Annotated in this window: 59 protein-coding genes (1 of these 59 running past the window's edge); 28 read left to right on the plus strand and 31 right to left on the minus strand. The window is 63.5% G+C overall.

The genetic code is table 11. From position 1 onward, the window contains the following. Positions 1–143: 143 nt before the first annotated feature. Genes ACFVSJ_RS11670 through ACFVSJ_RS11680 form a run of 3 tightly spaced genes read right to left on the minus strand, consistent with a single transcriptional unit; the run spans position 144 to position 3,441 of the window. Positions 144–1,508: an ABC transporter substrate-binding protein gene (locus ACFVSJ_RS11670; protein WP_387436951.1), complete on the minus strand. Its 1,365-nt coding sequence runs from the start codon at positions 1,506–1,508 to the stop codon at positions 144–146. Between the two features lie 59 nt (positions 1,509–1,567). Then, positions 1,568–2,449: a carbohydrate ABC transporter permease gene (locus ACFVSJ_RS11675; protein WP_387436952.1), complete on the minus strand. Its 882-nt coding sequence runs from the start codon at positions 2,447–2,449 to the stop codon at positions 1,568–1,570. Beyond that, a complete protein-coding gene (locus ACFVSJ_RS11680) occupies positions 2,446–3,441 on the minus strand; it encodes a carbohydrate ABC transporter permease (RefSeq protein ID WP_387436953.1) in 996 nt (331 codons plus the stop codon). The genes ACFVSJ_RS11675 and ACFVSJ_RS11680 overlap by 4 nt, the downstream gene beginning before the upstream one ends. Positions 3,442–3,764: 323 nt before the next feature. Here ACFVSJ_RS11680 and ACFVSJ_RS11685 point away from each other — a divergent pair, with 323 nt between their 5' ends. Both ACFVSJ_RS11685 and ACFVSJ_RS11690 read left to right on the plus strand, forming a co-directional pair. After that, positions 3,765–4,514 carry an MgtC/SapB family protein gene (locus tag ACFVSJ_RS11685; RefSeq protein ID WP_387436954.1) on the plus strand — a complete coding sequence of 250 codons (750 nt, stop codon included), beginning with the start codon at positions 3,765–3,767 and terminating at the stop codon, positions 4,512–4,514. Positions 4,515–4,541: 27 nt separating this feature from the next. After that, the gene (locus ACFVSJ_RS11690; RefSeq protein WP_387436955.1) at positions 4,542–5,366 is read left to right on the plus strand and encodes a glycerophosphodiester phosphodiesterase; all 825 of its coding nucleotides are present in this window, start codon (positions 4,542–4,544) and stop codon (positions 5,364–5,366) included. Between the two features lie 24 nt (positions 5,367–5,390). Here the strand turns inward: ACFVSJ_RS11690 and ACFVSJ_RS11695 are convergent, their stop codons facing one another. The 3 genes from ACFVSJ_RS11695 to ACFVSJ_RS11705 all read right to left on the minus strand — a co-directional run bounded on the left by ACFVSJ_RS11695 (position 5,391) and on the right by ACFVSJ_RS11705 (position 7,560). Then, complete coding sequence (locus ACFVSJ_RS11695; protein ID WP_387436956.1) at positions 5,391–5,690, minus strand: DUF4193 domain-containing protein; 300 nt, start codon at positions 5,688–5,690, stop codon at positions 5,391–5,393. Positions 5,691–5,933: 243 nt separating this feature from the next. Beyond that, positions 5,934–6,866, minus strand: a complete 933-nt coding sequence (locus tag ACFVSJ_RS11700; RefSeq protein ID WP_387436957.1) for a hypothetical protein — start codon at positions 6,864–6,866, stop codon at positions 5,934–5,936. A 28-nt stretch (positions 6,867–6,894) separates the two neighbouring features. Next, entirely contained in the window at positions 6,895–7,560 is a 666-nt protein-coding gene (locus ACFVSJ_RS11705) for a DUF6318 family protein (protein WP_387436958.1), read from the minus strand. A gap of 113 nt (positions 7,561–7,673) precedes the next feature. Here ACFVSJ_RS11705 and ACFVSJ_RS11710 point away from each other — a divergent pair, with 113 nt between their 5' ends. From ACFVSJ_RS11710 to ACFVSJ_RS11745, 8 genes are all read left to right on the plus strand, one after another. Then, positions 7,674–8,246, plus strand: a complete 573-nt coding sequence (locus ACFVSJ_RS11710; RefSeq protein ID WP_387436959.1) for a hypothetical protein — start codon at positions 7,674–7,676, stop codon at positions 8,244–8,246. Between the two features lie 105 nt (positions 8,247–8,351). Further along, positions 8,352–8,798, plus strand: a complete 447-nt coding sequence (locus ACFVSJ_RS11715) for an Asp23/Gls24 family envelope stress response protein (RefSeq protein ID WP_387436960.1) — start codon at positions 8,352–8,354, stop codon at positions 8,796–8,798. Continuing rightward, positions 8,795–8,986, plus strand: a complete 192-nt coding sequence (locus ACFVSJ_RS11720) for a DUF2273 domain-containing protein (protein ID WP_387436961.1) — start codon at positions 8,795–8,797, stop codon at positions 8,984–8,986. Before ACFVSJ_RS11715 ends, ACFVSJ_RS11720 begins: the two co-directional genes overlap by 4 nt. Further along, positions 8,983–9,363, plus strand: coding sequence for a hypothetical protein (locus ACFVSJ_RS11725; RefSeq protein ID WP_387436962.1), 381 nt, complete (start codon positions 8,983–8,985; stop codon positions 9,361–9,363). The genes ACFVSJ_RS11720 and ACFVSJ_RS11725 overlap by 4 nt, the downstream gene beginning before the upstream one ends. Then, positions 9,360–10,010: a DUF6286 domain-containing protein gene (locus ACFVSJ_RS11730; RefSeq protein WP_387436963.1), complete on the plus strand. Its 651-nt coding sequence runs from the start codon at positions 9,360–9,362 to the stop codon at positions 10,008–10,010. Before ACFVSJ_RS11725 ends, ACFVSJ_RS11730 begins: the two co-directional genes overlap by 4 nt. Next, a complete protein-coding gene (locus ACFVSJ_RS11735; protein WP_387436964.1) occupies positions 10,007–10,618 on the plus strand; it encodes a hypothetical protein in 612 nt (203 codons plus the stop codon). Before ACFVSJ_RS11730 ends, ACFVSJ_RS11735 begins: the two co-directional genes overlap by 4 nt. 176 nt (positions 10,619–10,794) lie before the next feature. Next, positions 10,795–11,130, plus strand: coding sequence for a hypothetical protein (locus ACFVSJ_RS11740; protein ID WP_387436965.1), 336 nt, complete (start codon positions 10,795–10,797; stop codon positions 11,128–11,130). Positions 11,131–11,256: 126 nt separating this feature from the next. After that, positions 11,257–11,958 carry a DNA alkylation repair protein gene (locus tag ACFVSJ_RS11745; protein WP_387436966.1) on the plus strand — a complete coding sequence of 234 codons (702 nt, stop codon included), beginning with the start codon at positions 11,257–11,259 and terminating at the stop codon, positions 11,956–11,958. Here ACFVSJ_RS11745 and ACFVSJ_RS11750 read toward each other — a convergent pair. Continuing rightward, positions 11,955–12,362, minus strand: coding sequence for a multiprotein-bridging factor 1 family protein (locus ACFVSJ_RS11750; RefSeq protein WP_387436967.1), 408 nt, complete (start codon positions 12,360–12,362; stop codon positions 11,955–11,957). The genes ACFVSJ_RS11745 and ACFVSJ_RS11750 overlap by 4 nt on opposite strands. A 267-nt stretch (positions 12,363–12,629) precedes the next feature. On the opposite strand from ACFVSJ_RS11750, the gene ACFVSJ_RS11755 reads away from it, so the two are divergent. From ACFVSJ_RS11755 to ACFVSJ_RS11775, 5 genes are all read left to right on the plus strand, one after another. After that, positions 12,630–13,922, plus strand: a complete 1,293-nt coding sequence (locus ACFVSJ_RS11755; RefSeq protein ID WP_387436969.1) for an ABC transporter substrate-binding protein — start codon at positions 12,630–12,632, stop codon at positions 13,920–13,922. Between the two features lie 86 nt (positions 13,923–14,008). Then, positions 14,009–15,028 (plus strand): carbohydrate ABC transporter permease, encoded by a 1,020-nt coding sequence (locus tag ACFVSJ_RS11760; RefSeq protein ID WP_387436970.1) that lies wholly within the window; start codon positions 14,009–14,011, stop codon positions 15,026–15,028. A 1-nt stretch (position 15,029) separates the two neighbouring features. Beyond that, positions 15,030–15,914 (plus strand): carbohydrate ABC transporter permease, encoded by an 885-nt coding sequence (locus tag ACFVSJ_RS11765; protein WP_387436971.1) that lies wholly within the window; start codon positions 15,030–15,032, stop codon positions 15,912–15,914. Next, complete coding sequence (locus ACFVSJ_RS11770) at positions 15,911–16,186, plus strand: hypothetical protein (RefSeq protein ID WP_387436972.1); 276 nt, start codon at positions 15,911–15,913, stop codon at positions 16,184–16,186. Before ACFVSJ_RS11765 ends, ACFVSJ_RS11770 begins: the two co-directional genes overlap by 4 nt. 151 nt (positions 16,187–16,337) lie before the next feature. Then, the gene (locus tag ACFVSJ_RS11775) at positions 16,338–17,390 is read left to right on the plus strand and encodes a LacI family DNA-binding transcriptional regulator (RefSeq protein WP_387436973.1); all 1,053 of its coding nucleotides are present in this window, start codon (positions 16,338–16,340) and stop codon (positions 17,388–17,390) included. Between the two features lie 10 nt (positions 17,391–17,400). Here ACFVSJ_RS11775 and ACFVSJ_RS11780 read toward each other — a convergent pair whose 3' ends face one another. The 5 genes from ACFVSJ_RS11780 to ACFVSJ_RS11800 form a co-directional block, all read right to left on the minus strand. Beyond that, the gene (locus ACFVSJ_RS11780; RefSeq protein WP_387436974.1) at positions 17,401–18,300 is read right to left on the minus strand and encodes a hypothetical protein; all 900 of its coding nucleotides are present in this window, start codon (positions 18,298–18,300) and stop codon (positions 17,401–17,403) included. A 36-nt stretch (positions 18,301–18,336) separates the two neighbouring features. After that, complete coding sequence (locus ACFVSJ_RS11785) at positions 18,337–19,143, minus strand: exodeoxyribonuclease III (RefSeq protein WP_387436975.1); 807 nt, start codon at positions 19,141–19,143, stop codon at positions 18,337–18,339. A gap of 69 nt (positions 19,144–19,212) precedes the next feature. After that, complete coding sequence (locus ACFVSJ_RS11790) at positions 19,213–19,779, minus strand: HdeD family acid-resistance protein (protein ID WP_387436976.1); 567 nt, start codon at positions 19,777–19,779, stop codon at positions 19,213–19,215. Between the two features lie 54 nt (positions 19,780–19,833). Then, on the minus strand, positions 19,834–20,460 hold the full coding sequence (locus ACFVSJ_RS11795; RefSeq protein ID WP_387436977.1) for a response regulator: 627 nt from the start codon (positions 20,458–20,460) through the stop codon (positions 19,834–19,836). Beyond that, positions 20,457–21,635, minus strand: coding sequence for a sensor histidine kinase (locus ACFVSJ_RS11800; RefSeq protein WP_387436978.1), 1,179 nt, complete (start codon positions 21,633–21,635; stop codon positions 20,457–20,459). Before ACFVSJ_RS11800 ends, ACFVSJ_RS11795 begins: the two co-directional genes overlap by 4 nt. Positions 21,636–21,822: 187 nt before the next feature. Here ACFVSJ_RS11800 and ACFVSJ_RS11805 point away from each other — a divergent pair, with 187 nt between their 5' ends. Continuing rightward, positions 21,823–22,395, plus strand: coding sequence for a heme-binding protein (locus ACFVSJ_RS11805; RefSeq protein WP_387436979.1), 573 nt, complete (start codon positions 21,823–21,825; stop codon positions 22,393–22,395). A gap of 9 nt (positions 22,396–22,404) precedes the next feature. Continuing rightward, positions 22,405–23,121: an ankyrin repeat domain-containing protein gene (locus ACFVSJ_RS11810; protein WP_387436980.1), complete on the plus strand. Its 717-nt coding sequence runs from the start codon at positions 22,405–22,407 to the stop codon at positions 23,119–23,121. 68 nt (positions 23,122–23,189) lie between these two features. Here the strand turns inward: ACFVSJ_RS11810 and ACFVSJ_RS11815 are convergent, their stop codons facing one another. The 3 genes from ACFVSJ_RS11815 to ACFVSJ_RS11825 are packed head-to-tail and all read right to left on the minus strand — an operon-like array spanning position 23,190 to position 25,832. Continuing rightward, positions 23,190–24,404, minus strand: coding sequence for an acetyl-CoA acetyltransferase (locus tag ACFVSJ_RS11815; protein ID WP_387436981.1), 1,215 nt, complete (start codon positions 24,402–24,404; stop codon positions 23,190–23,192). After that, positions 24,401–25,093, minus strand: coding sequence for a CoA transferase subunit B (locus tag ACFVSJ_RS11820; RefSeq protein ID WP_387436982.1), 693 nt, complete (start codon positions 25,091–25,093; stop codon positions 24,401–24,403). The genes ACFVSJ_RS11815 and ACFVSJ_RS11820 overlap by 4 nt, the downstream gene beginning before the upstream one ends. A 13-nt stretch (positions 25,094–25,106) precedes the next feature. After that, a complete protein-coding gene (locus tag ACFVSJ_RS11825; protein WP_387436983.1) occupies positions 25,107–25,832 on the minus strand; it encodes a CoA transferase subunit A in 726 nt (241 codons plus the stop codon). A gap of 175 nt (positions 25,833–26,007) precedes the next feature. Here ACFVSJ_RS11825 and ACFVSJ_RS11830 point away from each other — a divergent pair, with 175 nt between their 5' ends. Then, positions 26,008–26,793 carry an IclR family transcriptional regulator gene (locus ACFVSJ_RS11830; protein WP_387436984.1) on the plus strand — a complete coding sequence of 262 codons (786 nt, stop codon included), beginning with the start codon at positions 26,008–26,010 and terminating at the stop codon, positions 26,791–26,793. 70 nt (positions 26,794–26,863) lie between these two features. Here ACFVSJ_RS11830 and ACFVSJ_RS11835 read toward each other — a convergent pair whose 3' ends face one another. Further along, entirely contained in the window at positions 26,864–27,436 is a 573-nt protein-coding gene (locus ACFVSJ_RS11835) for a GNAT family N-acetyltransferase (protein WP_387436985.1), read from the minus strand. 31 nt (positions 27,437–27,467) lie between these two features. Next, positions 27,468–28,376, minus strand: coding sequence for a LysR family transcriptional regulator (locus tag ACFVSJ_RS11840; RefSeq protein ID WP_387436986.1), 909 nt, complete (start codon positions 28,374–28,376; stop codon positions 27,468–27,470). 127 nt (positions 28,377–28,503) lie between these two features. On the opposite strand from ACFVSJ_RS11840, the gene ACFVSJ_RS11845 reads away from it, so the two are divergent. From ACFVSJ_RS11845 to ACFVSJ_RS11870, 6 genes are all read left to right on the plus strand, one after another. Next, complete coding sequence (locus tag ACFVSJ_RS11845; protein ID WP_387436987.1) at positions 28,504–29,973, plus strand: aldehyde dehydrogenase family protein; 1,470 nt, start codon at positions 28,504–28,506, stop codon at positions 29,971–29,973. Between the two features lie 2 nt (positions 29,974–29,975). Then, on the plus strand, positions 29,976–31,694 hold the full coding sequence (locus ACFVSJ_RS11850) for a hypothetical protein (protein WP_387436988.1): 1,719 nt from the start codon (positions 29,976–29,978) through the stop codon (positions 31,692–31,694). After that, entirely contained in the window at positions 31,691–32,683 is a 993-nt protein-coding gene (locus tag ACFVSJ_RS11855; protein WP_387436989.1) for a membrane dipeptidase, read from the plus strand. Before ACFVSJ_RS11850 ends, ACFVSJ_RS11855 begins: the two co-directional genes overlap by 4 nt. After that, entirely contained in the window at positions 32,676–33,320 is a 645-nt protein-coding gene (locus ACFVSJ_RS11860) for a hypothetical protein (RefSeq protein ID WP_387436990.1), read from the plus strand. Before ACFVSJ_RS11855 ends, ACFVSJ_RS11860 begins: the two co-directional genes overlap by 8 nt. Continuing rightward, positions 33,317–33,697 (plus strand): RidA family protein, encoded by a 381-nt coding sequence (locus tag ACFVSJ_RS11865; protein ID WP_387436991.1) that lies wholly within the window; start codon positions 33,317–33,319, stop codon positions 33,695–33,697. The genes ACFVSJ_RS11860 and ACFVSJ_RS11865 overlap by 4 nt, the downstream gene beginning before the upstream one ends. 99 nt (positions 33,698–33,796) lie before the next feature. After that, positions 33,797–35,125, plus strand: a complete 1,329-nt coding sequence (locus ACFVSJ_RS11870) for an MFS transporter (RefSeq protein WP_387436992.1) — start codon at positions 33,797–33,799, stop codon at positions 35,123–35,125. Between the two features lie 60 nt (positions 35,126–35,185). Here ACFVSJ_RS11870 and ACFVSJ_RS11875 read toward each other — a convergent pair whose 3' ends face one another. Beyond that, positions 35,186–35,941, minus strand: a complete 756-nt coding sequence (locus tag ACFVSJ_RS11875; RefSeq protein ID WP_387436993.1) for a redoxin domain-containing protein — start codon at positions 35,939–35,941, stop codon at positions 35,186–35,188. Beyond that, positions 35,929–36,885: a cytochrome c biogenesis protein/redoxin gene (locus ACFVSJ_RS11880; RefSeq protein WP_387436994.1), complete on the minus strand. Its 957-nt coding sequence runs from the start codon at positions 36,883–36,885 to the stop codon at positions 35,929–35,931. Before ACFVSJ_RS11880 ends, ACFVSJ_RS11875 begins: the two co-directional genes overlap by 13 nt. Positions 36,886–37,154: 269 nt before the next feature. Between ACFVSJ_RS11880 and ACFVSJ_RS11885 the strand changes: the two genes are divergently transcribed. After that, positions 37,155–37,844 (plus strand): fasciclin domain-containing protein, encoded by a 690-nt coding sequence (locus ACFVSJ_RS11885; RefSeq protein ID WP_387436995.1) that lies wholly within the window; start codon positions 37,155–37,157, stop codon positions 37,842–37,844. A gap of 70 nt (positions 37,845–37,914) precedes the next feature. On the opposite strand, the gene ACFVSJ_RS11890 is transcribed toward ACFVSJ_RS11885, so the two are convergent. The 11 genes from ACFVSJ_RS11890 to purU all read right to left on the minus strand — a co-directional run bounded on the left by ACFVSJ_RS11890 (position 37,915) and on the right by purU (position 51,741). After that, the gene (locus tag ACFVSJ_RS11890) at positions 37,915–38,097 is read right to left on the minus strand and encodes a hypothetical protein (protein ID WP_387436996.1); all 183 of its coding nucleotides are present in this window, start codon (positions 38,095–38,097) and stop codon (positions 37,915–37,917) included. Positions 38,098–38,107: 10 nt separating this feature from the next. Next, on the minus strand, positions 38,108–40,114 hold the full coding sequence (locus ACFVSJ_RS11895; RefSeq protein ID WP_387436997.1) for a BCCT family transporter: 2,007 nt from the start codon (positions 40,112–40,114) through the stop codon (positions 38,108–38,110). 265 nt (positions 40,115–40,379) lie between these two features. Further along, on the minus strand, positions 40,380–41,186 hold the full coding sequence (locus ACFVSJ_RS11900; protein WP_387436998.1) for an IclR family transcriptional regulator: 807 nt from the start codon (positions 41,184–41,186) through the stop codon (positions 40,380–40,382). 47 nt (positions 41,187–41,233) lie between these two features. Continuing rightward, positions 41,234–42,481: a molybdopterin molybdotransferase MoeA gene (locus ACFVSJ_RS11905; protein WP_387436999.1), complete on the minus strand. Its 1,248-nt coding sequence runs from the start codon at positions 42,479–42,481 to the stop codon at positions 41,234–41,236. A gap of 107 nt (positions 42,482–42,588) precedes the next feature. Next, complete coding sequence (gene fdhA, locus ACFVSJ_RS11910) at positions 42,589–43,806, minus strand: formaldehyde dehydrogenase, glutathione-independent (RefSeq protein WP_387437000.1); 1,218 nt, start codon at positions 43,804–43,806, stop codon at positions 42,589–42,591. Positions 43,807–43,948: 142 nt separating this feature from the next. After that, a complete protein-coding gene (locus ACFVSJ_RS11915) occupies positions 43,949–44,179 on the minus strand; it encodes a heme-binding protein (RefSeq protein WP_387437001.1) in 231 nt (76 codons plus the stop codon). A 147-nt stretch (positions 44,180–44,326) separates the two neighbouring features. Continuing rightward, on the minus strand, positions 44,327–46,648 hold the full coding sequence (locus tag ACFVSJ_RS11920) for an FdhF/YdeP family oxidoreductase (RefSeq protein WP_387437002.1): 2,322 nt from the start codon (positions 46,646–46,648) through the stop codon (positions 44,327–44,329). A gap of 22 nt (positions 46,649–46,670) precedes the next feature. Continuing rightward, the gene (locus ACFVSJ_RS11925) at positions 46,671–47,564 is read right to left on the minus strand and encodes a bifunctional 5,10-methylenetetrahydrofolate dehydrogenase/5,10-methenyltetrahydrofolate cyclohydrolase (RefSeq protein WP_387437003.1); all 894 of its coding nucleotides are present in this window, start codon (positions 47,562–47,564) and stop codon (positions 46,671–46,673) included. Next, a complete protein-coding gene (locus ACFVSJ_RS11930; protein WP_387437004.1) occupies positions 47,561–48,187 on the minus strand; it encodes a cyclodeaminase/cyclohydrolase family protein in 627 nt (208 codons plus the stop codon). Before ACFVSJ_RS11930 ends, ACFVSJ_RS11925 begins: the two co-directional genes overlap by 4 nt. Before the next feature lie 98 nt (positions 48,188–48,285). Then, entirely contained in the window at positions 48,286–50,778 is a 2,493-nt protein-coding gene (locus tag ACFVSJ_RS11935; RefSeq protein WP_387437005.1) for an FAD-dependent oxidoreductase, read from the minus strand. 45 nt (positions 50,779–50,823) lie between these two features. Next, positions 50,824–51,741, minus strand: a complete 918-nt coding sequence (gene purU, locus ACFVSJ_RS11940) for a formyltetrahydrofolate deformylase (protein ID WP_387437006.1) — start codon at positions 51,739–51,741, stop codon at positions 50,824–50,826. 133 nt (positions 51,742–51,874) lie between these two features. Here purU and ACFVSJ_RS11945 point away from each other — a divergent pair, with 133 nt between their 5' ends. After that, positions 51,875–52,555: a GntR family transcriptional regulator gene (locus tag ACFVSJ_RS11945; RefSeq protein WP_387437007.1), complete on the plus strand. Its 681-nt coding sequence runs from the start codon at positions 51,875–51,877 to the stop codon at positions 52,553–52,555. A gap of 5 nt (positions 52,556–52,560) precedes the next feature. On the opposite strand, the gene ACFVSJ_RS11950 is transcribed toward ACFVSJ_RS11945, so the two are convergent. Continuing rightward, positions 52,561–53,493, minus strand: a complete 933-nt coding sequence (locus ACFVSJ_RS11950; protein ID WP_387437009.1) for a LysR family transcriptional regulator — start codon at positions 53,491–53,493, stop codon at positions 52,561–52,563. A gap of 168 nt (positions 53,494–53,661) precedes the next feature. On the opposite strand from ACFVSJ_RS11950, the gene ACFVSJ_RS11955 reads away from it, so the two are divergent. Beyond that, positions 53,662–54,966, plus strand: coding sequence for an SRPBCC family protein (locus ACFVSJ_RS11955; RefSeq protein ID WP_387437010.1), 1,305 nt, complete (start codon positions 53,662–53,664; stop codon positions 54,964–54,966). After that, positions 54,963–55,022, plus strand: the 5' end (the start) of a protein-coding gene (locus tag ACFVSJ_RS11960) for a ferredoxin reductase (protein WP_387437011.1). It continues 1,359 nt past the right edge of the window; 60 of the gene's 1,419 nt are visible here — the first part of the coding sequence; the start codon lies at positions 54,963–54,965; its stop codon lies beyond the right edge, outside the window. The genes ACFVSJ_RS11955 and ACFVSJ_RS11960 overlap by 4 nt, the downstream gene beginning before the upstream one ends.

Consider the following 55,022-nt stretch of genomic DNA (forward strand, 5'->3'; position numbering starts at 1 on the left):
GCCCGGCCGTCGGCCCCCACCCCGGGCAACAACCTTTTTTTGGTTTTGGTGGATTTATTTCTTTAACTTCCCTATGGGTTTGGGTTGGGCCTGGACGGGGGCGGCGGCCCCCGGGCCGGGGTGCCGACGTCGTCATGGTCTCCCTAGGACTTGAGCTTCGGCTTCACGTCTTTGGTGTAGATGGACTCCAGCGCGCCCTTCAGCTCGGTGAGCGTTGCTTTGACGTCCGCCTTCTCGTTCATGATCTTGGTAGCGGCCTTGGCGAGTTCCTGGTCGCCGCCCGGGAGGAAGGTACGTGCGTAGTCCTGGGTCCTGGTGACCTTCAGTTGGTCCACTACGGTTTGGAACTCGGGCGTCTGGGCCAGGATGGGGGCAATGTCCGCTCCCACTGCCACCGGCGCGTAGCCCGTGGCCGCGGACAGAGTTGCCGAGCTCTGCGCGTTTGTGGCGAAGGTGATGAACATCGCGGCCGCGAGCTGACGCTCAGGTGACGTCTTGCTGGCAATGACCAGGCCCGAGCCGCCGGTGGGGCAGACGGGGGATTGGCTCACCGAGCCGCCCGGGAGGAATCCGACGCCGATCCGCATGTTCGCTTCCTTCGCCGCCTTGAGCGTGGCGGCGAGGTCGGCGGAGGAACTGATGGTTGCGCTCACGGCACCCGCTTGGAGGTCCGTGATGGCGTTCTTGGAGGAAACACCGGCCCAGGAGTCCTTCACAATCGAGTCCTGCACCCACTGGAGGGCCTTGACCGATGCTTCGGAATCCGTGGTGATGTCCCATTCCTTGGACCAGCCGGCGCCGAAGCCCCACAGGACGTTCTGCAGGGTCCACCCGGCGTAGCCTGCAATCGCAGGGTATTGGTACGCATTCTGGTAGCCGGCCACACCCGCGTTGGCTGCCTTGATTTTGGGGGCCCATTCCGCGAACTCCTCCCAGGTCTTGGGTGACTGTTCCGGAACGCCGGCCGCTTTGAAGTGGTCCTTGTTGAAATAGAACAGGGGCGTTGACCGCGCGTACGGCACGGCCCACTGCTTGTTGTCGTACTTGTAGTCGGAAATCAGGCCGGAAACGTAGTCGGAGGTGCTTGCCTTGGCTGCCTGCAGGAGGCTGTCGATGGGGAGGATGGCGCCGGACATGGCGTAACGGAACCACCAGACATCCGATGCCACAACCACATCAGGGACATCGCTGCCTGCTTGGGCAGTCTGGAATTTCTGCGCCACTTCCTCGTAGTTCGCACCGCCGGTGATGAGGTTCACCGTGATGTCCGGGTGGGCCTTCTGGAAGGCTTCGATGAGCTTCAGTTCGGTGTCCCGGGACTTGCCTGGGTGGCTCGACATGAAGCTGATGGAGCTGGCTGGTTTGACCTTGGACCAATCGGTGGACGCGGCCGTGCTGGCTGATCCCCCTCCGGTAGTTGAGGGACCCGCGCAGGCTGCGAGGGCGAGCGTTCCGAAGCTTGCTCCCGCGACGCTGAGGAACTGCTTGCGTGAAAGTGGTGTGGACATGCCGAAGCGGCCTTTCTGTTGGGTGGTGGATTGCGAGTGGTATTCGGAAGGGCAGTGGCCTAGCCGGTGACTGACCCTTGTGTCAGCCCGGAGACGATGTATCGCTGGAGCGCGGCGAAGATGATGAGGATCGGCACCAGCACGATCACGGCGCCCGCCATGAGCATTCCCCAGTTCTGGGTGCTGCCCTCGCTGTTCACCAACTGGGTGAGGCCGACGGGAAGGGTCATCATGTCCGGGTGGTCCGTGACGATGAGTGGCCAGATGTACTCGTTCCACTCCGAGACGATGGTCACCAACGCCACGGTTGCGATGCTTGGCACAGAAACCGGGACCACAATCTGCCATAGCTTGCGCCAATGGCCGGCACCATCGATTTCCGCGGACTCCAGGATTGCCGGCGGCAAGGTCAGGAAGTGTTGGCGCAACAGGAAGGTGCCGAACGCGGTGCCAAGTCCGGGAAGGATGATGCCCCAGTACGTGTTCAGCCCTCCCATGCTGGCGATCAGCACGTAGTTGGGCAGCACGGAAACCTGCGGCGGCACCATGAGGGCTACCAGGATCAGCAGGAAGATGACCCGCTTGAAGGGAAACCCGATGAACACCAAGGCATAGGCCGTGAAAACAGCAAGGATGCACTTGAGGGCGGAGCCGACGGCGGTGACGATCACGCTGTTGAGGAAGAACCGGGGGAACGGCACCGTTGACGTTGCTTCGACGTAGTTCTGCAGGTTGGGATCCTTGGGCAGGATTGCCAGGTCCGTGGTGACGATTTCGCCCGGTGCCTTGAGTGAGGACAACATCATCCACAGGAGGGGGACGAAGACCACCAGCGTGGCGAGGATGAGTGGGACGTAGCCCGCCGCAATGGTTTTGCCGAGGTTCTGCCAGGACAACGGCCTGGTCCGTTCCTGGAAGACCTCCGGAGATTGGGCGCTCATGAGTAGTGGACCTTTCGCTCGACGAATCGCAATTGGACCGCCGTCATGACCAGGAGGCCGAGGAACAAGACCACGGAGATGGCGGCTGAATAGCCTGCCCTGTTGTAGGAGCCGAAGGCTTGCAGATAGGACTCGAAAATCAACGTGCTGGTGCCGTTGCCGGAGGGCGTCATGATCCGGATGATGTCGAATGCCTGCAGGGAACTGAGCAACGAGGTGATCAGCAGGAAGAAGGTAGTGGGGGACAGAAGCGGGACAACAATCGAGCGGAAACGCCGGAAGCTCGTGGCTCCGTCCAGCGCAGCGGCTTCCATCAACTGGGGTTGGATCGACTGGAGCCCTGCCAGGTACACCACGGCGCAGTAGCCGAGGTTTTTCCAGACGTAGACGATGATCACCATGGCAAGCGCCAGTTTGGGATCGTTGACCCACTGCGGACTGGCCTGGCCCACCCCGCGAAGGATCCAGGACAATGCCCCGTACGTGGGATCGAAGATGAACAGCCACACAAGGCCGACGCCCACTCCGGAGAGCACATACGGCGCAAACACCACTGCCCGGGCAAAGGTACGCCCCTTGAGTTTCTGGTTGAGGGCCAACGCGATCAGCAACCCCAGGGCCATTGCCCCGCCGACTGTTATGGCGGTGAAGATGGCCGTGGTGCCCAGGACTGTTGGAGCGTCCGAGGACGTGAAGAATGCAACATAGTTGCCCAGTCCCACGCTTGTGGCGTTCGCTGCCCCCAGGGTCCAGTCCAACGTGGAGAAATAGAAGTTGGTGATGAGTGGCCGGTAGGTGAACAGCACGATGAGGACCACGTTGGGAGCGGCGAACAGGACGAACGTCCAGGCATCGCGGCGCGTGCGTCCGTTCCAACGGCGGTTTCTTGAGGGGCCCGGCGGCCGGGCGACGGCGCTTCCGGGACCTGTGTCACCGGTCCCGCTGGGAGGGGGTCCATTCTTGCCTAGATGACTTGCGTTAACAACGCTCACCGCAGACCTCTGACTTCATTGTCATCGCCGTCTGGGGCAGCGTAAAGCGAGGTTGGAAAGGGTCAAAGGGGCATTTGACCGGACAATCTAACCTTTTGTCTTGTGCAAAGCTACAGACTGCGCGCTGGATGCGCAAGATGCCGTCGCGTGGCCTGTAGTCAAGGCATTTGAAACTTATGTGCTAATGTCCTTACAAATTAGCAAGCAGTAGATCCTCAAGAACTGTGTCCGACGTCCTGGATTCCTCCCGCCCCGGGGCTTCCAGCTTGGACTGTCGTGCCAGAAAAGGGCTCTTGGTCGAAATTCCGGACAGGAGCAAAGTTTTGATTTTCAGCGCGGAAACCCAATGGTGGCAGATGTGCGTGGCCTTGGCGGCGGCGTTGCTGCTGTCCACGGCGATTGGCTTTGAACGGCAGAGCAAGAACAAGTCCGCGGGAATGCGCACACACGCGATGGTTGGCCTCGGTGCCGCCTTGTTCATGGTGGTGAGCAAATACGGGTTCAGTGATGTCCTGATGGTGGACCTCGTGCGGTTGGACCCCTCCAGGCTTGCGGCCCAAGTGGTTTCGGGCATCGGATTTATCGGTGCCGGGCTCGTTTTCGTGCGGCGCAACCAAGTGCGTGGACTTACGACGGCGGCATCCATTTGGGTGACGGCCGCCGTGGGCACCTCTACTGGGGCAGGGCTGCTGTGGCCCGCCGTCTTCGTGACCGCGGCGCACTTCGTCATTGTGTACGCCTACCCCGTGATGTCCCGGAAAATGCGCTTCGGCTTGCCGGGCCGGTGGGTCCTGCGGGTGACATACGTCGATGGCGTGGGTGCCCTGCGTGATGTGCTTTCCACCTGCACGGGAGAAGGTTTCCAGGTCCAGGGATTTACAACCACCCGTGGATCCGCCGAAACGAAACGCGTTGTTGAGCAACTAATAAAGCGGGACGAAGCAGTGGTTACCGCCGACTTCATCGAGATTGAACTCGAAATAGAAGGCTCCGCGGCTCCGTCAACCATCGTCAGCAGGCTTTCGCAGCTCGGCTCCGTCACCGAGGTCTCCTTGGTTGACGAAGCCGAGTAGCGGATCAATCGCTTCAAGGAGAGACTCATGATTGAAATTCAGGGCCACCGCGGTGTTCTTGCAACGCGGCACGGAAACACGTTGGCTGGATTTGTCGAAGCGCTGCGGCTGGGGGTGGGCGCTATCGAGGTAGACATCTGGCTCACGGCGGACGGGCAATTGGCCCTCCGGCATGATGCCGTGATCAATTCCCTGGACATCCGTGAGGCCCTGCTGAGGGAAGCTGCCGTAGAAATTCATCCCTCGACCACCACCGCTGTTGATGTGGAGCCGAGGACGCCCACCCTTGAGGAACTGCTGGCCCTCCTGCGTTTTGCCGGGGCCACGCGGGTGGTCCTGGACATCGAAGTGAAGACCGATGGCGCCCCCTGGAACGACTACGGTCAGGCGGTCGTAGCTGCCCTGGCCAAGGCGCTAAGAGCCCACGAGCACGAACAAGCACTTCGAGTCCGCAGCTTCGATCCGCAGATCATCCGGGCCATGGCTGCGATGCTCCCTGGGATTCCCATGGTGGCACTGTGCCGGGAAGTCGCGGTTGCATCCCTGGGTTTGTATCCGTTCGAGCCGTTCGCGCTGATCGAGGCTGCGCTGGCTACGGGTGCCTCCGCGGTGGCGCCGGAAGCCGGACTGCTAAGCGCCGAGCTCGTGGCCAAGGCCCATACGGCCGGCCTGGCCGTATATCCATGGACGTTGGTCACACCTGGGCAGATTGCCGAGGCTGTGGGGTTGGGGGTGGACGGCGTGTGCGTCAACGACATCGCGATGGCCCGTGAATCCTTTGCGGCGCTCGGGCAGGAATTACCCGTTTCCCAGTCAATCACCCTGCCTATGCTCGAGTCCGTGCGCCCTTGATAGGGGTGATTCGTCGACCCCGCACTACCCTTCGCACTCCGTACAGTAGAGCAGCCCATCCTTTTCCCTTGCGATCTGGGTCCTGTGGTGGACCAGGAAGCACGAAGAGCAGGTGAACTCGTCCTCCAGTGGCGGGATGACGTTGACGATCAACTCCTCGGCGATGAACTCGCCGGCGGGGCCGTTGGAGTCGGCCTCGTCGCTTTCCTCCACTTCCAGGACCGCGGTCATCGCCGTGGGGGCTTTCGCCGTTTGGAGGGCTTCGAGGGACTGTTCCTGTGCTTCTTTGACCTCTGGACGCAGGTCGTCGTAATCCGTTGCCATGGCTGCGCTCCTTTACAAAGTTTCGGGCGAACCGATGCGGCTCAGTGTTTTATTGTAAGCATGCTGATGATTTAGGCAAGTCCAGATTTGCAATGGGCAAGTCTTGCTCGTGTCTGGGTACCTTCGCGACCCACTTCGGCCCTTGGAGGCGCGGCCTTTCCACGCATTCCGGTGTTCTGGGTGTGATTTGGGGTCAATGTTGGTGGTGGCGGTACGGGCGCTTCGTGTGTGGTGCTGATTCCGTCAGCGCTTTGGAGTGGCATTGGGGCAGCCCCAGGATTGGGGGTTTTGTTCGCAGGTGTCGGCGACGAGGGCGGTTTCTGTTTTCCAGACTTTGATGGTTTTGGGTGGGGTGGTGAGGTTGAGGGTTCCGTTGATGGGCAGGGGCGGGCCGTTGTTGACGGAGTAGGTTCCGGTGTAGGTGGTGGTGAGGTTTACGGGGTAGTTGCCGGTGGTTGTGTACTTGTGGCTGGTTCTGGTTTCTGTGGTGAGCCAGTCGGCGCCGGGGAGGGGGTATCCGGCTGCTGGGGTGGGGCCGAGGGTGGTGCCGTCGCCGAAGGTGTAGGTGTAGTTGGTGGGTGTGGCGGTGAGGTGGACGTGTTGGCCGAGGATGGTGAGGTCGAAGGCTTGGTCGGTGGTGGTGGCGTAGAAGTTGGTGGGTCCGCCGATGAGGGTGTTGGGGAAGGGTTGGGCTTCGAGGGTTCCGGGGTTGACGGGTAGTTGCCGGAAGTCGGTGAGGATCCGTGCGGCGATGTCGGCGAGGACGTTTTGTGGTTGCGCGGCGTAGAGGCAGGTTGGGCCGCTGACCGGGACCCAGTCCGTCCAGCCCGGGTTGGTGATGGCTTTGGGGGCTTGCCGCCAGATCACGGGTGTGCCGTCCTGGCCGCCGGGTGTTGCTGGTGGGCAGTTCATGGTCAGGCATCCGCGGTCGGGTGTGTCTGTTCCGCCTGCGCGGCAATGGACATCGGCCATGTACTGGTTGGGATCCTCGGCCCCGGGTGAGTCTGAGTCTCCTTGGATCGAAGATGCGAGCTGGCCCGTGGTGGGGTCTATGCTGAAGCTCCGACCTACCTCTAATGCCCCGGTCTCGTTGTTTGTCCCGCTCCAGGTCTCCGAGTCAGCGAGGCTGCCAGGCAATGGCGTCAACAGTGCGATCGACGTGATCGCCGCAGTCATTGCCCACCTCAGCTTTCGAAACCTTGTGCTATCGAATGAGGCCAAGGTCGGTCACCTTCCAGCCATCGGCGTCATACATTGTGGTCACCCCGAAGGCGGAGTTGGTGGCCGTTTGGGAGGCCCGTCCTTCCGTTCCGTCAGCGTTGTAGTAGTCGGTCCTTTCCTGAACTATTTGCACCCTGGCTTGTTGCGCAGCTGCGCCATCAGACCAGATGAGCTCGACGGCGGGAATCGTGATCTTCCCGCCGACTAGCCATCGACCGTTGACATTGCTGTCTTGGAGGCCTTTGAGGATCCTGTTGCATGCGAGACAATCATGGCCGGTCATGTCGGTCCAGACTTTGGTGTCACCGGTTTCCGCCGCGTAATTCTGTTGCGCATACCAATACCGAATAAACGCCTCCAGCCCCTCCTTCGTGTTCTCCTTCGCCAGTGCAGGCATTACCGGCACAGGGACGTTCTGGGCTTTGCCCTTAGCGTCGGCGGGCTTGTACGCAGCGGTCGGTGCGGGCGTTGGGGCTCGTGACGCCGTCGCGCTCGAGGTGGGTGACGCCGTCGTCGTGCTTGTGCCGGAGGGTGTGCCGCTTCCCTGGCAGCCGCCCAACAGCAGCATCGCGGACACGGCCAAGCCGATGGTCCGGATCCAGAGAGATGCCCGGGCAGGCGGGATTAGGGCAAACGAACGGTGTGGCATGACAGGCTCCCCAGCGGCTGTTGTGGCGTAGTGCTCGCCAGTCTAGGCACGGCGCACGCAGGGACTCACTCCGGAAAAGAATGTATGTGGATAACACTGGCTCTGGTCACTGCGTGCGGCCAGGCGTATTCTGGCCTCGCCTGTTCGTCATCGCACACATCCACACGGGGGACACCATGGTCATGATCGGCAGTTCACGCACGTCAAAAATGCTGGGAATCCTGGTGGGAACGGCGCTGGCCCTCAGTGCTTGCGCGTTCCCGCTGCCCATCTCCGCACCGGCGCCAGCAACGAGTGCGCCGGCCCAATCGAACCCCACCCCGTCGGTGGGAATTCCATCCACCAGCCCGAGTACGGGCACCAGTGCCGGTTCAAGCGCTGGTACCGGGGGCTACGGTGAATTTACGTCACTGTCCGAGGCGTGCATTTCCGTCAGCGCAGCCATGCTCAGCGTGACGTTGCTTCCGCTGGCTGCCTTGGTGGGCGGAAAGCCGGAGGACATAGAAAAAGCCAAGCAGGAACTGTCCCAAATGCAGGACAAAGTGCCCGACGAGCTAAAGCCGAGTTTCGAAAAACTGCGGGCTTACACAGAGTCGGCGGGCACGGATTTCAGCAAATACGGTGAACCGGAGTTCGAGGAACTGATGAAGCCCATCCAGGACTGGATGGACAAGAACTGCAAGTAGCGGCGCCGCGCTCTCCCTTCTCTCACAAAGCGTCGGAGGCAGGCGCTAGGGTGGTATTCAAGAGAAGGGGAGTGCTCCGTGTCAGATCATTTGTCAGATCAGAACGTGCCAGGTCAGGACCTGCGGATTGATCCTGTGCCGGGGGCGGAGGGCCTTGGGACCGGACGCACCATCATCTCCGAGGCCGCCGTCGCCAAAGTGGCAGGCATAGCTGCGCGGGCAGTTCCGGGTGTCTATTCCCTGGGCTCGGGGCCGTCGCGTGCCCTCGGCGCCATCCGGGACGCCGTTGGCAGTTCAGACCATGCTGCAGGCGTCCGCGCTGAGGTCGGAGAGACCCAAGTGGCCGTGGACATCAACCTGGTAGCGGTCTACGGGCACCCCCTCCACGGCGTTGCCAACCAGGTGCGGGCAGCGGTCTATCGTGCCGTTGAAGAATTGGTGGGCCTGCAGGTCATCGAAGTGAACATCGAGGTCACCGACGTCTATATCGCCCCGCCACCAAAGCCCGCGGGAGCCAGGACGGCCTCGGTGGAGAGGGAGGCACTCCAATGAGCATGACAGTGGTGGGAATCGCCATCGGCGCCTTCGTAGCGTTCATGTCCTTCCAGTTCGGGTTCTGGGGCTTCGTTATTTCCTTGCTCTTCATGGGCATTGGAGCCCTTTTGGGACGTGCGGTGGACGGCAAGCTGGACCTCCGCAGCGTCCTCGACGCCATTACGGGCCGGCGCTCGTCGTCATGAGCGTGGCTGAGGCTGTGGAACCCACCACCAGCCTGGCCGGCCACAACCGGATCAGCACCCAGGCTCTGACATCGTTGGCCCAAGCAGCGGCAGCTGAGGCGCTTGGTGTCGCCCCGAGCGACATCCGCGCTGACTGGTCGGACGACGACGGACTGCTGGCTTTGTCCATCGTGGCGCCCATCAGCGTGCCCGCCTTGAGCGAAGTGCTGCGCCAGCCCCAGCGGGTCCAGGGTTTCGGAGGCTCGATTTGGGACCGTGCCGTGGCTGCCAAGGCGTTGGTGCTTGAGAGCGTCACACAGCTCAGTGGCTCCCAGTTGAGCCGCGTGGACATACGGATCAGCGGCGCGCAGGTCAGGGAAGGGGGCCGGGTCCAGTGACCCAGGACCAGGAAACAGGGCTCCAGCCCCAGGACATGGACCCAAGCGCATCCCGTCAGGCCGTGGCAGGCGAGGACCCCGCCATGGGCAGGATCCTGCGCCGGGAAACGCACTCGTCCCGTGCCGGCGCGGCCGGAATCGCCGCCGTATTGGTGATCCTGCTCTGCGTCTACGCACTCCTGGAATCAGGCGTGCGCGCGGTGGGACAGCCTCCGTGGCTGATCGACCCTGGTACGGCTGCTGAACGCATCATTGCCCTTCCGTCGGGAATCCAACCGCTCCTTCTTGGCGCTGCCGGTGCCGTGATCGCCATGGTTGGCCTGTTCTTCTTCCTTCATGCTTTGCTGCCTGGCAGGCGGGCGAGGCATCTGCTCCGGGACCCTCGCATCGCCGTCGTGGTTGATGACGAAGTCCTTGCCTCAGCGCTGGCGCGGCGCGCCCGGACAGCTGCCAACGTGACTCCCGAACAGGTGATGGTGGTTGTGTCCCAGCGGCTGGTTGTGGTGAATGTCAGGCCGACGTCGGGCAGCCGGGTCAGTGAGGAAGCGGTGCTTGCTGCGGTGCGTGCCGAGCTGGAGGAAATGTCTCCGGTGCCCCTGCCTGATGTCCGGGTGAACCTTGGCACCTCGGGGGTGATCGGCGCGTGAACGGAACGCCGCGCGCCCTGAACCGGGTGCTGCTTTTCATTATTGGAGCCAAACTGCTGGCGGTCGGGCTGCTGCTCGTCCTCCTGGCCACGGTGCCCGCGGTCGCCTCGTGGTGGCATGGGTGGGCGGCTTCTGCGTGGGCAGGCGCCGAGGAAGCCTTCCGTCAAACAAGGTTCCCAGGTCGTGAGGAAAGCTGGCTCTGGATCGTCGCGGGCCTGGTCCTGGTGGCAGTGATTGTGGTGATGGTCGCTTGGCTTTCCCAGCAGGGCAAAGGACGCGCGAACCTGCTGGTGACCGGCGACGACGACAGTCACGTTGCGGGTGCGGTGCGGATTGGCGGGGGCGTGGCTGAGCAGGCTTTGCGCGCGGCCTTGGCGGAACGCCCGGACCTTGCAGGCTCTTCGGTTGCCACGTACGAGGTCAACGGCCAGCCCGGTTTGCGAATCCGTATTCAGCCCCGGCAAGGGGTGGCTCCGCATCTCCTGGCTGCGGAAATCTCCCAAATGGTGGATGCCTTGGACCTGGTCATCGGGAAAAAGACGCCGGTGTTGGTACATATGGTTTCCGGGGCACGGGCCCGGTTTACCAAAGCGGAACGGGTTCGCTGACCCCTGACCTGCCGGACGAATGTTGCGTTGATGGGGTTCGGCGTTGCCAAGCCAACGTTTTTCCCCATAGTTTGAAAGTGCAGGGGGAAAGGCTCCCTTGGCACGCTGAGACCCCATCCCGGTGAGAACGTAAACCGCGTGTGGTCCGCGTTCCAACCGTCACAGAGGAGAACACCATGAGTGAAGAAACCACGGGAGCAGACGCAGCGGGAGGCGCTGCCGAAAACGCCAAGGAGTTCGCTGGCGAGGCCCTGGAGAATGCCAAGGAATTCGCGGGCGATGCTGTGGAGAACGTCAAGGAATTTGCCGGAGATGCTGCCGGAAATGTCAAAGAATTTGCCACGGACGCTGCTGAAAACGTGAAGGAATTCTTCTCGGGCGATGTCGGTGAAAATGCCAAGGAACTCGCAGGAGACGTGGCCGAAAAGTCCAAGGAAATTGCCGGAGACGTAGCGGAAAACGTCAAGGGACTTGGTTCCAAGATTGCCGGGTTGTTCAAGGGCGAAAAGTAGGCCCAACCACTCGAAAGATGGCGGTTCATTGCGTACGGGAATTCCCGTAGGGCGATGGGCCGCCATCGTACGTTGGGGCGCCCAGTAGGCTGGATCCAAACACCTCACGGACAGGAGAACCGCGGTATGGCCGGACCAACAGCACATGCGCCCGCATCAGTGAACGGCACTGTCCTGGCCGGAGTCCTGGCGGAACTCGCTTCGCTTGAGGACCCACGGTCCCGGGAAGTCAACCAGAAACACGGCGACGACCACGGCGTCAATCTCAGCAAGCTGCGCGCGGTAGCCAAACGGTTGAAGACCCAGCAGGACCTGGCGAAGGAACTCTGGGCAACGGACGATACCGCGGCAAAGTTGTTGTCGCTGCTGATATGCCGGCCCAAGGCCTTCGGACGCCAAGAGTTGGATGCGATGTTGCGTGCTGCCCGGACACCGAAGGTCCACGACTGGCTGGTCAATTACGTGGTGAAGAAGAGTCCCCATGCCGAGGAGTTGCGCCGCGCATGGTTCGACGATCCGGACCCCGTGGTTGCCAGCGCCGGTTGGGCGTTGACCTCCGAACGTGTGGTCAAGACACCTGGAGGCCTGGATCTCGAGGGGCTCCTGGACGTCATCGAACAGCACATGAAGGACGCTCCGGAACGCCTGCAGTGGGCCATGAACACCTGCTTGGCGCAGATCGGGATCGAGCACCCAGAGCTCCGGGCCAGGGCGCTGGATATCGGAGAACGCCTCGAGGTCCTGAAGGACTACCCGACTCCGCCGAACTGCACCTCGCCCTTCGCGCCAAGCTGGATCAACGAGAGGGTGCGCAGGCAGGCACTCTAGTCCCGGTTGCGCTGCATCATGCGGTAAGTCAGTTCGGCGAGGAGTTCTTCGTCCGTGAGATGGGCAGCCTTGGCGATGGGCGCCGCCGGTATGCCGATGTAGGGATTCGCCAGGGAGCGGGCGCCGTCGTCGCTGCTCCGCATATCGTCCGGAGTGATCTGGTCCGGCGCGAACGTGGACTTTCCTTTGAGGACCTCGGACACTGAGCCTGCACGCCAACCCAAGGCATGCTCAAGCTTGCGCTGGTTGATTTCCTGGGTGCGTCGTGTGCCCGATTCAAGGGTGCGTACGGTCTTGATGGCGGTTCCGGCCTGCTTGGCCAACTGCACTTGACTCAGCCCTTGCGCCAGCCGTTCTTCTTTGATGAGGCGGCCGATGGTCTGGAGTGCTTCGAATTCATCCACGCTTCCCACTGTTCCATAGGTAACCTTGGGCAATCAAATCGAACTCCGCTGTCACATACTCGCTTGGACAGCGATGACGGTGCTAACGCGCGGGCGCGCCCGTGGCGCGTCCGCCGCAAAATCGACGATTATCAGCCTGCTTGGTATCGTTGTGATTAACTTCGGTGTAAGCGCTTGCATTCCACCGGGGTACCTCGCTAGTGTGAGCCTCACCACATCAACCGCATCGCGGAAATTACCTGGTCCACTCACCGAGGAGTTCCCAGCATGAAATCGAAGAAGTACCTTCTTCCGGCAGCGATCGCCGGAGTCCTTGCTATGTCCCTCAGCGCATGTGGCGGCGGGGGCGGAGGCGGCGGCTCGAGCACCGGCGGTGCGAGCGGCGACGCAGCCAACAACCTCGACGGCCGCGGGCCGATCACGTATGTCCAGGGCAAGGACAACAGCAACGTTGTCCGTCCCCTCATCGATAAGTGGAACGCCGCGCACCCGAACGAGAAGGTGACGTTCAAGGAGCAGTCGGACCAGGCTGATCAGCAGCACGACGACCTTGTCCAGAACTTCCAGGCCAAGAACGCCAACTATGACGTCATGAGCGTCGACCTTATTTGGGTTGCTGAATTTGCGGCAAAGGGCTGGCTGCAGCCACTCAAGGACAAGACCGCAGTCTCAACGGACGGCATGCTTGAATCCACCGTCAAGAGCGCAACGTACAACGGAACGCTCTACGCGGCTCCGCAGAGTTCCGATGGCGGCATCCTCTACTACCGTGGCGACCTCGTCCCCACCCGGCCCAAGACCTGGGACGAGATGATGAAGATGTGCGATATCGCCAAGCAGAACAACATTGGCTGCTACGCAGGCCAGTTCCAGAAGTACGAGGGCCTCACGGTTAACGCGGCAGAAGCCATCAACTCCGCAGGCGGCAAGATCGTTGACGACTCCGGCAAAGCCGCGGTGAACTCCGCTGAAGCCAAGGCCGGCCTCAACAACCTGGTCCAGGCGTACAAGGATGGCAACATCCCCACCGAGGCCATCACCTTCCAGGAAGAACAAGGACGCCAAGCCTTTGAAGCCGGCAAGCTCCTCTTCCACCGCAACTGGCCCTACGTCTACAACCTCGCCAAGACTGATGGTTCCTCCACAGTGAAGGACACGTTCAAGATGGCTCCGCTTCCCGGCAAGGACGGCCCCGGTGCCTCCTCGCTCGGTGGCCACAACATCGCCATGAGCGTCTACTCCAAGAACAAGGCGACGGTGACGGACTTCATCAAGTACATTGCCAGCGAGGAAACCCAGCGCTTCTACGCAACGCAGGGCTCCCTGGCTCCCGTCCTGACCAAGCTGTATGACGATCAGGAACTCGTTGCCAAGCTGCCTTACCTGCCGGTTCTTAAGACCTCCATCGAGAACGCCGTACCGCGCCCCGTGACGCCGTTCTACCCGGCAGTCACCAAGGCTGTTCAGGACAACGCCTACGCTGCCCTCAAGGGAGAGAAATCCGTCGACTCGGCGATCTCCGACATGCAGGCGGCAATTGAGTCGGCCGGAGCCAAGTAACCACCCGGGCCCTGGTCCGGCCGTCTGCCCCCGCGGGCGGACGGCCGGACTCCGGCAACGGCCTTCTCCCTGACAGGAGTCTTGTCATGTCAACAGAATTACAAAAACCGCAGACGACGACGGCTGCCGAACATAAGATGCCCGGGCGCGAAAGCGCCGACCGCAAGCAAGTTACGCAGGGTCGCTGGGCGTACACGCTCTTGGCGCCGTCACTGATCCTCCTGGCGGTCGTGATCATCTACCCGGTGGTCAACGCCATCATCATGTCCTTCCAAAAGGACTCGGGCCTCGATCCGGCCACAGGGTTCTTCTCCGAGGGCGGTCCGGCAGGCTTCGACAACTACGTCCACTGGCTGGCCCAGCAATGTACAGCTCCCGGAGGCGGCGCTGTTGCGTGTCCTCCCGGCACCCTCGGATCCCAATTCTGGGACTCCATGGGAACCACGTTCTTCTTCACCGTAGTCACCGTGGCCTTTGAAACGGTCCTCGGCTTCTGGATGGCCATCATCATGGCGCGTGCTTTCCGCGGCCGGAGCCTTATCCGCGCAGCCGTCCTGGTTCCGTGGGCCATCCCCACCGCCGTTACGGCCAAGCTGTGGTTCTTCATCTTCGCCTTCGAAGGCATCGCCAACAAACTGTTCGGCACCCAGATCCTTTGGACCGGTTCCGAATGGCCCGCAAAGTGGGCAATCGTGATCTCCGATGTATGGAAGACCACCCCCTTCATGGCCCTGCTGATCCTCGCCGGTCTGCAATTGATCCCGGATGAGGTCTACGAGGCAGCCAAGGTGGACGGCGCGTCAACCTGGCAGCGCTTCCGTCTGATCACGCTGCCGCTGGTCAAGCCCGCGCTTATGGTTGCCATCCTGTTCCGTGTGCTGGACGCACTCCGCATGTACGACCTTCCGGCCATCATGACCCAGGGCGCGAACGGCACAACCACGCTGTCCATCCTGGTGGTCCAACAAATCCGGCAAGGGTTCAACTCCGCGGCGGCGCTATCCACCATCACCTTCATAGTCATCTTCCTCGTGGCCTTCATCTTCGTCCGCTTCCTTGGAGCGAACGCCGTGGGTGCAGCCACATCTTCCGGAAAGGCCAAGTGAGATGAGCACAGCTACAGCCACGCGGGCCACATCCTCCTCCACCGAACGTCCCAAGCGGCCCTTTGACTGGGCAAGCTTCCGTACGTACGTCAGTGCCGCCGTCATCCTTATCTGGTGCCTTGCGCCGTTCTACTGGATGATCGTTACTGCGTTCCGCGACGTCGGCTATACCTTCGACACCACGCCGTTCTTCACGCACGTTACGTGGGACAACTTCGCCACGGTGTTCGATGAGAGCCTGGGCAACCACTTCGGCCGGAACCTCGCCAACAGCCTGATCGTCGGTGCCGTGACCACCCTGGTTGCCCTGCTGGTTGGCGTTTTCGCGGCCTACGCCCTCGCGCGCTTGAACTTCCGGTTCAAGTTCATCGTGTTGGGCTTCATCCTGGGCGCCTCGATGTTCCCCGGCGTTGCCTTGGTTACCCCGCTTTTCCAGCTCTTCACCAACATCGGCTGGATGGGTACCTACCAGGCGCTGATCATTCCAAACATCTCCTTCGTGCTTCCGCTGACGGTGTACACGCTGACCTCGTTCTTCCGCGAGATGCCGTGGGAACTTGAAGAAGCAGCCCGTATTGACGGTTGCACGCAGGGCCAGGCCTTCCGCAAGGTGATCCTTCCGCTCGCGGCTCCGGCCACGTTCACCACGGCCATCCTGGCGTTCATCTCGGCATGGAACGAGTTCCTGATCGCCAGCCAGCTGTCGAATGACTCAACGAAGACCGTCACCGTGGCCATCGCCTCGTTCGCCGGTGCCCAGCCTCACCAGGAGCCGTACACCGCGGTTATGGCGGCCGGAACCATCGTCACCATTCCGCTGGTGATCCTGGTGCTCGTCTTCCAGCGCAAGATCGTTGCCGGCCTCACGGCAGGTGCGGTGAAGTGAGCAGTTCAGCCAGCCGACGGCAGGAAGCCGCAGCAGCCCGCAAGGCCGATCCCGAAACCAAGCGCATACGCTCGGGCGAGGACTTCGACATCATCATCGGGCTGCTGGGTTTCTGGACGCTGGTCCTCCTGGCCGTCACTGTGTACATGGAGCTTACGTCCCAGCCCGCTCTGGGCTGGGCCCTGGGCCTCCTCGCGTCCGTGCTTGCGTTGTGGGGCATGATCCGGCTTCGCCGCAAGCTTCCCGAAAGGACCTCACGGCGCATCAATTAGGGCGCGCCATCATCTGAACAGCACCTCAACTTAACAGTGGGTCGACATCAAGCCGTGCGAAATCGGCGAAGGGCACACGGACGGATAGGCTAAAAGACGCCGTCTGGGAGGAGCCCTCGGCCTTCGGCATGCACCTAATGAGGGGGCTTTAGTGGCTAAAACGAACGAACGGGCCCAGCGCGGTGGCCATACGGGCGTCAGCATCGAGGACGTCGCAGCCGCTGCCGGGGTCTCCACGGCGACTGTCTCCCGCGCTGTCAGGGGCTTGCCCAGGGTCTCGCCCGCCACGCGCGAAAAGATCCTGGAAGTCGCGGCCTCGCTGGGATATGTTGCCTCATCCTCGGCTTCGGGCCTGGCCACCGGGCGGACCCGGACCATAGGAGTCCTGGCGCCCTTCGTGAGCCGGTGGTTCTTCTCCAAGGCCATTGAGGGAGCCGACCGGGAATTGCACTCCCGCAAGTACAACCTCTCCCTGTTCAACCTTGGTGGCCATGGCAGCAACCGCGAGCGGCTGTTCAGCTCTACCATGGTCTACAAGCAGATCGATGCCCTCCTGGTGTTGTGCATGGCGCTCAGCGAGGAAGAGTTGGAGCACCTCCACAAGATCGACATACCGCTGGTGGTGGTCGGTGGGCACGTCGAAGACTGCGCGTACATAGGCATCAACGATTACGACGCTGCATCAACGGCCGTCCGGCACCTGCTGGATCTGGGGCACAAGGACATCGCTTTGCTGCATGGTGACGACGAAACGGACCTGAACTTTGACGTTCCCCGGGTCCGGATCCGCGCCTTCCAGGAAGTGATGTCCGACGCCGGTCTTGAAGTCCGCCCTGAATGGGACGAATGGGGAGATTTCACCGTCGCCAGTGGCCAGCAGGCTTTCAGCCGGCTCTGGAGCCAGCCCGGCCGGAAGCCGACGGCGATCTTCTGCTCGTCGGACGAGATGGCCATGGGAGTGATTTTCGAAGCCGCACGGCACGGGGTGCGGGTGCCCGAAGACCTCTCGGTGATCGGCATCGACGACCATGACTTCTCGGCTTCGCTTGGCCTGACCACCGTTGGCCAAAGGCCGGACAACCAGGCGGAACTGGGAACGAAGATGCTCCTGGACGAACTGGACGGCCATGCCGGTGCTGTCCGCTCCCAGGTTGCGCCGCATGAACTGATAGTCCGCGAGACCACGGCGCCGCCCTGCCGCTAAGGCAGAAGACTCAGGAAGCCCGCGCCAACTGCCGGATCGGGATCCAGCGCGAGGCAAGGCGACGGTACGCTGCCGCGGCCCCCGTCATGTCCCCTTCGGCGAGGCACTCAATGCCCAAGCGCACATCCATGGGGGATTCGTCCGGATAGACCTTGTCCGCCACAGCTCCGTAGTCCAACTCCACCATGGACTGGACGTGGAAAAGTTCCAGCCACTCGGTGAGCTGCGTGAGGTCGTCCAGCATGTCCAGGTCCGGAGCAGCCAAGGCCAAGTGGGCCACGGCAAAGCGTGCCCGGTCCAGGGCGTCGGTGAGGGGAGTCCACACCCGGACGGTGACGATGTGCCCGTCCGATTCCACCACGTCCTTGCGGTCCGACTCCGCAAACAGCGAGAACCAACTGAAGGGAATACCCCAAGTGGAGGCGCGGGTGTGGACGCGTTTGGCGTCGTCGCCGGCGTTGATGCGGTCGATCCGGACCTGGTGCTTGTCCCGCTGTGAGACGGGAATCAGCAGGTCGGCAAGCGGGCTGTGCACCCCATCCATCAGGGCATTGGCCGCCAAACCGGCCCGAATCACCAGTTGGCTGGGGCAGTAAAGCAGCCGTCCGGCGTCGTCATTCCGCGTTTCCCCACCCGAACCCTCCGGTGCGGCGTGCCGGCCGTTGGGAACGCGGGTCATGCGCACCAGATCGGTCCGTCCGGTGGGGAAGGGATCGCCGCCGGAGCGCGTGATGCGTCCAAGCGAGGCTTGCAGCTCCGCATCCTCGACGGCGGCCCGGGAAGCGATCTTGCCGCTGTCCGCCACGAGTTGGCGCTGCTGTTCCGCTGGAAACGCCTCGAGGGGCTCGTAGATGCGCAGGGACGAGGAAAAGGGCAGGCCGGCCTGGCCCCTGTACAGGTTTCCACTCATGTCCGGCCAGCCCCTTTCGTCCGAGTCAGCGGGTGGTTAGTCTGCGAGTTCCACGATCACGGGAGCGTGGTCCGAGGCGCCCTTGCCCTTGCGTTCCTCGCGGTCGATCGACGCACCCGTGACCCGCGCGGCCAAAGGCGCCGAGGCGAGGCAGAAGTCTATGCGCATGCCTTCCTTCTTGGGGAAGCGCAGCTGGGTGTAGTCCCAGTACGTGTAGACACCCGGACCCGGAGTGTAAGGCCGTACGACGTCGGTAAACCCGGCGGTCTCGAACGCGTGGAACGCGGCGCGCTCCGGTTCGCTGACGTGGGTGAAGTTGTTGTCGCGGAAAAGCTGGATATCCCACACATCGTCGTCGAACGGAGCGATGTTCCAGTCGCCCATGAGCGCAATCTGGGCGTTCGGATCGGACTGTACCCACTCGGCTGCCTGGCCGCGGAGGACCTCGAGCCACTTGATCTTGTACGGCATGTGTTCGTCGTCCAGCGAGCGGCCGTTGGGCACATAGAGGCTCCACACACGGATTCCGCCGCACGTTGCCGCGATGGCGCGGGCTTCCTGGGCGGGATCCTTGCCGGCCTTGCCGAACGCCGGCTGGTCAACGAACGTACGCTCCACGTCTTCGAGGCCTACGCGGGAGGCGATGGCTACGCCGTTCCACTGGTTCACGCCGAAGTGGGCAACCTCGTAGCCCATGCGCTCGAACAGCTCCCACGGGAAGTTGTCGTCCTTGCACTTGGTCTCCTGGATGGCCAGGACATCGCAGTCGCTGCGCTCAAGCCAGGCTTCCACGCGGTCGGCGCGGGCACGGAGGGAGTTCACGTTCCAGGTAGCTATCTTCACAGCCACTAACTTACCGAACTTGGGGCCGGGCGCATCCCCTCCGAAAGGATTGCGACTGGCCGGGAGACGTCAGTGGGCGTAGAGCCTGGTGGCCGCAGCACCCCGGCGGAGCCTGATTCCGCACACGATCAAGAGCAGCCCGGCAATGACGGCAAACGCTGCCAGGAAGCCCGCCATGGCCAGGAACCCGAGGCCCGGATTGACGATCACCAGGAGTCCAAAGAGGGCGGTGACCACGCCGGTGAGCAGCCAGACGGGCCAGCCGCTCATGGTGCTCCGGGCAGAGAAGGCCAGGATGATTTCGGAGACTCCCAGGATCAGTGCCCACAATCCGATCAGGACAGCGAGCGCTGATGCGGTCATGCCCGGCCATGAGACAGCGACCAAGCCGGCCGCTATCGAGATGAAGCCGCCAATGAGGGACCACCGTGAGTGACGCGAAGGATCGTAGAAGTAATGGGCAACGTTGGTGAGTCCATCAACGATCACGAAGACGCCGAATACGAACACCAGGGCGAACACCGTTGCCACGGGCAGCGCTGCGATGATGAAGCCAAACAGCACAGCCAGGATCCCGCGGAACAGGAGTGCCGTTCCGGAATGCTTGAACATCTTGCGTCCTGAGGCGTCGGACATAGCGACAGTTTAATCCAATGGCCTTGCCGTAGATATAGCTGGGGGAGGGGAAACTCAGCGCATTCCCTCGCGCCGGATTGCTGTGGCGATGGCGGCGGCCCGGGTCTCCACGCCGAGCTTGGCGTAGATGTGGGCCAGATGTGTCTTGACGGTCGCTTCGGAGATGAAGAGCCGCTTGCCCAGGTCGCGGTTGCTGAGGCCCTGGGTGAGGAGGCTGAGCAATTCCGCTTCGCGTGGAGTGAGGATGTCGTCGGGGTTGCGGAGCTGCTGGAAGAGCCTCGAAGCCACGGGGGCGCTCATGACGCTCTTGCCCTGCACGGCTCCGCGGACGGCGGCAAAGATTTCCTCCGGTGCCGCGTCCTTGAGCAGGTATCCCATGGCTCCCGCGTCGACGGCCCGGACGATGTCTGCGTCCGAATCGTAGGTGGTGAACACGATGATGGCTTGCCGCGGATTGCGTTGCCGTACCTGCTTGATGGCCTCGATTCCGTCCATGCCGGCGCCCATCGCCAGGTCCATCAGGATCACATCCGGAGCGTGCTCTTCCGCGGCTTGGAGGGCTTCCTCGCCTGACGCCGCTTCGGCAACGACGGCGATGTCCGCTTGGGTGCCGAGCAGCGCCTTGAGTCCGCTCCGGACAACCGTGTGATCGTCCACGAGGAGTACGGAAATGGTGGTCACTGGTTCTCCTCGGTTGCAGTCAACGGCATATGCGCCCCGATGATGGTCCCTTCGCCGGGGGCGCTTTCTACGGACAATTGTCCGCCCAGCTGTTCGACGCGCTGCCGCATGGCCCGCAATCCGTACCCTCCGGCTTCCGAAGGCGCCGGTACCGCCGCGGGATTAAAGCCGCGGCCGTCGTCGTACACGTCCAGGGTGACCGCATCCGGCAAGTAGCCCAGCGTCACGCTGGCGTGTTTCGCGTCGGCATGCAGGCCGATATTGGCCGCGGCGCTTTGGGTGACGCGCAGCAGCGTGTGCCGGACCTCCGCTGGGACGGGCCGGGGCTCGCCGGTGACCTGGACGTTGATGGCTGGGACGTATTGCCGGGCCGCGTGTTCCAAAGCGTCTTCAAGGGCATCCCTTTCGAGGCCCGGCGCCGAGAGCTCATGGACCAGGCTGCGGGTATCGGCGAGGTTCCTCCGAAGGAGCTCCGTGGCCTTGAACAGATCGTCCCGGGCGGACGGCTGGGGCCACGACCGCTGCGTAGCCTCCAACAGCAACAGGCTGCTGGCCAGGCCCTGGGTCACGGTGTCATGGATTTCGCGGGAAACGCGCTCGCGCTCGGCGGCAATTCCAGCAGCCCGCTCGCTCGCGGCAAGCTGGTCCTGGGTTCTTGTCACCTCTGCGAAGAGCTTTCGCTGCAGCGCCGCGTCGCGTTCGATCTTGTCGTAGACCAGGGTGAGCAAGGCGCCGGCAGCGAGCGGCCCCAGCAGCATGGCGACGTCGGTCCGGTCACTCATGCGGAAAAGCCCGACGGCGGTAGCGGCCGCCGTGGCGCCACCGGCAACATACGCCGGCCAGCCGCGGAAGACGCTGCGGCTGAGGAAGAAGATGGCGAGGGAGCACCACGCGAAGCTCGGTGCCACGATGACCAGGGCGGCCCAGGCTGCGAGCAACGCGATCATCCAGGGAAGCCATGGGCCGCGGATTCGCCGGGCAAGGAGGGCCGTTGCCGCGTACAGGGCACAAACGGCTGCGGCCAGGGCCACAGTCCAGAGATTGTCGGCGGGGGAGTGGCGCATCACGTACCGGACACCCGAAGCCACCATGAGCACGGCGAAACCGAGATGGACCACCACATCGATGCGACCATCCAGGTGGCCGTCGGCCGGCGGCTTGGGGGCAGGTGTCATGGATGGTTCCCGTTCGGTTGAGGGCGCTCTTTCCATGCTAGGTCCCGCGGCGTTGCAGGTCTCTCCACCTTTTGGCTGATACCTCCGACGGAATGGATGAGGCACGGACCGGCGGCTGGCCGATGTGGCTTGGGAGCCCGCGCGGAAGCATGGAGATGTACACGATGCTTACTACCAGGAGAACTCCGTGAAGAAGTCCAACAAGATGATTGCCGCCGCCGCTGCCGGAGCACTGTTGCTCACTGGCGGGATCACGGCTGTGGCCAACGCAGTTGCCCCCGAGGCTGCTCCTGCCGTCGCCGCGGCCAAGGTTCCGGCGGACGTCCAGCCTGCGCCCGAAAACGTCGTCGCGCAGAACCGCATCACCGTGGGGGCCTCAAGCAAGGCCGTAAATGCTGCGCTCGCCAAGTGCCAGGCGGACAAGCTTCCGTTCGTCACGGTAGCCCTGGTTGACCGCTTCGGCACCGTCCAGGCATTGCTCCGCGGAGACAACGCGGCCGAGCACACCATCGAAGCCGCCAAGCAGAAGGCCTACACCGCGGCCGCCTTCGGTGCTCCCACCAGCGAACTGGCCAAGCGGATCAACGGCAACGGCCCGTCCATCGCCGACCTCCCCGGCACCCTCTTCCTCGCCGGCGGCGTGCCGCTGAAGGTGAACGGTGTTTCCGTGGCCGGTATCGGCGTCGGCGGAGCCCCCGACGGTGCCCTCGACGAGGCCTGCGCAACCGCTGGTGCCGACGCCTTGGGCGCAGCGAAGTAGCGTATGAGCATGTGGAACCTGCGCGGCTTGGCCGTGGGTTCGGCGATAGTGCTCGCCGGGCTCGTGGCCGGCTGTGCGCCGATTACGGCACCTGGCCCGGAAGGCTCGACGGCGGTGCCGTCGCCTCCCAGCGCGGCCACCACCCAAGCAGCCCCGACGGCCCCGGCGTCGAGCGCGGGTCCCGGCCCGGCGTCGTCGTCCGCTGCTGTGCCGCCGAAACTGCCACCGGAGGCACAGATGGAAACCGACCGGCTCCTGATCCTCGCAGCCAAAGCCAACGATCCCGCCCGCGTCCGTGAGCTGATCGCCGCTGGCGGCAACGTCAACGCGAAGGACGCCATCCAGGACTCCGCGTTCCTCTACGCAGGGGCGGAGGGGTTCAACGAGGTCCTGCAACTGACCCTGGACGCCGGGGCCGACGTCCGCAGCATCAACCGGTACGGCGGCACGGCCCTGATCCCGGCGAGCGAGCATGGGCATACGGACACGGTTCGGATCCTCATCGCCGCCGGGGTGCCCGTGAACCACGTGAACAACCTGGGCTGGACCGCCATGCAGGAAGCGATCCTGCTCAACAACGGCGGCCCGAACCAGCAGGACGTGGTCCGGCAGTTGCTCGCGGCCGGGGCCGATCCGGACATCAGTGATCCCCAAGGCAGGACCGCCCTGCAGAATGCGGAGCGGCTCGGCTTCACGGAGATCGCGGCTTTGATTCGGAACCGCTGACCCAAGTGGGTCGCAGTTCGAGTCGTTCCCAGCGCTGGGAACGACGCGAACTGCGACCCAGTTGGGTGCTAGAGCGCTTCGAGGACGCTCACGTAATTGGCGATGCCCACGCCGCCCATGTTCTGGACCGCACCGCGGCGGGCATTGCCGAGTTGCATGTCACCGGCTGTGCCGCTCAGCTGCATGGCCGCGATGACGTGCTGCGATACACCTGTGGCGCCGACAGGGTGGCCCTTCGCCTTCAGACCGCCGGACACGTTGACGGGCAGCTTGCCGTCCTTGTAGACCCAGCCCTCCTTGATGGCCCTGGAACCCTCGCCGCGCGGTGCCAGGCCCATGGCCTCGTACATGATGAGTTCGGCGATGGTGAAGCAGTCGTGCACCTCGGCGAAATCAAGGTCCTCCACGCCCACACCCGCCATGGCGAACGCCCGCTCCCACGAGGCCCGTGTGGCCGCGAACTCGGTGGGGTCGCGCTTCTCCGCGGGGAAGAAGTCGTTCGCGTGGCCGAAACCAGCCAGGCGCACGGCTGCGGTTGCGCCGCCGGTTGCCTTTGTGGACAGTACGACGGCGGCAGCACCGTCCGAAACCGGCGAACAGTCAGTGCGGCGCAAGGGATCGGCCACCATCGGGTTCTTCTCGGAAATGGTCCGGCAGAACTCCTCGCCGAAGTCGCGGTGCATCTGGGCGTACGGATTGTCCATGCCATTGCGGTGGTTCTTGGCCGAGATGGAGCCGAGGACGTCGCCGAGGCCGGCCTCGAAGCCTGGGCTGCTCATCGAGGAGCCATAGCGCTTGTCGTAGTGCTGTGCCACCTCGGCGAAGAGGCCCGTGAAGCCCGTGGTTGAGGGTTTGCCTGCCATCTCGTAGGAGGCACCCAGGAGGGCCGCCCCCACAACGTCTGCACCGGCGTCGGTCATCTTTTCGGCACCGATCACCAGCACGTTCCGGGCCGTTCCCGCGAGGATTGCTTTGACGCTCTGCTGGAAGGCGGCCGAGCCGGAGGCACAGGCGTTTTCCGTGCGGGTGGCGGGAACGTTGGCCAGGTCTGCCGAGAACTGCAGGGCGAGGGACGACGTGAATCCCAGGGGCTGCATGCCGGAGTTGAACTGGCCAAGGTAGATCTCGTCGATGTCCTTGGGGTCCAGCCCGGAGTTGTTGATGGCTTCGCCGGCTACCTGGACAATCAGCGTCTCCAGGGACTCATCGCTGAGCTTGCCGAACTTGCTGTGGCCCCAGCCCGTGAGCAGGATGTCCTTGCCGAATTGGTCTTTGAGGCTCATGCGTTGGCTCCTTCCAGGGTGTGTGCTTCTGCGTCCAGCGCGACGGTGAACTGCGCGTCCGTCTTGCCGCGCAGCTCCTCGACAGTGACGCCCGGGGCGAGGCGGGTCAGCAGCAGCCGCGTGCCGTCGTCGTGCGTTTCATCAGGCACGATATCGAAAACGGCGAGGTCCGTGATGATCCGGTCCACGCACTTCAGCCCCGTGAGTGGGAGCGTGCATTCGCTGACGATCTTGGCCGAACCGTCCTTGGCGTTGTGCTCGGTCAGGACCACCACTCGGGGCGTGCCCGCGACGAGGTCCATGGCACCGCCCATGCCCTTGACCATCTTGCCCGGGATGGTCCAATTGGCGAGGTCGCCGCTGCCCGAGACCTGCATGGCCCCCAGGATGGCCACTTTCACGTGGCCGCCACGGATCATGCCGAAGGAGGTTGCCGAGTCGAAGATGCTGCCGCCGGGGTTGATGGTGACGGTCTGTTTGCCGGCGTTGATGAGGTCGGCGTCCTCCTCGCCCTCGTACGGGAACGGGCCCATTCCGAGCAGGCCGTTTTCGCTCTGGAGGACCACCCGCACGCCGTCGGGCAGGTTGTTGGCTACGAGCGTCGGGATGCCGATGCCGAGGTTGACGTAGTCGCCGTCGTTGAGTTCTTGGGCCGCGATGGCGGCCATCTGGTCACGTGTCCATGCCATGGTGTGTGCTCCTTTAGTCTGCTTGGACGGCTGCGGTTTCAAGGCGCTGGCGGACCGTGCGCTGTTCGATGTCCTTGACCCTGTTGCTCGCTTGGACGAGCCGCTGGACATAGACGCCCGGGGTCACGATGTGGTCGGGGTCCAGTTCGCCCAAGGGCACGATCACTTCCGCCTCGGCGATGGTCACCTTGCCCGCCGTGGCGACCACGGGGTTGAAGTTCCTCGCGGTGTATCGGTAGACGAGGTTGCCATCGGTGTCCGCGGTGTGGGCGTGGACCAAGGCGATGTCCGCGGTGATGGCGCGCTCGCGGACGTGGGTCACGCCGTCGAACTCTTCATGCGGCTTGCCCTCGGCAACCAGGGTTCCCACCCCGGTGCGGGTGTAGAAGGCAGGGATGCCGGCGCCGCCCGCGCGGAGGCGTTCGGCGAGCGTGCCTTGCGGCGTGAACTCGACTTCGAGTTTGCCCGCGAGGTACTGCTCGGCGAACAGTTTGTTCTCGCCAACGTAAGAGGCGATGACCTTCCGGACCTGGCCAGCCTCGATGAGGACTCCGAGGCCCTTGCCGTCGATGCCCATGTTGTTGGAGACGATGGTGAGGTCCCTGACGCCCGACTCGCGGACGGCGTCGATCAGGTCGGCCGGGATGCCGCTCAGGCCGAAACCTCCGACGGCGATGGTCTGGCCATCTGCCAACAGGTCCTGGAGCGCTTGGGTTGCCTTCTCCTGCAATTTGGACATGTACTAACTCCTCCTTGAGTTGCGGGGATATCCACTTTGTGGACGTTGCTTCCTGGTTTCTGACTCTAGGATTTGTCTGGGTTCGGGGCAACGGGCTCAGGGTTTCCTGCCTCACGCTGTGGACGATAAGGTGATAGGTGTCCATATTGTGGATGAAAGTTGGTGAGGTTCTCTCATGGCCCTTCAGAAGTCGGCGAATCCAGTCCAGGGCGCCCAGGTGGTGGGGCGCGTTGCTGCCCTGCTGCGTTTGGTGGGCCGCAAGCCGACCGGAATGTCCCTCGCCGGCCTGGTCAGGGAGTCCGGGCTCACCCGGCCCACGGCGTATCGCCTGCTCACATCGCTGGCGGCGGAAGGGCTGGTGGAGCACGATTCGGCTGCCGGGAAGTGGGTCCTGGGACCCGAGATTTTCCTGCTGGGATCTGTCTCCGCTGCCCGGTTCCCGCTGGAGGACCTCGCCCGGCCCTCACTGCGCCGGCTTGCCGCCGAAACCGGCGAGAGCGCGTTCTTCTCTATCCGCCGTGGCGACGAAACGGTCTGCGTGCTGCGCGAAGAAGGCTCTTTCCCGGTGCGGTCCTTCGTGCTGCATGAAGGGGTCCGCTTCCCGCTGGGCGTGGCTTCCGCGGGGACTGCGATCATGGCCTTCCTGGCCCCGGAAGAGCAGGATTCCTTGCTGGCGGACTGGGCCGCGCATGCCGGCGACTTTGCCGTGGGGCATCCGGCGGATGTTGTGAGGGGCAACCTTGAACGGACCCGCCTGGCCGGCTACTCCGTCAACCCGGGCCTGGTCCTCGAGGGAAGTTGGGGGATGGGGGCTGCAGTATTCGACCGGCAGGGCCAACCCGCGTGGGCGTTGTCGCTGACGGGGATCGAGCCGCGGTTCCGGCCGGAGCGCCAGGAATTCATGGGCAAGCTGCTGCTCGAGGAAGCCCACCGGCTGGGCGCCCGCTTGCAGGGATCCTGACCCAACTGAGTCGCAGAAGTGCGCGTTTTGAGCCCTCATAACGCGCACAAATGCGACCTAGTTGGGGGCGTTAGAAGAGGTCCAAGCGCATCAGGACCCTCGGGAAGCCGTTGAGCACGGACGTCGTTTCTGCGACTTTCCTGAACCCGGCCTTCTCGAAGAGCCTACGCGTACCAACGTAGGCCATGGTGAGGTCCACTTTGCCGCCCTTGTTGTCCACCGGGTATCCCTCGATGGCCGGGGCGCCGTACTTGCGTGCCATCTCAACGGCTCCGGCCAACAGATGGTGCGAGATGCCCTTTCCGCGATGGCCCGGCCGCACGCGGATGCACCACACGGACCAGACCTCGGAGTCGTCCACGTGCGGGATCTTGCGGTTCGTAGCGAAACCGGTGTCCGCACGCGGGTGGACGGCCGCCCACCCAACTACCTCGTCGCCGTCGTACGCCAGCACCCCGGGAGGCGGATCCTCGGCCACCAGCTTCTCCACGTACTTTCCGCGCTCCTGCTTCTGGAGTGACTGGTTCAGCTTGGACGGGATCCGGTAGCTCAGGCACCAGCACACGTTGGAGCCGGGGTTCTTGGGGCCGACCATCGTCTTGACGTCGTCGAATACCGTGGCGGGGCGGACTTCGATAGCCATCCGCCCATCCTGTCACTGGCCCAGGGACTGATCAACGGTGCCCGGCGGGTCCGACAGTATCCAGGGATTCCTCGCAGGCCTGCCTCACCTTGGCAACAAGTGGCGATTCAGCCATGTCGGTGCTGTAAATCAGGCTCACGCGGGAGACCGCCGAAGCATCCTCGATATCCACGTAGGCAAGGCCCGGAATGGTGTAGGCCCGAAGCGACTCAGGAACCACCGCGATGCCAAGGTGGGCGGCCACCAGGCCCAGGATGGTGGGGAACTGAACAGCTTGTTGGGCAAGGGTGAATTCGACGTCGGCGGCGTGAAGCAGTGCGGCAATGTGGTCGAACAGCCGCGAAATCCGGTCCCGCGGAAAGGCGATGAACTTCTCTCCCTTCAGTTCGGCAAGTGAAACCGAGGTGCGGGCTGCGAGCGTGTGGTCGGCGGCGACAGCCAGGACCAAGCGTTCGTTTTGGAGCAACGTTGTGCTCAGGCCCGGAACGGTGCGGACTTCCCGGGCGATCCCGACGTCCAAGGCTCCGGCGTTGATCAGGTCGATCTGCGCGTCGGTGGTTTCCTCGCGAAGTTCGAGGTCGATGCCTGGCCACGTGGACCGGAGTTCACGAACCACGGGAGGCAATGCGGAGATGGCCGCCGAAGAGACGAAGCCCAGACGCAGCCTGCCAATCTCGCCGTCCCGCGCCTGCCTCATGGCTGCCGTCATGGTGCCGTATTGGGTGAGGAGCTTCCTGGCATGTTTTAGGAGCAGTTCGCCTTCGGCGGTGAGTTGCACGTTGCGTGAGTTCCGCACGAAGAGTTGGGCCTTGCATTCCTCCTCGAGCTTCCGGATCTGTTGGCTCAATGGCGGTTGTGCCATGTGAAGCCGCTCGGCGGCCCTGTTGAAGTGCAATTCTTCCGCCACTGCGACGAAAAGCTCCAAGCGACGAAGGTTCATGCAAACAAGACTAAACGCATATTGATGTGCGCCAAATAGATACTTCAGTGGATGCGTGTCCGGGGCTACCGTTGATCGTGAGGACAGTCACACATCAACACATCCAAGAGGTAAACGAATGCCCGTCATGACCAAGCCAGCCAGCAGTTTCATCAATGGAAGCTGGGTTGAAGGCACCGGTGAAGCAGCGTCCAGCTTCAACCCTGCTGCGCCGGACGAAGCCGTCACCACATATCACCAAGCCGGCTCCACCGAGCTGGCCCAGGCCCTCCAGGCAGCTGCTTCGGCGGGCCCGGACTGGGACCGGCTGGGAATTCTGGCCCGAGGACGCGTCCTGGCGACCGCAGCTGCCCTGATCAGGGAACGCCGCGAAGAGATGGCGCAATTGATGACCGCGGAGCACGGTAAAACGTTGGCGGAGTCCCGAATGGAAGTGGACGCTTCCGCGGACACCTTTGATTACCACGGTGCCTCCGCGCGGAACCCGGTGGGGACTGAGTACCCTTCAAGCCATCCTGACGAGCGGATCGTCACTGTTCGGCGTCCGCTTGGCGTCGTCGGAGTGATCACGCCCTGGAACTTTCCCCTGCAGATTCCTGCCTGGAAGATCGCTCCAGCCCTGCTGCACGGCAACACCGTGGTGTGGAAGTCCGCGAGCAATACTCCAGGCGTCTCGGTCCTGTTGACGGACATCCTCAGGGAGGCCGGTGTGCCTGCCGGCGTCGTGAACCTGCTTCTTGGTCCCGGGCAGTTGGGCTCCGAGCTGGTTGCCCATCCCTCCGTGGCCGGGGTGACATTCACCGGATCGGTGGCAGTGGGGCATCGCATCCGCGGAATCGTCTGCGGACGCGGCGCCAAACTGCAGATGGAACTTGGCGGTCACAACGCAACACTCGTCCTGCCCGATGCCGACGCTGAGCTGGCCGCGTCCAGCGCAGTAAACGCGGCGATGGGGTCCACGGGCCAGAAATGCACAGCAACCCGGCGGATCATTCTCGTAGGGGACGGTCATGGGGAGTTCCTGTCCAAACTGAAGGAGAAAGTTTCGGCCCTGGTCCTGGGTCCCGGCAGTGACCCCTCGACCCAGATAGGCCCAGTGGTTTCCGCTTCGGCCCGCGACGAGATCAACGCCGCGATTGGGAAAGCACTTAGTGAAGGTGGCGAGATCCTCGCCCAAGCCGAGGAGCCGGCACAGTCCCAGGCTCCGGCAAGGGACGGCTACTACGTGCGGCCGACTGTCCTGGCCGGCCCGGCTGCCATGACGATCTGTCGCGAAGAAGTATTTGGCCCGGTGGTCACCGTCCTCCGTGCCGCAACGCTCGACGAAGCCATTGCCCTGGCCAACGCCACCGATTTCGGCCTTACGGCGTCGGTCTTCACCAGCGACGAACGGGCAGCCAGGCAGTGCGTTGCCTTCCTTGACGCAGGCCTCGTGAAAGTCAACGCGCCCTCCACGGGGTCTGAACTCCATGCCCCGTTTGGTGGGATGAAGGACTCCACGTTCGCAGGTCCGCGTGAACAGAACAGTTCTGCCGCCGCGGCCTTCTTTACGCACGAGAAGACGGCGTACCTCCGCCTGGCACCGGAGAAGGCATAACCATGACACTCCAGGACGAACGAACGGTTCAGAAGCTTCGCCCAGCCGAAGAGGTGCTGTCCAGTACCGACATGAACGGTGCCTGGGCAACGCGGCACAGTTTTGCCCGCACCATGCTCCGACGGGCCGCGACGCGCAAGTGGGATGTAACAAGGACCCGCATGGATCTGGACCCTGATGCCAGGGGCACCGTGGTGTACACGGTGGAAGCCGAAGGACGGCAACTGACCTTCATCGCCTTCTGCCGCACGCTGGAAGAAAGCGAGCGCACAGACCGGGTGATTGCGGATGCCTGGGATGTGACGGCCGCGCTCATCGAAGGAAGCCTCACTGCTGAACGCGAAGAAGAGCTGCGGATCAACGTGCCCGTGCAGGAACGTGGCCGCCTCGACCCGGATGCCATCATCCTGACCAGGGCGAACCGAAGCGCTCGATTCTTCGACTATGTCAGTGACTGCCTGGCCACAGGAACCCAGCCGGATGTGGACGTTGTTGGGCCCAGCCCCTACCTCCTCCGAAGCACGGCGTTCTACGGCAACGGCAAATTCGGGCTCAAGGAATTCGCGGACATTCCGGCGGACCATCCCTTGGCTGTGCCCTACCGATCGCAAATGCTGGCTGCGTGGCTGTTGCGGGAGCTCAGCATGGACATGGTTGAACATGTAGCCCGTGCCAAGGCGGTATCGGCGGGTGGTTCCGCGGTTGCGCTGGATGAACAATGGAGCCGCTACCTCGGCTTGGGCAATGCCACCGGGCTGGGAATGGTGCCGTTCGTAGTCAACCATCCTGACTACCTGGACGCCTGGTGCCGCTTGCGGGAGGTGCCCTTGTCCGCTGGGCTGGGCCGCGATTACGCCCCGGACCACCCGGACCTGCGCCGGGTTGCCGGGATGTTGGCCAAGGCAGACCGCCATCTCGCGGAAAAACATGCACTCCACACCGCCCCCTTCCTGCCTGCCGATACAGTTCGGTCACAGCTCCAGGTACTGCTGCGAGAGTTGCGGCAGTACATCGGATCAACAGAGCCACCCGCACCCGCCCTGGCGCTCCTGCACGAAAGAGCTTCAGGCCTCAGTCCGGAAGCGCGGGGAATCTTCGGCTCCATCGTCATCGAACTCCAAACCGACTTCGATGAAGCCGCTGAGTCCATGTTGCGGACCGATGGCGCTGCACCGCTCGATCCGTCCATGTCCTGTGGAGCGCTCGCAGAGGTCCTTCGGTCCAACTACGCGTGGGTCCGAAAGTACGATTTCTCCGACGAAGAGCGCACCAGGTTCTACTGGTTCTCGTCCGCCGCCAATGAAGAGCCCCGGCGTGGACTCCGTGCGGACAAGCCCCTGGGTGCGACCGAGCACTGTACGGATGTTGCCCGTCGCGTCAGCGCCCTTATGGCCGACCTCCAGCTGTTTCCGGCCGGCAGCACTGTTACCGCTTTCCTGAGGGCTCATCCAGCACACCGGTTTGCAGTTGCCCGCGTGCAACGGACACAGCCCTACGTGTACGGGGAGTTGCGGGACAGCCTGATCGATGGGGAGTTCCTGCCCCTCAGCACCCAGCGCTTCCAGTTGGCCACCTATGGCATGAACAATTTCAGCCCGCAGTCCACCGACTGGTTGAGGGTCACCTTGTTCAGCGGCGCTCCCCGCGCGCTGGACATCCGCAACGGAACGGACGACGACGATTGGCTGTTCCCCACGGCGCCGACGGGGGTGGACCAGTGAGCCTGCACCAGCAATTGACCGTGGTGGACGGGCTGCAAATCAGCAACTGGAACCGTCCCGTCCTGGAAGAACTGCGCACGGGTGGTGTCCACGCCGTGAATGCAACCTGCGCTGTCTGGGAAAACGCGGCGGACACCCTTCGTTCAATAGGCCAATGGTTGGAACTCGTGAACAGGAATGCGGACCTGGTGTTCCTTGCTTCCGCCGGAGCCGACATCGAATCAGCCAGGGAGCAGAACAAGATCGCGGTATTCCTTGGCTTCCAGAACGCCAGTCCCTTCGAGGATGACTACCGCTATGTGGAAGTCTTCCACCGGCTCGGCGTCCGGATTGCGCAACTGACATACAACAACCAAAACCTGTTGGGCAGCGGTTGTTTCGAAGCCGACGACGCCGGCCTCAGCCGCTACGGGCGCGTCATCGTGGGAGAGATGAACCGGGTAGGCATGCTCGTTGACCTCTCGCATGTGGGATACCGGACCAGCCGCGACGCCATTGAGGCGTCTTCGGTGCCCGTCTCGGTCACGCACTCCAACCCGCTCTGGTACTTCGATACGCCACGGAACAAACCCCACGACGTCATTCAGGCCTTGGTGGACCGCGGCGGCGTTATTGGATGCTGCCTCTATCCCACTGTCAGCGGGGGCGAACACGTCACCGTTGAAAGCTTCTGCACGATGGTGGCACGGATGGTGGACCAATACGGCCACACCAGCGTGGGAATCGGCAGCGACTGCACCCGCGGGTGGGATCAGGAGTTTGTCGGTTGGCTGCGTAACGGCCGCTGGAAGCCGAGCGATCCGGAGAATGCGCCCACCTGGCCAACGTGGCCGGGTTGGTTCAACGGTCCCCTGGACTTCCCCCGGCTCACCGACGGCCTTGCCGCGACGGGCCTTGACGATCACACCATCGCCGCGGTGATGGGCGGCAATTGGGCCCGTCTGTTCACGGACGTCATGGATACAACGAAGGAACACGCGCATGTCTGAAACGATCTCCCACCAGGGCCGACGCATCGCCGTCCAGGGCCGTGAAATCAGGGAGGCCGCCTACCGATCACTGTGCGCGGCTGGTGCCGATCCGCTCGAAGCCGAAGAGGGCAGCTCTGCCGTCCTCCGTGCCGAAGCCGAAGCGGGAGCAGGACTTCGGCTCCTCGAAGAATTGTTGGACGCGGACTGGGCTGCCCCGGCGGGGCCTGCCGTGGTCACTGACGCGCCGTGGGCAGGTGGCATCCTTCGAACGTACGACGGCGGCGGGCAGCCTCCGCTGCGGACGGCGCTCCAGGTGTTGGATCTTGTCCGGGACGCCCCACGGGGTGCAGCGTCCGTGGTGCTTAGCCTGGGCAACACGGTTCCCGACTTCCTGTGGAACGACCTTGTCTCCCGGAGATGCGCCGAGTGGGGCAACCGAATCGTCGTGGCTGCCGCGGACACCCCGCAAGTGCCCCCTCAGGTGGACACGGCCCTTGGGCCTCAGGCAGGGGCCGGCACCGTGATTGCTTCACTCCCTGAACCGGTCGGGGATTTCCAACCAGCCAAAGCCACACCCAAATCCCTGGGCATGTACGAAGAGGAATGGCAAAGAATGTACCAATTGTCCCGTAGCTACTTGGTGCCGGACGCATGAGCGCGATCGTCCGCACCCAATTCACGGACGGCAAACCCCGGCCGTACTCCGCCTCCGCAGCCGTGGCCGGCATCGTCTATCTGTGTGGCCAGATTCCGGCCCACATGGACGGCACGGTCGATGCCGACATCGCCGGACAGGTCAGCCAGGTCTTCGACAATATGGAAACTGCCCTCCAGAACGCGGGATCCAGCCTGTCCCATCTGCTCAAGCTCACGGTCTTCCTGGCGGATCTTGACGAGTTTGATGCTTACAACGCCGCCTACCTCACGAGGCTCAGCGGCCACCCACTGCCTCCCAGGACCACTGTGCAAGTGGCCCGGTTCAGGGGCGAAAAACGCATCGAGATCGATGCCGTCGCAGCCGTAGCAGACTGACCCCACCCGGCCAAGGATCTGTTGGGTTACCAACGTCGCTTTCCCTCCTCCCAGATCGGATTCACCATGCTCTCCCAAGCCCCAGCACATGCGTCACCCATGACCATAGATTCGGCGCCGCTGAACTCTTTCCATAAACGCCTCACCCTCTTCAGTTCAGGTGGACCCTTCCTGGACGGGTACATCCTGGCGATCATCGGCATTGCCTTGGTCCAGGTGATTCCGGCCTGGCAGATGAATGACTGGTGGAACGGCCTCATCGGCGCCTCCGCCCTGATAGGTGTCTTCCTCGGCGGGCTCATTTTCGGCAACGTGACGGACAAGATTGGCCGCAAGCTGATGTACACCATCGATCTGATGGCGATCATCGTGTTCTCCGTGGCCCAGTTCTTTGTTCAAGAACCCTGGCAGCTTTTTGTCCTGAGGCTGCTTATTGGTGTTGCCGTTGGTGCCGATTACCCCATTGCCACCTCACTGGTGGCGGAGTTCGTACCCAAGAACTGGCGCGCACGCCTTTTGGGCGGCTTGAACGCCATGTGGTTCGTTGGGGCCACAGTCGCTGCCTTTGTTGGCTACTGGTTGCTGTCGCTTGAAGACGGATGGCGCTGGATGCTGCTGTCGTCCGCCGTTCCGGCCCTCCTGATCCTCATTGCCCGAGCCACGATCCCGGAGTCCCCGCATTGGCTGGTGGGCAAGGGACGCCATGAAGAGGCGCTCGAAATCCTGAAGAAGACCATCGGCGAAGGTGCCACCCTGGATGGAATCACGGCCCATGATCCGAAGGCAGCCAAGCTCAGCACGGGACGGGCTTTCAAACTTGTCCTTACTGGCGGCTACCTGAACCGCGTTGTCTTCATCTCCATCTTCTGGACCTGCACCATCGTGACCCTTTTCTCCATCTACGCCTTCGGACCCCAGATCCTGGCGTTGTTCAACCTCCAATCCGGTGACGAAGCGAACATCGGCTATGGCCTGATCAATCTCTTCTTCCTCGTTGGAAACGTGGTGGCCCTCCTGGTGGTGGACAGGCTCGGGCGCCGGCCTGTCCTGATTTGGGGCTTCATTCTCTCCGGTGTTGGCCTGATGTTCCTCGCGGTCTTCCCCAACGCACCCTTGGCCCTGATTGCCTTGGCCTTCGCCTTCTACGCGATCTTCAACGGCGGTCCATCCATCCTTGAGTGGATCTACCCCAACGAGCTCTTCCCCACCAAAGTCCGGGCAACCGCCGTCGGGCTTTGCACTGGAACAAGCCGCATTGGTGCCGCGATCGGCACCTTCGCCACCCCTCTCGCCCTGACCCACCTGGGGCTTTCCGGCACCATGTGGATCGCGGCGGGCATCGCCCTGCTCGGAGCTGCCGTCAGCTTCTTCATGGCTCCTGAAACCAAGGGGCAGGATCTCGAGAAGGCGGCGGCCCTCAACGCCTAGGCTCCGTGAATGCGAGGTCACTGACAGGCCACCATGGACCGTCAGTGACCTCGCCTTGGCCTACCCGAACGTGAACGAGTACGCCTGGATGCCCTGCGGCACGCGTACTTCGAGCTTGCCCGTACGGATGTCAGGGTCGTCCACGATCTTGTACAAAGTGGGCGTCCCGGACACCGCCACGGATGTGGACTTGCCGTCCCGGACCACGTCCAGCGAGCCCTCGCCGCTGACCACGATGTAAACCTGCTTCGCGTGGTAGTTCAATGAGATGGAGGAACCAGCCGCGGTGGGCGCGATGGACTGCGTGCCCAGGTCCCAGGAACCGGCCAGGGCGAAGCTGTCCGCCGGCTGCCCGGAAGGAACCGAGTACACACCAGCTCCAGCCTTGTACGGTTCCGTGCCCCCGTAGTTGACCTTCTTGGTGACGCCCAAGTAGGTCTCGGGAGTGGTGGCACCCACGGCCGGGCCGTCGTCGGACGCTTCAACGGGGGCAGGCAACTGGAGAGAGGGGTTGGCCTGCTGCAGCAGTTCCCGGATGAGTTTCTCCGTGGTCTGGTAACCGCCCTCGCCGAACTTGATGTGGCGGACAGTGCCGTTGGAGTCGATCAGGTAGTGCGCCGGCCAGTAGCGGTTGCGGTAGTTGGTCCAGGTGGAGAGGTTGTTGTCGATGGCCACCGGATAGGTAATGCCGAGGTTCTGCGCGCCGGACATGACGTTCCGGACTTCCTTCTCGAAGGCGTACTCGGGGGAGTGGACGCCGATGATTTCCAGTCCGGCGTCCTTGTACTTGCTGTACCACTCGGTCAGGTGCGGCACGGAGCGCTGGCAGTTGATGCAGGATAGGCCCAGAAATCCACCAGGACCACCTTGCCCTTGAGGTCCTTCAGATCAACGGCCTGGTTGCCGGGAGTGTTGAACCATTCCTGGATGCCCTTGATGTCCGGTGCAGTTCCGCATGATTCAAGCGACGTCCCGCCGTTGCTGCACTTGTCCAGGTCCTTGTTCTGGTCGTTGACCAGCCCGCCGAGGTCCAGCGCCTTCTTTACGGCGTCGTTGTCCTGGACCTGTTCCTGGAGTGTGGAGGTGTAGTCGGGCACAAGTTTTTGGAGCAGTTGCGGGAGGTTGAACACGAGTCCGATCGCGAGGGCAATCATCATGACGCCGCCTGCGATGCGGATCTTGCGCTGGTTCTTCCGGAACGCCTTGACCCGCTCGGCCACGCGTCGGCCGGCGAGCGCGAACACGAGCAGCGGGATCGCGGCCCCGAGCGCGAAAGTCAGGGTAAGGACGATGGTTTCGGGGCCCACCTGACCGGTGGCACCCGCGACGGCGATGGCCGCGAGCACTGGTCCTGCACAGGGGACATAGACGACGCCGAGCGCCAGTCCCAGCACCAGCCCACCGTTTTCGGTGCCCACCTTGCGTTGCGGGATCCAGGAGAAGGGCTTTTCGAGGGTGTGCTGGAAGCGGTCGAAAATCAACCCCAGCCCGATCAGGACCAAAACCACCAGCCCCACCCAGCGCAGCAGGTCCTGCGGCAGGTTCACCAGGGCCAGCAGGAACGAACCCACCAGGGTGAACGTGCTGAAGCTGATCACCAATCCGAGGATCACCAGGTAGGGCCGGGCCGCCGGATCGGCGCCCTGCCGCGCTCCCTGCACGCCGCCGGAGAGGAAGATGACCGGCAGGACCGGCAGGATGCACGGGGATATGCCGGTGATGAGCCCGCCGAGCAGGCCGATGAGTGCCAATTGCAGCATTGAGTCTCCCAAGGTTGCCCGGGCGGGCGGCTGAATGTGCCGGCTCCGGATTTCTGCAGGGAGTTCGGAGCTGGCGCACCCGTGGTTTGGTCCGGTGTTGGAGATGGGGTCCCCAAAAAAGTTTTTGAAATCGGACCCATCCACCCCGGCCCACCCTCCGAATAGCAGGTGAGACACAAACAAACCGGTCGAGCGAAAGCGACGCCGGGCCGCCCGTGTCCCACACACAACGGACCCAGCGCCCTGGTTCCAAGAACAAGGAGAATGACATGTTGTCCACAAAGCGCCCCGCCCTCGCCTTCGTTGGCCTCACTGCAGCCGCCCTTCTCGGACTTACGGCCTGTGGTGGTTCAAGTGGCTCCAGCTCTTCCGCGTCCTCGTCCGCCGCTCCGTCGGCCTCCTCCATGACACCGTCGCCATCGGCTTCCTCCAGCTCCGCCATGGGCTCCTCTGCTGCGATGGACCCCACCCGTGACCTGGTGGGCCCGGGCTGCGCGGGTTACGCCCAGCAGGTTCCCAGTGGTGCTGGCTCCGTTACGGGCATGTCGCAGGACCCCGTGGCCGTAGCGGCCTCCAACAACCCGCTCCTGAAGACCCTCACGGCGGCGGTCTCGGGCAAGCTCAACCCGAAGGTGGACCTGGTGTCCACGCTGAACGGCAGCGAGTTCACGGTGTTCGCGCCGGTTGACGATGCCTTCGCGAAGATCGACCCCGCCACGATCGAGGCCCTCAAGACGGACGATGCCACGCTCAGCAAGATCCTCACCTACCACGTAGTCCCCGGCCAGTTGACCCCTGACCAGATCGTCGGAACCCACAAGACTGTCCAGGGTGGCGAAGTGACCGTTGCCGGCACCAAGGATGCCCTCACGGTCAATGGCGCCAACGTGATCTGCGGTGGCGTCCACACGGCCAACGCCACGGTTTACCTGATCGATACCGTGCTGATGCCCAAGTAAATCCTCTCCACACAAACAAAAGCAGGCGCCGGAAGAACTCCGGCGCCTGCTTTTTGTGTTGGGCTATGGGCTAGCGGCCCAAATCGCTGTCTACGTAGGACCCGGCCCGGTTATGTTCCGAACCGCACGGGCAACCCCCACTGAGTTCGATGCGGACGGTTACGGGCTGGGAAGCATCCACGGTGAAGGACAATTGGTCCTTGGGGTCCCTGATCACGCGGACAGTGCTTTCCTCTACAGAGCTGCTTGTCATGATGTGAGCCTTACTGCTGGGATTTTTCGACGGTTGGAATGCTGCCTGTAGCGGTGCCGCCGGGACAATCCGACTCGGGACAATTCTCAGCGCAGTCATGCTTTGTCACGAGGTCGAACTGGACTCCGCGGTGTTGCTCCACGCCGGTACGGATGGCCCGTTCCACCACGGAGGTGGCGAGCCGCCGGCGCAGGGCGAGGGGGTCGCGTCGCAGGTCCTTGGCCAGTGCGAAGCAAAGCAGCAACATCACGATGATGAACGGCAGCGCCGCGACAATCGTGACCCGTTGGAGCCCGGACAGGGCCTCGGAGGGTTCATCACCACCGGCAAGGAGCATGACGGCGGCAACGGCGCCAGTGAGGCTGCCCCAGAAGATGACCACTCCGCGGCGGGGGTGCTCCGCGCCGTTGGAGCTGAGGGACCCCATGACGATCGATGCTGCGTCTGCGCCGGTGATGAAGAAGATTGCCACGAGGACCATGGCCAGCACAATGACGGCGCCAGTGAGCCAGTCCGGCATGTGCAGGTTCTTCACCAGGTCGAACAGGGCTCCGTCGAAGTTGATGGACGGTGCGCCGTTGACCATGGTCACGAGTCCGGGGGTACCGGCCTTGTCCGCTTCCTGCTGGACGTTGAAGGCGGCGCCGCCGAAGATGCAGAACCAGATGACGCTCACGATGCTCGGGACCAGCAGCACACCGGTGACAAACTGGCGGATGGTGCGGCCGCGGCTGATGCGGGCAATGAACAGGCCGACGAAGGGCGTCCAGGAGATCCACCAGGCCCAGTAGAAGATGGTCCAGCTGGTCAGCCAACTGCGGAGCGCGTCGTCGCCCACGGCTTCGGTCCGCGAGGACATTTCGGCGAGGTCGCGGGCGTAGTCGCCGATCGAGGACGGGATGAGGTTGAGGATGAACAGGGTGGGGCCGGCGACGAACACGATGACCGCCAGGACAATGGCCAGGACCATGTTGATGTTGGAGAGCCACTGGATGCCGCGGCTGATCCCGGACACGGCCGAGGCGACGAAGCAGAAGGTCAGGATGGCCACGATGACCACCAGGATCGGCGTTCCCACCTCGCCCATCCAGCCATTGGATGTCAGGCCACTGCCGATCTGCAGGGCTCCGAGGCCCAGGGATGCGGCGGTGCCGAAGAGTGTGGCGAAGATGGCCAGGATGTTGATGAACTTCCCGACAGGACCTTCCACCATCCGGATGCCGAACAGCGAGGTGAAAGCCGCCGAAACGAGCTGCCGACGCCCCAACCGGTAGGTTCCGTAAGCCATGGCGATGCCCACCACGGCGTACATGGCCCACGGGTGAAGCGTCCAGTGGAAGATCGAGGTGGCCATGGCCGTCTGGACGGCAGCGGGTGTCCTGCCATCCACCGTGCCGGGCGGCGGTGAAATGTAGTGGTACAGGGGTTCGGCCACGCCGTAGAACATGAGCCCGATGCCCATGCCGGCTGCGAACATCATCGCCACCCAGGACACGGTCTTGTATTCGGGCTTTTCGCCGTCCTTGCCCAGTGGGATGTTGCCGAACTTGCCCAAGGCAAGCCACAACACGAAGATCACGAACAGCGAGGCGAGCACCATGAACAGCCAACCGGTGTACTCCATGACCCAGTTCAGGGCACCCTTGGAGGTATCGGACAGGCTGTCCCTTCCAACAAAGCCCCAGACCACAAAGGCGACGGCGATGGCGCCCGTGATTCCGAAGGTGACTTTGTCGAGGGTAAGTTTGCGGTTCCGGCGGGCCGATACGGCCTGCTCGGTCTTGGCGTGACGCAGTTCTTCCAGGATCTGCTCGTATTCTTCCGAGTCAGGCAGGGATTCTGCGCCTCCGTCCTCAACGTCGAGGACTGCGGGGTTTGTTTCGTCAGGGGAGACGCTGATGGATTCGTCAGGCGTTTCCAGGCGGGTGTGTTTGTTTGCTGCGGGAGCGTCTGCCACGGAATCGTCGGCAGGTAACTCCTCGGGTGTTAGGGATTTGGTGTCACTGTTTATAGCCATGAGCGGGTCCTTTGCTCGGCGAGTTCATGGGCTTGTGTTTAGACATGGCCCTGGGGGGTGGGACCGGGGGACGGTGTTGCTCGGCCTCTGGCTAGGAGTTCAAGCGTTCCGCAAGAATCAACAACATTCGCGGTAAGCAACAGAGTGCGCCCCGTCACACGCAAAGTCAAGGGTTTTTGGCTCTTTGACGGCAACTTGATATATCAATTGGCCTTGAGAGGCTGAGTTGCGTATAGTGATGAGGGTTGCGCAATAAGCGCTGGAACTAGCGGTGCCTGTAGCCCATCTTGGCGCTGATGGCCAAGCCGGCTTCGCGAAGCGCTTCAATGAGGCCCGGCTGGTCTTCGGGCGCGAAACGGAATGCCGGGCCGGAAATGCTTACCGCCGCGATGACGCTTCCCACGTGGTTGAAAACCGGAACAGCAACTGCGGTGAGGCCGATTTCAAACTCTTCATGGACCACCGCGTAGCCGTTCCGCGCGACATCCAGCAGTTGCTTTTCCAGCTCGCCGCGGTTGGTTACAGTGCGCGGTGTTCGTGCCGGAAGCCCAACAGCCTTGAAGACTTGGGTTCTTTCATCGGCAGTCAGTGCGGCCAGGAGCACCTTTCCGCTGGACGTGGCGTGCAGGGGCGTCAAGCTGCCCACCCAGTCGTAGGTGGCAAGCGTCGATGGCCCCATGGCCTGGTCCACGTTGACGGCGTAGTTGGAACGCAGCACCGCCAGGTTGACGGTTTCCTTGTACTCGGAGGCCAGCGTTTCCAAGACCTCCCGGGCCTCGTGCACAACGCTCAGCCTGCCGGGGATGGACGAGGCCAGGCGGAGGATGCCGAAACCGAGCTGGTACTTGCCTCGCTCGCTGTTCTGCCGTACAAGTTCGCGGGTGACCAGAGAACCCACCAGCCGGGACACCGTGGACTTGTGCACGCCCATCTCTTCGGCGATCTCGCTGACGCCCGCATCGCCCTCGCGCGCCAGGATCTCCAGGATTTGGAGGGCGCGGTCCACTGACTGGACGCCTCCGCCTTGGGCGTCTGCGTCCTTGTCGATGTCCAGGTTGCTGCGTGCGGCCATGGTTCTCATCCTAGACCGAGCGGTGCTGCTGCCTTGGTTTCAGGGGCTCATGCGAGCCTCCAGGGTGTCTGGGTGGTCCACGGCAATGCCATGACCGGAACTATTTCACCGGCTGCCACACCTTCGGGTGGAACGGCCATGAACCCGTCGGCCCAGGCGAGTCCCCGCATCATTCCCGGTCCTGTGTGGGGAACGGGCAGGGCAAGTCCGTGCTCGAAGGTGCAGGGCACCAGCCGGGTCCTGGCCGGATCCGGCTCGAAGTCTGCGCCCGAGGTCAGCTGTCCCGCCTGTGGCAAGGGCCCGTTTCCAAGGGCAGCCAACAGCGGCCCGCCAAGCGTCACGAGGGACAGCATGGCAGCAAGCGGGTTGCCGGGAAGGCCTACGATGAAGCGGCCGTCCGGGAGTCCCGCCAACACGGCCGGATGGCCCGGACGCATGGCTATTCCGTCCAGCAGCAGCGTGCCGCCCAGGGCGTCCACCGCCGCGCGGGAATGGTCGGTACCGGATTTGCCGGTACCGCCGGTAGTGATGAGGACCTCTGCGGACGGGCCCGCCAGGGCCTCCAGCCATTCCTGGTACGAGTCGCCGATCCGTCGCTGCCCGGCCGGTATGCCGCCGAGCTGGGAAATGACGGTGTCCAATTGCGGCCCAAAGGTATCGCGAACCTGTCCCGGCCGCGGCTCGCCCGAGGTCACCACCTCCGCGCCGGTAAGTACGACGGCGACCCGGGGCTTGCGCTGTACGCTCACCTGGTCCTGGCCTGCTACGGCAGCCAGGGCGATGTGCGCCGGATTCAGGCGGGTGCCTGCGGGAATGAGGACATCGCCCGCCGAGGCTTCTTCCCCCGCGGGGCGTACATGGCGGCCCGGGAGTGTTTCGCCCGGCTTCGAGTCCTGCCTGAGCGCGAGTTGCCGCAAGCCGGAGGGGTCCTGGGTTACCTGGCCGCTTTCCTTCCGGAGGATGCCGGCAGCGCCCTCGGGAACAAGTCCGCCGGTGGCGATGACGCTTGCCTCGCCGGGGCCCAGGGGTGTTCCGGGTGGAGTGAGGATCCATGGCCCGCTGCCGCTGATGGCCCAGCCATCCATCGCTGAAGAAGCATAGTGCGGGATGTTCCGGCGGGCCACGACGTCACGGGCCAACACCGCTCCGATCGCTTCAGGGAGCGGCACCGACGCGGACCCGAGGGGCGCGGCGCAGGCAAAGGCAAGCTGCCGCGCTTCCGCCCAGTTTGGAGCGTGCGGCTTTCCGCAGGCCTCGCTGGGGGTGGGGGTGTCGGCGACGACTTGTGCGAGCATGAATGCCCACTTCCTCGTGTGGGGGAGTTGTTAAGTACAGATGCCGGGGGCGGGCAGGGCCTTCCCGTCTTGCTTACCCTGCTGCCCCCGGTATCTGTGGTTCCGTACTAGGCCTTCACGTATCCGTTGGGGTTCAGTACGAACTTTGTTGCCGCTCCGGCGTCGAACTCCGCGTAGCCGCGGGGAGCGTCCTCGAGCGGGATGGCCTTGGCGTTGACTGCCTTCGCAATCTGGACCTTGTCGTGGAGGATGGCCATCATGAGCTGGCGGTTGTACTTCATGACTGGGCACTGGCCGGTGGTGAAGGACAGGGATTTGGCCCAGCCGGTACCCAGGGAGAGCGAGAGGGAGCCGTGCTTGGCGGCGTCGTCGATTCCGCCCGGGTCGCCGGTGACGTACAGGCCCGGGATTCCGAGGGAGCCGCCGGCGGCCGTGATGTCCATCAGCGAGTTCAGTACGGTGGCCGGCGCCTCGTGGGAGGCGTCCTTGCCGTGACCGCGGGCCTCGAAGCCCACAGCGTCGATGCCCGAATCAACTTCCGGGACGCCGAGGATTTGTTCGATCTGGTCCTTGGGATCGCCGTTGGAGACGTTGACGGTCTCGCAACCGAAGGAGCGCGCCTGCGCCAGGCGGTCCTCGTTCATGTCGCCCACAATCACGACGGCGGCACCCAGGAGTTGGGCGCCGACAGCGGCGGCGATTCCCACCGGACCGGCACCGGCAACGTAGACCGTGGAGCCGACGCCGACGCCGGCGGTGACGGCGCCGTGGAAGCCCGTCGGGAAGATGTCGGAGAGCATGGTCAGGTCCATGATCTTTTCCAGGGCCTGGTCGCGGTCCGGGAAGCGCAGGAGGTTCCAGTCCGCGTAGGGGACCAGGACGTATTCGGCCTGGCCACCTACCCAGCCGCCCATGTCGACGTAGCCGTAGGCGCTGCCGGGGCGGTCGGGGTTGACGTTGAGGCAGATGCCGGTCTTCTGTTCCTTGCAGTTCCGGCAGCGGCCACAGGAGATGTTGAACGGCACCGAGACTATGTCGCCCACCTTGATGAATTCGACGTCGGGGCCCACCTCGATCACTTCACCGGTGATTTCGTGGCCAAGGACCAGGTTCTGCGGTGCCGTGGTTCGGCCGCGGACCATGTGCTGGTCCGAGCCGCAGATGTTGGTGGTCACGGTGCGCAGGATGACGCCGTGGGGCACCTTCCTGCCGACGTTTGCCGGGTTGACACCCGGTCCGTCCTTCAGTTCGAACGTCGGGTACTCGGTGTTGATGATCTCAACTACACCGGGTTCCTTGTAGGCGACTGCTCTGTTTCCTGACATGACACTCCTTAGGCCATTTGCTGCTGCGGAAATGTGGACTGGCCAGTTGCCCGAAAGCGGCGCTTCGGTGAGGAAATACCTCCCCAGGTTTCAGGCCACCGAAGCGCCGTTCACGGACAACTGGACAACTGTGGTGCTGGCTCTAAGCGACGTCCTGCAGTTGCGCGGCGGCTCCGGCTGAGGCCACCGTGTGATCGTTCTCCACGGTGCTGCCGCTGACGCCGATGGCTCCGATCACGGCGCCGGTGCTGTCGTGGAGCGGGATGCCGCCGGCGTCAACCACGGCAATGTTCATGGCTGTACCGGTTTCTTGGGCGGAGCTGAGGGCAGCAGCCAGGACGGCGTCGGCGGCGGTTTGGGTGATGTCAGACAATGGTTCTCCTTTGATCATGTCTTGTCACGGGCGGTTGCTGGAAAGTCTTTGGCGGTGCGCGGCGAAGGCCAAGCACTGATATCTTCAGATGGTCATCAAAGATATATCAGTCACATACTATGGCACCGATCACACTCTGTACAGGTCCTAGGCAGGCTCCATCCGGATGATGACGGACTTGGAGGTGGGAGTGCCGCTCGTGTCCGCAACCGAATCCAGCGGAACAAGCACATTCGTCTCCGGGTAGTAGGCCGCAGCGCAGCCCTGGGGCGTGGAGTAGGCGACGATCCGGAAGTCCTCGGCCCGGCGCTCGACGCCTTGGAACTCGGAGACCAGATGGACCATTTGGCCGTCGGTGAATCCCAGCTCGTCGATATCGGCTTGGCTGACCAGGACTACGCGCCGGCCACCGTGGATGCCCCGGTAGCGGTCGTCCTTGCCGTAGATGGTGGTGTTGTACTGGTCGTGGGATCGGAGGGTCTGGAGTACCAGGCGGCCCGGCGGGATCTTGATGTACTCCAACTCGTTGCCGGTGAAGAGTGCCTTGCCTGACGGGGTATCGAAGGCGCGGGCGTCCCGCGGCGGGTGGGGCAGGACGAATCCACCCGGGTGCTGGATCCGGTCCTCGAAATCCTCAAAGCCATCGATGACGGCTTCAATGTGTTTGCGGATCACCGAGTAGTCGTCCCGCATGGAGATCCAGGCGGCGCGCGGAGCGTTGGGCAGGGGCCTGTTGTCAGTGTCCGTGAACAGCCGGTGGGCGAGGTTGCACACGATCGCGACTTCCGAGTGCAGGTGCTCGCTGGCCGGCTTGAGCCGGCCACGTGAAGCGTGGACGGCACTCATGGAGTCTTCCACCGTGACCCGCTGGTCGCCGGAGGCCTGCGTGTCCTTCTCCGTGCGGCCAAGGGTGGGCAGGATCAAGGCCCGCTTGCCCGTGGAGAGGTGCGAGTGGTTCAGCTTGGTGGAGATCTGGACGCTCAGCGAGGTGTTGGCCAGGGCATCTTCCGTGACCAGTGAATCCGGGGCCGCCCGGACAAAGTTGCCGCCCATGCCCATGAAGAACCGCACTTTGCCGTCCCGCATGGCCCGGATCGCCGCAACGGTATCGAATCCGTGTGCACGCGGGGACAGGAAATCGAATTCGTGGTCCAGGCGGTCGTGGAACTTTTCCGGCATCTTTTCGAAGATGCCCATGGTGCGGTCGCCCTGCACGTTCGAGTGTCCGCGCACGGGGCAAACGCCGGCCCCGGGCTTGCCGATGTTGCCTTGGAGCAACAGCACGTTGACCACGTCGCGCAGGGTGGGAACGGAATGCTTGTGCTGGGTGAGTCCCATGGCCCAGCAGACGATCGTGGCGTTGGAGGCCAGGAGGCGCTCACCGGTGGCGTGGATCTGTTCGAGCGTAAGGCCGGACGCAGCGACGATGTCATCCCACTCCACCTTTTCCAGGTGCCGCAGGTAGTCGTCCACGCCCACGGTGTGGTTGTTGATGAACGCGTGGTCCAGCACCGTGGTCAGGCCAGGGGTGTTCCGCCCCGAGGTCTCTGCCTCCAGCAGGTACTTGCCCAATCCTTGGAAGAGTGCCTGGTCCCCGCCGGCGCGGATTTGCAGGAAGTCGTCCGTCAGCTTTATCCCGGACACGACGCCTGATACGTGCTGCGGGTTCTCGAAGTGCAGGAGTCCGGCTTCCGGCAGCGGGTTGATGGAGACGATGACGGCCCCGTTCTTCTTCGCTTTCTCCAGGGCGCTGAGCATGCGGGGGTGGTTGGTGCCGGGGTTCTGGCCGGCAACGAAGATCAGCGAGGCTGTTTCGAGGTCGGTGAGGCTGACGGAGCCCTTGCCGATTCCGATGGTTTCCACCAAGGCCGAACCCGAGGATTCGTGGCACATATTGGAGCAGTCCGGCAGGTTGTTCGTGCCGATGCCGCGGACCAGGAGCTGGTACGCGAACGCGGCCTCGTTGGACGTGCGTCCGGAGGTGTAGAAGACAGCCTCATCGGGGGAGGCCATGCCGCGCAGTTCCTCGGCCATGAGATCGTAGGCGTCGTCCCAGCCGATCGGCACGTAATGGGTGGCACCCTCGTCCAGGAACATGGGGTGGGTCAGCCGGCCCTGTTGGCCCAGCCAATAGTCGTCACGGGTTTTCAGGTCCGCCACGGAATGCGCAGCGAAGAATTCCGGAGTGACCCGGCGGCGGGTGGCTTCCTCGGCGACGGCCTTGGCACCGTTTTCGCAGAACTCGGCGGCGTTGCGCTTCTCGTGCTCCGGCCAGGCGCAGCCCATGCAGTCGAACCCGTCCAGCTGGTTCACGGCCATCAGCGTCTGCACGCTGCGGATCGGTCCCATCTGCTCGAGGGAGATCTTCAAGGCATTCGCGACGGCGGGAATGCCCACGGCTTTCGTCTTGGGTTTGGTGACGGTCAGTTTCGACTCGTCGATGTTATGGAGCGGTGCTTTGGAAGCCATTGCTTCATCCCTTCACTTCTGGTCAGCCAACGGTTCCGGAAACGAGTGACGCCGTGCCGGCTTCACTGGGTTGTGCGTGCGCCGCCTCGACCGTGTGCAGCAACAGCAACGCCGTCGTGACGGAGCCGACGCCACCGGGAACCGGCGACAACGCCGCAGCCACGCCGCTCACACTGGCTTCGTCGACGTCACCCACCAGCGAGCCATCGGGCAAAACGTTCGTGCCGACGTCGACCACTACCGTATTTTCGGTGACGTGGGCGCCGGTCAGCAGGCCCGTGCGGCCCGCGGCGACAACCACGACGTCGGCAGGCTGGGTGTACGTCTCAAGCGGACCCGACTTGGAATGGCAGACCGTGACGGTTGCGTCCCGTTCCAGCAGCAGCAGCGCCAGCGGCTTGCCCACCACGGCGGAACGCCCGACGACGGTGATGTTGCGTCCCGCTACGGGGACCTCAAAATGCTCCAGGAGTTCGACGACGGCCCGGGCAGTAGCCGGCGCGAAAGCCGGCCGTCCCACTGCCAAACGTCCCAGGCTGAGGGGATTGGCGCCGTCGATGTCCTTTTCGGGGGCGATGAGACCCACCAGGCCGTCCGCCCTGACGCCTGCCGGCAGGGGGGTCTGCAGGATGATGCCATGCACTGAGGGCTCGGCGCTGAGGTCCTTCAGGACGCTGGCCAGGACCTGCTCGGTGGCGTCGGGGCCAAGGTCCACGATGCGGCAATCGATGCCTGCCCTGTCCGCTGCGCGTTCGATCGACCTCACGTACCAGTGGGTGGACTCGTCATCGGTGGCGACCACCACTGCGAGGGTGGGATGAACGCCGTTGTGCAGGGCAAGGCGGGCTTGGTCCTGGGCACGTTGCTGGATCAGCGAAGCGAGCCTCTTGCCGGAGAGCACTGCGGTGGTGGTCATGCGAGGATCCTTTCGCGGACGCGCTTCACCAGGAGGTCCGCAGCCAGGACCACTTTGTCCTCGAGGCCGTCGGTCTGCGTGGCGAGTTCGGCACGGATGGACTGGTCTTTGATGGCCACCACATTGATATCGATGTTGACCCGGGCGGTGGTGGCCGCGGCCCGGGCGGCATCGGCCGCGGCAGCGATGTCGCTGATGACGTTGGCGTTGGCCACGTCGAAAAGTTCGGTGGCGAGGGCAACGATGTTGCCGGCAAGCCTGATGAGTTGGGCGGGGGTCTGGGCGGCTTCCACGAGTGCGGCATCGATGGCTGCCTTCTTGGCGGCCTTGAGTTCCTCGGTGTCGGAGGGAAGCTTGTAGGAATCGATCACGCCCTGGAACGCGGTCTCGTCGGCGTCGGCGAGGCCAAGCGCCTCCTCGCGGTGCTGGTCGGCATCGTTCGTGATCCGGGCGACGAGTGCGGAGTGCTCGGCGTACTTCTCCCCGGTGGTGTAGCGGGCCACCATGGACACGAGGGCAGCGCCCTGGGCAGCATGCAGGGCGGCGGCCGCACCACCGCCGGGCGTCGGCTGGCGGGCTGCCAGCCTGGCGAGGTAATCGTTGATGGTCTCTGAACTGATCATGGGTCTTCCTGGGTTGGAGAAAGAGGAAGGCAGCGGCCCGGACCCGGTTGCGAGGGGAATCGGGTCCGGACCGCTGCCTGGTGTGGCCTCGGGCAGGGTTAGCCGCGGAGCCTGCTCATGGTGGGGTCGTACAGCGGATCCTCGGTGACGGTCGCCTGGATGCGGCGTCCGAAGTATTCGATCTCCACGGAGTCACCCAAGGAGACTGCGGACGGAAGGTACGCGTAGGCGATCGGCTTCTTGACCGTGTAACCGAAGGCCGCGCTGGTGACGTAACCAACGGCCTGGTCCTTGTAGAACACCGGTTCCTTGCCCAGCACGAGGCTGCGGCCGTCGTCGACCGTCAAGCAGCGCAGGCGACGCGCGGAGCTTTCTTCGCTGCGGCCTTCCAGCGCAGCCTTGCCCACGAAGTTTTCCTTGGTCATCTTGACTGCGAAGCCGAGGCCGGCTTCGAAGGGATCGTGCTCCGTGGTCATATCCGTGCCCCAGGAACGGTAGCCCTTTTCGAGGCGCAGCGCGCTGAACGCGGCGCGGCCGGCGGCGATGACGCCGAACTGCTGGCCGGCCTTCCACAGCGCATCCCACAGGCGCTGGCCGTTGTCTGCGCTGGTGTAGAGCTCCCAACCGAGTTCGCCCACGTACGACAGCCGCATGGCGGTGACCGGAATTCCGCCGATCACTACCTCCTTGGAGCGGAAGTACTTGAGGCCGTCGTTGGTGAAGTCGTCGTTGCTGATGGTTCCCACCAGGTCGCGTGCCAGCGGACCCCACAGGCCGATGCAGCAGGTGCCGCCCGTGGTGTCGCGGACCTGGACCCAGTCCTCGGCGCCGCCGTTGGCGGTCTGGTGGCGGGCGGCACGCTCAAAGTACGCGGTGTCGATGTTGCCGTTGGCGCCGAGCTGGAAGGTGTCCTCGCTCAGGCGCGCCACGGTGATGTCGCTTCGGATGCCACCGGCGTGGTCCAGCAGCAAGGTGTAGGTCACCGCGCCGGGCTTCTTGGATACGTCACCTGTGGTCAGTTCCTGCAGCAGCTTCACCGCGCCGGGGCCGGAAACTTCCAGGCGCTTCAGCGGCGTCATGTCGTACATGGCCACAGCCGTGCGGGTCTTCCACGCCTCGGCTGCTGCGATGGGGGAGCTGAACATCCCGGACCAGGCGTCACGAGCTGGCGGCTGCCATTCGTCGGGCATGTCCTTGAGCAGTTCGGCGTTGGCCTCGAACCAGTACGGGCGCTCCCAGCCTGCGCCTTCCAGGAAGAATCCGCCCAACTGCTTGTGGCGGGCGTGGAAGGGGCTGACGCGGAGGTTGCGCGGAGACAGCTTGGGCTGCAGCGGGTGCAGCACATCGTAGATTTCCACGAAGTTCTGCTGCGACGTTTCGCTGACGTATTCGGGGGTGAGCTGGACTTCTTCGAACCGGTGGATGTCGCAGTCGCCCAGGTCGATCTTGGACTTGCCATCCACCAGGACCTCGGCAACTGCGCGGGCAACACCGGCCGAGTGGGTCACCCACACAGCTTCTGCCACGTAGAAGCCGTCCACTTCCTTGGACTCGCCCACCAGTGAGCCGCCGTCCGGGGTGAAGGAGAAGATGCCGTTGAAGCCGTCTTCGATCTCGCTCTCGCGCAGGGCCGGGAGGATCTGCTTGGTGGCTTCCCAGGCCGGGAGGAAGTCCTCCAGGGTGAAGTCCAGGCGGGAGGGCATGTTGTGTTCGGTGATGCTCTCCGGTGCGTAGGAACCGAGCTCATCCAGGTCAACAGGCATGGGTTTGTGGGCGTAGGAGCCGATGCCGTAGCGCTCGCCGTGTTCGCGGTAATACAGGTCCTGGTCCTGGTGGCGCAGGATGGGCAGCTGTGCGCCGTTGGGCAGTTCGTTCTTGCCCTTCTGCGCGGGGACCGGGGTGGTCTTGACGTACTGGTGTGCCAAGGGAAGGAGCGGCACGGACATGCCGATCATCTCGCCGATCTTCGCGCCCCAGAAGCCGGCACAGGACACCACGATGTCAGCCGGGACCACGCCGTCGGCCGTCTGGACGCCAGTGACGCGGCCGCCCGACTGCTCAATGCCGGTGACCTCCGTGTTGCCCTGGTACTTCACGCCGGCAGCCTCGGTGCGCTTGATCAGGAGCTGGACTGCGCGGGCGGCGAGGGCCAGGCCATCGCTGGGCACGTGCAGGCCGCCCAGGATGTCCTCTTCATTGATCAGCGGGTAGAGGGCCTTGCACTCTTCGCGGGAGAGGATCTTTCCGTCGATGCCCCAGGCCTGGGCGTAGCCGAGCTTCCGCTTCAGGTCCGCGAGGCGGGTTTCCGTGGTGGCTACTTCAAGGCCACCAACCTGGTTGAAGCAGCTCTGGCCGTCCTCGGTCAGGGACAGCAGCTTCTCCACCGTGTACTTGGCGAAGAGCGCCATGGTCTTGGACGGGTTGGTCTGGAAGACCAGGCCGGGTGCGTGGGACGTGGAGCCACCCGGCATGTTGAGCGGACCCTGGTCCAGGACGGTGATGTTGTTCCAGCCGCGTTGAACGAGTTCGTCGGCGAGGTTGGTGCCGACGATGCCGGCTCCGATGATGACAATACGGGGCGTCGATGCCATGAAAGTTTCTCCTGCTGTAATTCGGGCGGGTCTTGGGCGGGCTGGCTAGCGGAAGATGACCGTGCTGGTCTGGTCCAGCAGGACGCGGTGTTCGCAGTGCCAGCGGACGGCGCGGGAGAGAGCCAATGCCTCTGCGTCCTGGCCAACGGTGGAAAGGGCGGTGGGTCCGTAGCTGTGGTCCACGCGGATGACTTCCTGCTCGATGATCGGGCCCTCGTCCAGGTCTGCCGTGACGTAGTGGGCCGTGGCCCCAACCTGCTTCACGCCGCGATCGTAGGCCTGGTGGTACGGCCGTGCACCCTTGAAGCCGGGGAGGAAGGAGTGGTGGATGTTGATGGCGCGGCCTTCAAGCTTGCGGCACAGGTCGTCGGAGAGGACCTGCATGTAGCGGGCCAGGACCACCAGGTCGGCGTTGTATTCATCCACCAGTTCCAGCAGCTTGGCCTCTGCCTCGGCCTTGGTGTCCGCGGTTACCGGGACGTAGATGAACGGCAGGCCTGCTGCCTCAGCCATGGCCCGGTGGGTCTCGTGGTTGGAAACAACGGCCACCAGTTCGCCGCCGAGGCTTCCTCCGCGCCAGCGGAAAATGAGGTCGTTGAGGCAGTGGCCGAACTTGGAGACCATCACCAGGACACGCTGCTTGGTTTGGTCATGGAAGCTGAACTTCATGTCGAAGCGCTCCGCGATGGAACGGAACTCGTCCTCAAGCTGCTCCGGGGAGTAGCTCTGCGGTCCGGAGAAAGCGGTGCGCAGGTGCAGTGTCTGGCGCAGGCTGTCGTCGAACTGCTGGTGTTCTTCGATGTTGAAACCGCGATCGAAGAGGAAAGTGGTGACTGCCTGCACGATGCCGGGCTGTTCGACACACGACAGTGTGAGTACGAACTTCTGCGCTTGCTCGTCCTTGAGCTGGCCGCGTTCGACCGGGAGCGTGCTGAGGTGTGAGTCTGAAGCCACGAGGGTCATGTGTCCTCCTTAGATGGTGTTCCTAGATATATTCCTGAAATGCGTACTGATATATTAGGATTGAGATCAGCGTATACTGGACCTTGGAACGGGGTCAATAGGTTTTTTCGAACTGAGGAAGGGGCTCGGCACCATGGCACTCGAAACTTTGGCACCTGCTGCAGACGCGGGCAGGAAGTCCTTGGCTGACATCGCCTACGAAAGTGTGCGCGACCGCCTCCTGACGCTCGACATCAAACCGGGCGACCTCCTCAATGACGACCAGCTCGCCAAAGAGATCGGGATCGGACGCACCCCCGTGCGCGAGGCCCTGAAGCGGCTCGAGCTGGATCGGCTGGTAGTGACCTACCCTCGCCGGGGTACGTTTGCCACCCGTGTGGAGGTGACGGACCTTGCGTTCATTTCCGAGATCAGGGTGCAGCTTGAGCCTGTTGCTGCCGCCAGGGCAGCCCGCGTGGCCACGCCGGCCAGCCGTGAGCATCTCCGGAACGTGGCGCGCGAGGTGCAGGCCTTCGATCTCCAGGCGGCCACGGTAGTGGAGACGCTGAGGCTTGATGCCAGCGTCCATCAAGGGATCTACGCCGCGGCGGCAAACCCGCATCTGGAAGATGTCCTGATCCGCTACGACAACCTGGCAACCCGGATCTGGTGCATGGTCCTGGACCGGCTGCCCAATCTGGAGCACCACGTCCACGAGCATGTGGATCTCCTGCAGGCTGTTATCGATGGTGAGGAAGAAAAAGCAGCCGAACTGGCGCGTATCCACGTCAGCGGATTCGAGCAGGCCGTGCGGCAAGCCTTGTTCGCCGCCTGAGTTTGTCAGGGTTCGTCTGTGGGCCGTGCGTTAAGGATCCACTGCGCCCTCTTTTGGAGGATGTCCAGGGATTCCTTGATCAACGGCGACGTCATGCTGCCCCGGCGAACCGCGGCCACAATGCGGCGTGCCGGCTTTCCCTTTCCGGAGATGCGTAACCGGACCACGTTTTCGGCATTGTTCAGGGGCGCCAGGCGCGGCAGCAGTCCCACCCCCAGCCCGGCGCCTACGAAGGCGATCTGGGTTTCCCACTCAACCGCCTCATGGGCAATCCGCGGCGTCACTCCGACGGCCGTGAACGCGGCGGTAAACAGTGCGTGATAGGTGGACCCTGCGGTCTCGGTGATCCAAGGCTCCGATGCCAGCTCATCGAGCGTCACGGTTTCCCGCGCTGCCAGCGGGTGGTCGGCCGGAATGATCACGTCCAAGGGATCGTCGAGAAGGACGGTCTGCTCGAAACGGGGATCGTCCTCGGCATAGCTGTCCGATTGCATGGCGACGATCACCGCAAGGTCGATGCGCTCTGCCACCAACAGGTCGAAGCAGCGGGACGGGTTCGCTTCGAGGACCTGCACCTCCAGTTGGGGGCGGGTTGAGCGCAGCGTGGCGGCGAGCGGCGCGAGCAACTGGGCTGCCGCCGTCGAGAATCCTCCCAAGCCAAAGCGCGACTGCACTTGTTCGCCGGCTTCCATGGCTGCTGCGCGCAGGCTCTCCCACTCCGCCACGAGGGCGTCCGATCCGGCCACCAGGAAACGCCCCGTGGCGGTCAGCCGCACGCCCCTGCCGTCCTTGGTCAGCAGCTGCATTCCCAGCAGGCGCTGGAGTTCGCGCAGCTGGGCGGACACTGCGGAAGGGGAGTATCCCGTGAGTTCGGCGGTTGCTCCGACCGTGCCACAACGGGCAAACACGCGAAGGGTATTGAGCCTTGCATCGATCATTAACCCATCATGCACCGAATGTGCATGGTTATCTCCTAAATGTTGCGCTTTTGTTGCAGTGCCTGTGACCCTAATCTCTTACTACGAAGACTTCGAAAACACCGGCCGCGACGACGCATTGCCGGTCCCCCAGATTCACCCACGTACCCAGCCTCCCGGGAGGAACCCATGACTGCTCCAGCGAACGCACCCCTCAACACCCGCGGAAAACTCGCTTCAACACTGCCTGCAGAACAGCTGGCGGAAATCTCCGCGCTGTTTGAGTTCCGCCGCACGGGCTATTCCCTCGACGCACCGTTCTACACGGACCCGACCCTCTTCAAGATCGACATGGAGGCCATCTTCGGCCAGCACTGGATCTTCGCCGGAAGCGTTGCCGAACTGCCGGAGCCGGGCGACTACATCACGGTGGACTACGGCCCCTACTCCCTGATCGTCCTGCGCACGGATGAAGGCGAAGTCAACGTCCTGCACAACGTCTGCCGCCACCGTGGTGCCCGCGTCCTCACCGAAGCCGCCGGCTCCACCGGCAACCTGGTCTGCGGCTATCACTCCTGGACCTACTCGCCGGAAGGCAACCTGATCCACGCCTCCGCTCCCGGCGAGGCCAAGTTCGACAAGAACTGCTTTGCCCTCAAGCGTGCCCACAGCCGCGAGGTTGCCGGTCTCATCTTCGTCTGCATCGCGAACGAACCGCCCACGGACTTCGACGAGACCTCCAAGATCTTCGAGCCCTACCTCGCACCGCACGACCTCTCCAAGACGAAGATTGCCTACCAGCAGAACATCATCGAAGAGGGCAACTGGAAGCTCGTCATGGAGAACAACCGTGAGTGCTACCACTGTGACGGCCACCCGGAACTCGCCTGCTCGCTCTTCCCCACCTGGGGCCTGACTGAGGGCCTGATCCCCACGCACCTTGAAGAGGTGTGGGACCGCAACAAGGAAGCCCAGTCCTCCCTCGAAGAGCGCTGCCGCCGCTACGGACTTCCCTACGAGGTGGTCGAGGAGCTTGACACCCGTATTGCCGGTATCCGCATTTCGCGCGAATCCCTGGACGGCGAAGGCGAATCCTTCTCCCCTGACGGGCGCAGGCTCTCCAAGAAGCTGCTCGGTGATTTGCCGGACTTCCGCCTTGGCCGTTGTTCGATGCACTTGCAGCCCAACAGCTGGTTCCACTTCCTGGGCGACCACGTCATCACGTTCGGCGTCTTCCCCATCAACGAACACCAGTCCCTGGTCCGCACCACCTGGCTGGTAGCCGACGACGCCGTTGAAGGTGTTGACTACGACCTGGACAAGCTCACCTACACCTGGAAGCAGACCAACATCCAGGACAAGGCATTCGTCGAACTGTGCCAGACCGGCGCCGGCAGCCCCGCCTACGAGCCCGGCCCGTACATGAAGAGCGAATACCAGGTAGAGGCCTTCATTAACTGGTACGTTCAGCGCGTTCAGGAGCACTTGGCATGATCGAAGTCCTCACCGAAACGGCAATCCAGGAACCACAGCGTATTCGCGGTCTTGAG

The sequence above is a fragment of the Paenarthrobacter sp. NPDC058040 genome, assembly GCF_042885775.1.
Lineage (GTDB): Bacteria > Actinomycetota > Actinomycetes > Actinomycetales > Micrococcaceae > Arthrobacter.

Coding starts and splice junctions, on each gene's coding strand:
- ACFVSJ_RS11935 (WP_387437005.1), bottom strand. CDS start 50,778: ATGGCATCGACGCCCCGTATTGTCATCATCGGAGCCGGCATCGTCGGC.
- ACFVSJ_RS11815 (WP_387436981.1), bottom strand. CDS start 24,404: ATGAGCCTCAAAGACCAATTCGGCAAGGACATCCTGCTCACGGGCTGG.
- ACFVSJ_RS11675 (WP_387436952.1), bottom strand. CDS start 2,449: ATGAGCGCCCAATCTCCGGAGGTCTTCCAGGAACGGACCAGGCCGTTG.
- ACFVSJ_RS11900 (WP_387436998.1), bottom strand. CDS start 41,186: ATGGCCGCACGCAGCAACCTGGACATCGACAAGGACGCAGACGCCCAA.
- ACFVSJ_RS11895 (WP_387436997.1), bottom strand. CDS start 40,114: ATGGCTATAAACAGTGACACCAAATCCCTAACACCCGAGGAGTTACCT.
- ACFVSJ_RS11955 (WP_387437010.1), top strand. CDS start 53,662: ATGACTGCTCCAGCGAACGCACCCCTCAACACCCGCGGAAAACTCGCT.
- ACFVSJ_RS11765 (WP_387436971.1), top strand. CDS start 15,030: ATGAGCACAGCTACAGCCACGCGGGCCACATCCTCCTCCACCGAACGT.
- ACFVSJ_RS11925 (WP_387437003.1), bottom strand. CDS start 47,564: ATGACCACCACCGCAGTGCTCTCCGGCAAGAGGCTCGCTTCGCTGATC.
- ACFVSJ_RS11720 (WP_387436961.1), top strand. CDS start 8,795: ATGAGCATGACAGTGGTGGGAATCGCCATCGGCGCCTTCGTAGCGTTC.
- ACFVSJ_RS11825 (WP_387436983.1), bottom strand. CDS start 25,832: ATGTCCAAATTGCAGGAGAAGGCAACCCAAGCGCTCCAGGACCTGTTG.
- ACFVSJ_RS11860 (WP_387436990.1), top strand. CDS start 32,676: ATGTCTGAAACGATCTCCCACCAGGGCCGACGCATCGCCGTCCAGGGC.
- ACFVSJ_RS11760 (WP_387436970.1), top strand. CDS start 14,009: ATGTCAACAGAATTACAAAAACCGCAGACGACGACGGCTGCCGAACAT.
- ACFVSJ_RS11695 (WP_387436956.1), bottom strand. CDS start 5,690: ATGGCAACGGATTACGACGACCTGCGTCCAGAGGTCAAAGAAGCACAG.
- ACFVSJ_RS11885 (WP_387436995.1), top strand. CDS start 37,155: ATGTTGTCCACAAAGCGCCCCGCCCTCGCCTTCGTTGGCCTCACTGCA.
- ACFVSJ_RS11840 (WP_387436986.1), bottom strand. CDS start 28,376: ATGAACCTTCGTCGCTTGGAGCTTTTCGTCGCAGTGGCGGAAGAATTG.
- ACFVSJ_RS11930 (WP_387437004.1), bottom strand. CDS start 48,187: ATGATCAGTTCAGAGACCATCAACGATTACCTCGCCAGGCTGGCAGCC.
- ACFVSJ_RS11800 (WP_387436978.1), bottom strand. CDS start 21,635: ATGACACCTGCCCCCAAGCCGCCGGCCGACGGCCACCTGGATGGTCGC.
- ACFVSJ_RS11905 (WP_387436999.1), bottom strand. CDS start 42,481: ATGCTCGCACAAGTCGTCGCCGACACCCCCACCCCCAGCGAGGCCTGC.
- ACFVSJ_RS11820 (WP_387436982.1), bottom strand. CDS start 25,093: ATGGCATGGACACGTGACCAGATGGCCGCCATCGCGGCCCAAGAACTC.
- ACFVSJ_RS11950 (WP_387437009.1), bottom strand. CDS start 53,493: ATGATCGATGCAAGGCTCAATACCCTTCGCGTGTTTGCCCGTTGTGGC.
- ACFVSJ_RS11890 (WP_387436996.1), bottom strand. CDS start 38,097: ATGACAAGCAGCTCTGTAGAGGAAAGCACTGTCCGCGTGATCAGGGAC.
- ACFVSJ_RS11745 (WP_387436966.1), top strand. CDS start 11,257: ATGGCCGGACCAACAGCACATGCGCCCGCATCAGTGAACGGCACTGTC.
- ACFVSJ_RS11755 (WP_387436969.1), top strand. CDS start 12,630: ATGAAATCGAAGAAGTACCTTCTTCCGGCAGCGATCGCCGGAGTCCTT.
- ACFVSJ_RS11740 (WP_387436965.1), top strand. CDS start 10,795: ATGAGTGAAGAAACCACGGGAGCAGACGCAGCGGGAGGCGCTGCCGAA.
- ACFVSJ_RS11810 (WP_387436980.1), top strand. CDS start 22,405: ATGTGGAACCTGCGCGGCTTGGCCGTGGGTTCGGCGATAGTGCTCGCC.
- ACFVSJ_RS11880 (WP_387436994.1), bottom strand. CDS start 36,885: ATGCTGCAATTGGCACTCATCGGCCTGCTCGGCGGGCTCATCACCGGC.
- ACFVSJ_RS11705 (WP_387436958.1), bottom strand. CDS start 7,560: ATGCCACACCGTTCGTTTGCCCTAATCCCGCCTGCCCGGGCATCTCTC.
- ACFVSJ_RS11830 (WP_387436984.1), top strand. CDS start 26,008: ATGGCCCTTCAGAAGTCGGCGAATCCAGTCCAGGGCGCCCAGGTGGTG.
- ACFVSJ_RS11780 (WP_387436974.1), bottom strand. CDS start 18,300: ATGAGTGGAAACCTGTACAGGGGCCAGGCCGGCCTGCCCTTTTCCTCG.
- ACFVSJ_RS11670 (WP_387436951.1), bottom strand. CDS start 1,508: ATGTCCACACCACTTTCACGCAAGCAGTTCCTCAGCGTCGCGGGAGCA.
- purU (WP_387437006.1), bottom strand. CDS start 51,741: ATGACCCTCGTGGCTTCAGACTCACACCTCAGCACGCTCCCGGTCGAA.
- ACFVSJ_RS11790 (WP_387436976.1), bottom strand. CDS start 19,779: ATGTCCGACGCCTCAGGACGCAAGATGTTCAAGCATTCCGGAACGGCA.
- ACFVSJ_RS11870 (WP_387436992.1), top strand. CDS start 33,797: ATGACCATAGATTCGGCGCCGCTGAACTCTTTCCATAAACGCCTCACC.
- ACFVSJ_RS11920 (WP_387437002.1), bottom strand. CDS start 46,648: ATGGCTTCCAAAGCACCGCTCCATAACATCGACGAGTCGAAACTGACC.
- ACFVSJ_RS11690 (WP_387436955.1), top strand. CDS start 4,542: ATGATTGAAATTCAGGGCCACCGCGGTGTTCTTGCAACGCGGCACGGA.
- ACFVSJ_RS11865 (WP_387436991.1), top strand. CDS start 33,317: ATGAGCGCGATCGTCCGCACCCAATTCACGGACGGCAAACCCCGGCCG.
- ACFVSJ_RS11700 (WP_387436957.1), bottom strand. CDS start 6,866: ATGACTGCGGCGATCACGTCGATCGCACTGTTGACGCCATTGCCTGGC.
- ACFVSJ_RS11945 (WP_387437007.1), top strand. CDS start 51,875: ATGGCACTCGAAACTTTGGCACCTGCTGCAGACGCGGGCAGGAAGTCC.
- ACFVSJ_RS11850 (WP_387436988.1), top strand. CDS start 29,976: ATGACACTCCAGGACGAACGAACGGTTCAGAAGCTTCGCCCAGCCGAA.
- ACFVSJ_RS11845 (WP_387436987.1), top strand. CDS start 28,504: ATGACCAAGCCAGCCAGCAGTTTCATCAATGGAAGCTGGGTTGAAGGC.
- fdhA (WP_387437000.1), bottom strand. CDS start 43,806: ATGTCAGGAAACAGAGCAGTCGCCTACAAGGAACCCGGTGTAGTTGAG.
- ACFVSJ_RS11835 (WP_387436985.1), bottom strand. CDS start 27,436: ATGGCTATCGAAGTCCGCCCCGCCACGGTATTCGACGACGTCAAGACG.
- ACFVSJ_RS11725 (WP_387436962.1), top strand. CDS start 8,983: ATGAGCGTGGCTGAGGCTGTGGAACCCACCACCAGCCTGGCCGGCCAC.